This window comes from Saccharospirillum alexandrii (assembly GCF_043641555.1).
Taxonomy (GTDB): Bacteria; Pseudomonadota; Gammaproteobacteria; order Pseudomonadales; family Natronospirillaceae; genus Saccharospirillum; species Saccharospirillum alexandrii_A.
Map to the genome: position 1 here is coordinate 1206751 of NZ_JBHZRJ010000001.1, position 56749 is coordinate 1263499.

Genomic DNA, 56749 nt, shown 5'->3' on the forward strand with positions numbered 1-56749 from the left:
CGGGCGGTACCGGTACCTCCGCTACGCTCGACTGGTTCAGTGTGGCAGGCAAGACAGGTACCGTGCACAAGGTGGGCGGTGAAGGCTATTTTGACGATCGCTATATGTCGACCTTTGTGGGAGTAGCGCCGGCTCAAAATCCCGAAGTGGTCACCGTGGTGGTGATCAACGAACCGCCTTCCGATGCTTATTACGGTGGTCGGGTGGCTGCTCCTGTATTTAACGGCATTATGCGTCAGGCACTGCCTTTACTGGGCGTCGAGCCGGATCTGATTCCACCCCAGGCACGCATGGAGGGTGATCAATGATGCCTCTGCATAAAGGCTTGCCTGGTATTCCTGAGCTGTCTGGACTGGCCGTGCGCGATCTGACGCTCGACAGCCGTGAAGTGGGCCGCAAGGATGTGTTCATTGCACTGAAAGGGGCGGTCGTTGATGGCCATGACTATATAGCCGCGGCGGTCAAGGCCGGTGCGGTTGCGGTCATCGCTGAACACCCGGTCGCGGGCACTGACGTGCCGGTTGTGGTCGTTTCCGATCTTAAAGCCCGGTTGGGTGAGCTGGCGCACGATTTTTATCAGGCACCGAGCGAACACCTGCAAATGATCGGCATTACCGGCACCAACGGTAAGACGTCGACCTGCCAGTACATTGCCCAGTCGCTGGATTACCTGGGCAAGCGCTGCGGCATCATCGGCACCAATGGTCAGGGCTTGTGGGGTGCCTTGCAGGAAACCATCAACACTACGCCCGATGTGGTGCGCTTGCACCGTGAACTGGCGCGCCAGCGGGATCAGGGTGGACGTTTCTGTGCGATGGAAGTGTCGTCCCACGGTCTGGTTCAGGGCCGGGTTGCCGGTGTGCGTTACAAGACGGCAGTCTTCACCAATCTGAGCCGTGACCATCTGGACTATCACGGCACCATGGAAGCCTACGGCAACGCCAAGTGGACTCTGTTCCAGCGGCCGGGCCTGGTGAATGCCATTGTGAACCTCGACGATGCCTGGGTGCAGCAGCATCTGGACAGCATTGTGGCCGAGCGGGTCATTACCTTTGGTCATGCGCCCGAGGCGGATGTTCGTGTGGTTTCTTACCAGTGCCATCCCGGTGGCATCGATGCTGTGATCGCAACGCCCTGGGGCGAAACTGAATTGAATCTTCCTCTTCTCGGGCAATTTAACCTGAGCAATGCACTGGCCGCTTTTTCGGTGCTGCTGTCTGAATCTGTACCCTTGTCGACCGCCGCGCGGGTGTTGTCGACCTTGCGCCCGGTCAAAGGTCGTATGGAAAAACTGACGCTCGACTCCGGCCTCACCGTGGTCGTCGACTATGCCCACACGCCCGATGCCGTCAGCAAGGCGCTGTCGGCCTGCCGGGACCATGTATCCGGGCGACTGGGTGTGATTTTTGGCTGCGGCGGAGACCGCGATCCCGGCAAGCGCCCCGAAATGGGCGCCGCGGCCGAGCAGGGAGCCGATTTTGTGGTGGTCACCGACGATAACCCTCGTGGTGAGGCTTCGGCAGCCATTCTGGCTGATATCCGGCCGGGCTTTACCCACCCGGATCGTGTGACTGAAATCCCCGACCGGCGGTCCGCCATCGAGCAAACGCTGGCGCGCTGCGGCGCAGGTGATGTGCTGCTGATTGCAGGAAAAGGCCATGAGGCCTATCAGGAAATCATGGGTACACGGCATCCGTTTTCAGATCAGGAAACGGTGTTGGCCTGGCAGGAGGTTAACCATGTGGAGTAGTCCGACACTGAGTCAATGGGCTTCTGCCTGTCAGGGGCAGCTTATTGGTGAAGACCGGGTTATCGGGGAGGTATCAACCGATAGTCGCACCGTTGCACCAGGCGATGTCTACGTTGCACTGGTGGGCGACCTGTTCGACGGGCACAGCTATGTGACGACCGCCATTTTCAAGCAGGCGGCGGCAATTGTTGTGCATAACCCCGTTGCTGACTGCCCGGTGTCGCAAATAGTGGTAGACGACACACGCCAGGCGCTGGGGTATTTGGCCGGGCTGCTGCGCAACGCATTTGAAGGCCAGGTAGTAGCAATTACCGGCAGCGCCGGTAAGACCTCTACCCGGTCAATGTTACAGCATATTTTTAACCAGCAGCCCGGGTTGCTGGCGACACAGGGCAATTTCAATAACGACATTGGTGTACCGAAGACCTGGTTTAGGTTGAGTGATCAGCATCAGCGCGTGTTGCTTGAAATGGGCGCCAGTGCTGTCGGAGAGATTGAATGGATGACCCGCTTCTCCCGTCCGCACATCAGTCTGCTGCTGAATGCGTCTGAAGCCCATTCAGGTGGCTTTGGTGGCCTGGAACAGGTTCGCCAGGCCAAAGGCGAGATTCTTGAAGGCACCGAACGCGATGGCGGTTGTGTGCTCAATCATGACGACCCGGGGTATCAGGGCTGGCTGAAGCGGGTGGTTGATCGTCGAGTGATCAGTTTCGGGCAGCACAGCCGGGCAGATGTATGCCTGTTGTCTTTCCAGGCTTCGGGTACCGGCAGTGAATTCACCCTGTCGTTGCCCGATGGTGATATCTCGGTCTCCTGGTCGATGCTGGGCAAGCACATGGCGCTGAACGCGGCCGCTGCTGCGGCAACGGCCTGGCTGGCCGGTGTTTCACCTTTGGATATCGCCGAGGGGTTGTCGCAAATGCAGCCCGAGCCCGGCCGACTGGAACCGCTGGTGTCCGGGCATGGCGGGATTCTGATCAATGATGCCTACAACGCCAGTCCGGCCTCGGTTAAAGCCGCCATCGATGTATTGGCGGAGCAAAGCAGCGATACCTTGCTGATATTGGGCGATATGGCGGAGCTTGGAGACGATAGCCACGCTCTGCACCAGGAGCTGGGTGTATACGCGCGCGGCCGCATTCAGTCGCTCTGGACGCTGGGAACAGAATCATCCGTGACCGCCGACGCCTTTGGCGGTCAGTCATTTGAAACGTTGAAGCAATTGCTGGATGCATTGCCATCCAGATTGACAGAAACCACCGCAGTACTGGTCAAGGGATCGCGCAGTGCAGGTATGGAACGGGTCGTAGAAACCCTGAAAAGGAAACCTTGATGTTTGTTTGGTTGACACAGTACCTCATTCAGCTCCACTCCGGCTTCGGCGTGTTGCAGTACCTGACACTGAGAGCCATTTTTGGCGTGCTGACAGCGCTTGGTGTGTCGTTGATTCTGGGCCCCTGGCTGATCCGGACACTGCGTCAGTACCAGATTGGGCAGTCGGTTCGGACCGACGGACCCCAGAGTCATTTGAGCAAGGCTGGCACCCCGACTATGGGCGGTGCATTGATTCTGGTGTCGATCGTTGTGTCGACGCTGCTGTGGGCTGATCTGGGTAATCGTTACATCTGGATCACCATTCTGGTGACCGCCGGTTTTGGCGCCATTGGCTGGGTTGATGATTATCGCAAGGTGGTCAAGCGTGACAGTCGCGGTTTGTCAGCCCGCTCGAAGTATCTGTGGCAGTCGGTGTTTGGTCTGGGCGGTGCGCTGGCGCTGTTCTGGACATCGGGTGATTACATTGTGGCGAACACCCTTTATGTGCCGTTTTTCAAGAACATCGCTATTGTCCTGGGCGGCTTTTTTGTGGTGCTGGCCTATTTCGTCATTGTCGGCACTTCCAACGCGGTCAACCTGACCGATGGCCTGGACGGCCTGGCGATTCTACCCACGGTACTGGTCGGTGGCGCTCTGGGCGTGCTGGCTTACGTTGGCGGCAATACGGTGTACTCGGAATACCTGCAGATTCCCTACGTGCCGGGCGCGGGTGAGCTGATCATCATTTGTGGCTCACTGGTCGGCGCCGGCCTCGGTTTTTTGTGGTTCAACACCTATCCGGCCCAGGTATTTATGGGGGATGTGGGATCGCTGGCACTCGGCGCCTGCCTGGGTGTGATGGCAGTGATCGTTCGGCAGGAGCTGGTGCTGTTCATTATGGGCGGTGTTTTCGTGGCTGAGACGGTATCGGTGATTCTGCAGGTCGCGTCATACAAGCTGACCGGCCGGCGGATTTTTCGGATGGCACCCCTGCACCACCACTATGAATTAAAAGGCTGGCCCGAACCCCGGGTCATTGTTCGGTTCTGGATCATCACCGTCATTCTGGTGCTGATCGGTTTGGCAACGTTGAAGATTCGCTGATATGGCACTGATAGCAGCAGACACACAGTATTTAGTCGTGGGCCTTGGGGCTACGGGGCTGTCGTGTGTCCGTTATCTGGTGGCGCAGGGCAAGTTGGTTTCGGTGATCGACAGCCGGCAGACGCCCCCGGGGCTGGATACGTTGCGGGCTGAATTTCCGGACGTTGAGGTTACGCTGGGTGGCTTTGATGCCGACGTCATGACGCGGGCGGATGTCCTGGTTATGAGCCCGGGCGTGCCGTTGTCGACCCCGGCGGTTCAGACAGCGCTTGCTAACGGAGTCCGTCTGAGCAGCGACATCGAATTGTTTTGCCAGGCGCACCAGGGCCGCACCGTGTTGATCACCGGGTCCAATGCCAAATCGACGGTCACCAGTTGGCTGGCGGATATCGCCAGTCGTGCAGGGCTGTCTTATGTGGTTGGAGGCAATCTCGGGCAGCCGGCGCTTACCTTGCTGGAAGAGCCGGTCGAGTTGGCGATTCTGGAGCTGTCGAGCTTTCAGTTGGAGCTGGTCGGGCCCTTACGTGCCGATGTGGCCACGGTACTGAATGTGTCCGAGGACCATCAGGACCGTTACCCGAGCTTTGCCGCCTACCAGCAAACCAAGCAGCGTATTTACTTTGGCTGCCGTCACGCCGTGTATAACCGCGACGACGTTCTTACCTCGCCGCTGCTGCCAACCGGTGTTGCCCAGACAACCTTTGGCCTGGGCCAGCCCGATCTGAATCAGTTCGGAGTATTGGAGCATGAAGGCGAAGCCTGGCTGGCCTGTGGTCGTGACCTGTGGTTCCCGGCAAGCGACGTTGCCTTGCCTGGTCGTCACAATCGCAGCAATGCCCTGGCGGTAATGGCGCTGGCTAAGGCCATTGGTCTGGGCCGCGACGCCATTCTGGCATCCTTGAAGTCCTTTAAAGGCTTGCCGCACCGGTGCGAGCCCGTTGGGTCCATCAATGGTGTGCAGTTTGTGAATGATTCAAAAGGCACCAACGTAGGTGCCACCCTGGCCGCTGTCGATGGACTGGGCCGTGATCATCCAGGGCGCCTGATCCTGTTGCTGGGTGGTCAGGGCAAGGGGGCCGATTTCAGTTCGTTGAACGAGCCGGTGGCGCAGTTGTGCAAGTCATCCTGGGTGTTTGGTCAGGATCAGGAGCAGATTGTCGCCGCGCTGTCCGCTGGCGGACGGTCCAGCACCGTTCACCGGGTCGACACCATGGAGCAGGCACTGGCTGGAGCCGAAGCAGAAGCGCTCACCGGCGACATTGTGTTGTTGTCACCTGCCTGTGCCAGTTTTGATCAGTTCAATGACTTTCAGCATCGGGGCAATGTGTTTCGGTACTGGGTGGAGGCGCGCCTATGACTGCTCAGGCGAATGCCCTGCCGTTGCTGTCTGATCGTTTGGCGGTTGCCTATCAACCCATGTGGCAGCCCGACCGGGTTCTGCTGGGAACCAGCATGGCGCTGTTGCTGATTGGTCTGGTGATGATCGGCTCGGCATCCATCGATGTGAGTGAACAGACGTTCGGTGTGCCGCACCACTTTGTTTTGCGGCATGCGGTTTACATGGTGCTCGGCTTTGTCCTGGCCTATCTGGTGAGTGCGGTGCCCTTGCGATTGTGGCAATCCTTTAGCTGGCTGCTGCTGGTATTGGCGATGGTCCTGTTGGTGTTAGTGCTGATACCGGGCATTGGCCGGGAAGTTAAAGGCAGCTGGCGCTGGATTGACCTCGGCCCGGTGGGTTTTCAGCCTTCCGAATTGGGCAAGGTCGCGATGATTCTGTACGTCGCCTCTTATCTGGTAAGGCGCCGGGATGAAGTCATCAGTCGCCTGTCCGGGTTCGTTAAACCCTTGCTGGTGATGTCGGTGATGGTGGTGTTGCTGTTGCTGGAGCCCGATTTCGGCACCGTGGTGGTGGTGATCGGTACCATTCTCGGCATGTTGTTTCTGGGGGGCGTCAAGGCCGGCCAGTTTTTCCTGGCCGTGCTCGCGGCGGCAGGTGCAGTAACGCTGATGGCGTTTGCACAGAGCTACCGGGTACAGCGGCTGTTGTCGTTCATGGATCCCTGGTCGGAAGAGAACGTCTATGGCAGCGGCTACCAGCTTACCCAGTCCCTGATCGCCTTTGGACGGGGTGAATGGTTTGGCGTTGGCCTGGGCAATTCCATGCAGAAGCTGTTCTACCTGCCGGAGGCCCACAACGACTTTATTCTGGCCATTATTGGTGAAGAGCTGGGCCTGGTCGGGGTGATGGTTGTACTAGGGCTCTTTACGGCGCTGATTTACCGGATGTTCGCCATTGGCCGTCTGGCAGAGCAAAAAGGGTATTTGTTCGGTGCTTTTGTCAGCTACGGCATCGCCATGCTGTTTTCGATTCAGATTTTTATCAACGTCGGTGTGAATACCGGCTTGTTGCCTACCAAGGGCCTCACCTTGCCATTCGTCAGCGCGGGCGGGACCAGCCTGCTGGTGTGCATGGCGCTGGTAGCACTGGTTAATCGTGTTTATGGCGAAACCTTGCGCATGAGCGCGAAGGGGGCCAAATGAAGCGGGTGCTGATCATGGCTGGCGGAACCGGCGGTCACATTTTCCCGGCGATGGCAGTGGCTGAAGCGCTGCAGGAAGCCGGTTATGCCGTGAGCTGGCTGGGTGCGCGTCGTGGCATGGAAATGACGCTGGTGCCAAAAGCCGGATATGACCTTCACGCCCTGTCGGTTTCTGCCTGGCAGGGCGGTGGGCTGCTGCGCAAATTGATGGCGCCGCTGAATCTGATTCGCGCACTGGCTCAAGCCTGGTCGGTGTTGACCCAGTTGCGCCCCAGCGTAGTGGTTGGTTTTGGCGGCTATGCGTCGGCACCGGGTGGTATTGCGGCGTTGTTGCGCCGGGTACCGCTGGTGTTGCATGAACAAAATGGCATTCCCGGCCTGACCAACGCTCGCCTGGCCGGGCGCGCGACCCGGGTATTGCAGGCTTTCCCCGGCACCTTTGCCGGCGAGGTGGAAGTGGTCGGGAACCCGGTGCGCAAGGCACTGCTTGGTCTGGGAGAGCCGGTACAGCGCGGCCTCGGTGGTCACCGGCGGTTGCGGGTGCTGGTGATGGGCGGCAGTCAGGGTGCTCAGGCATTGAACGAGGTCGTGCCCCGTGCCGTTGGCGCACTTAACCGGTCAACTCGCCCCGAACTCTGGCATCAGGCGGGCCGTGACAAAGTTGAAACAACCCTGGCGGCCTATCAGGCCGCTGGCGTAGAAGGCAGCGTCGTTGAGTTTATTGACGATATGGCCAAAGCCTACGCCTGGGCCGATGTGGTGGTATGCCGCAGTGGTGCATCGACGGTATCGGAACTCGCCGCCGTAGGTGCCTACAGCATTTTGGTGCCGTACCCCTGGCATCGCGATCAGCAACAGGTTCGCAATGCCGAATGGCTGGTGAATGAACAGGCCGCTGAGCTGATCGACCAGGCCGACTTTACTGGCACCTGGCTGGCTGAACGCCTGACCTACTGGCACAGCCACCGAACCGAATTGAAAACCCGGGCCACGAACAGTTGGCGCTGTGGAATACGGGACTCCGCGCAGCGAGTAGTCTCGGTGATTAACGAATTGGCAGTGGAGGACGCGGCATGACGCGCCTGGATATAAACAACGGACAAGAGTTTCCGATTCCTGAAATGCGCCGCATTCGCCGCATCCATTTTATCGGTATCGGCGGTGTTGGCATGTGTGGCATCGCTGAGGTGTTGCATAACCAGGGTTACAACATCAGTGGTTCCGACCTGAAAGACAGTGTGACCACCGAGCGCCTGGCCGCCATGGGTGTCACGGTGTTTATCGGTCACGATGAGAATAACGTTATTGGCGCTGATGTTGTGGTGGTGTCAAGTGCCATTAACCCGTTGAACCCGGAAGTGAAATGGGCGCTGGATCGTCGCATTCCCGTGGTTCGCCGTGCAGAAATGCTGGCTGAACTGATGCGTTACCGGCACGGCATAGCCATTGCGGGTGCACATGGCAAAACCACCACCACATCGCTGATGGCCTCGGTGATGGCGCAGGGCGGTTTTGACCCGACTTTTGTCATTGGTGGCAAGCTGAACAGTGCCGGCAGCAATGCCCGTTTGGGAACCAGCCGCTATCTGGTGGCTGAAGCGGATGAGAGCGATGCCTCCTTTCTGCATCTGCAACCGATGACGGCGATCGTCACCAATATCGATGCCGATCACATGGATACATACGAAGGTGATTTCGAAAAGCTCAAAGACACCTATATCCAGTTTCTCCACAACCTGCCGTTTTACGGGCTGGCGGTGCTGTGTGCCGATGATGAGCACATTCAATCCATATTGCCGCGCCTGTCACGCCAGTTTGTGACCTATGGGCTGGCCTCGGATGCCGACTACCGCGCTGTGGATGTGCGTCAGATCAGTGGCCGGACCGAGTTCCGTGTGCACCGGCCAAGCGGACACGAGCCGCTCGACATCGTGCTGCATATGCCTGGCATGCATAACGTGCTGAATGCCTTGGCCGTCATTGCCGTTGCGACCGATGAAGGCATGACAAACGACGCCATCTGCCAGGGGCTTAACGGTTTTGAAGGCGTGGGTCGCCGGTTCCAGTTGCAGGGCGAATACCCGGTTCCCGGTGGTGAGGTGATGCTGGTCGACGACTATGGACACCACCCGCGCGAACTGGAAGTGACCTTCGATGCCATTCGTCAGGGCTGGCCAGATCGTCGCCTGGTAGTGATGTTTCAGCCGCACCGGTTCAGCCGCACCCGGGATCTGTATGAAGACTTCGTCGACGTGCTGTCCAAAGTCGATGTGTTGTTGTTACTGGATGTGTATCCGGCCGGGGAAGAGACCATTGCCGGGGCCGATGGCCGCAGTCTGAGTCGCAGCATCCGGCTGCGCGGCCGGGTAGATCCGATTTTTATCGAACATAAAGAGAAGGTGTTGAATGTCCTGCCTGATGTGTTGCGGGCCGGAGACATCCTGTTAACGCAGGGCGCGGGTGATGTTGGGGCGCTGTCGGCCGACATTGCAGCCGCAAAACTGGGGTTTGAATCATGACCGGTGCTGCATTCGTCAATACTGAAACGCTGGCGCGATTCCCACGTGTGGGTGTGGTGTATGGCGGGCAATCTGCTGAACGCGAGGTTGCTCTGGGCAGTGGACGTACCGTTATCCGTGCCTTGCGAGAGGCGGGATATCAGGTGGCCGAGCATGACGTTACCGGTCGGCCGGCGCTGATCAACTGGCTGCAAACCACCAAGCTTGATCTGGTGTTCCCGGTGTTGCATGGCCGGGGCGGTGAAGACGGCACGCTGCAGGGCCTGCTCGAATGGCTGGGCATTCCCTATGTGGGCAGTGGTGTTCTGGCGTCGGCTCTGGCGATGGACAAATTGCGCAGCAAATGGGTGTTCGGCGCCAGCCAGATTGCGACCCCGCCTTTTGCGGTAGTGCGCTCGGCAGAAGAATGCACGGCCCTGGCCAGCCAGCTGGAATACCCGGTCATGGTCAAGCCGGTGCATGAAGGCTCAAGTATTGGTATGAGCCGGGTCGAAGACGCTTCCGGTCTGAGTGAAGCCTGTGCGCTGGCGTTCCAGTTCGACACCGAGGTCATGATCGAGCAGTTCGTAATGGGCAAGGAATACACCGTCGCTGTTATCGGAGATCAGGCATTACCGGTGATTGGCTTGCAGCCGGCGTCCGGGTTTTACGATTACAACGCCAAATACATTGCAGACGACACCCACTATGCCTTGCCCTCGGGTCTATCGGACGCGATGGAAGCCGAGGTGAAAGCACTGTCGGTAAAAGCCTTTCAGGCGCTGGGCTGCCAGGGCTGGGGACGGGTTGACCTGATGATGGACAGTGCCGGACAACCCTTTGTGCTGGAAGTGAACACCATACCGGGCATGACCGATCACAGCCTGGTGCCCAAAGCCTCGATGGCGCATGGCTGGTCATTGCCGGAACTGATGCACCGGATTCTGTCAACAGTGCCGGAGCAGCGGGCGTGACCGAGCATAAGCGACGCGGCCAGGGCGCTGTACCGCGCAAGCCCAGCAAACCGCCGCGCAATTGGCGGCGCGCACTGCGCCTGTCAGCGCAGGCATTGGCGGGTGGTTTGGCTGTCGCGGTATTGGTTGTTGGCGGTCGGTGGGTGACCGAGCAGGATGTATCGCTCGACTGGCGCCCCATGGCGGTCACTACCTGGCAGGTGGATGAACTGCTGGTTTATGAAGATCGCACCAGGTTGGATACGGCCATGGAAGCGTTCCGCGGGCGCAGCTTGCTGACCATCGCGCCGGGTGAGGTGCAGCAGAGGCTGGAACAGTTGCCCTGGGTAGCCGAGGTGAGTGTCACCAAAGCCTGGCCCGATCGGTTGCAACTGGCCGTAACCGAGCATGAGCCGGTCGCCCGCTGGAACGGCGATCAGGTGTTAAACAGCGACGGTGAGCCGCTGAGCCGTCCGGTTGCTGAACTGGTTCTGGCTGAATTGAGTGGGCCGGACGCACAGGCCAAGCGCGTGATGGAGCAATACCTGCAGTTTAGCCGGGTCTTTTCCGGTGCAGGGCAGCGGCTCAACGGGGTCCAGATGCACCGTCGTGGTGCGTGGACGCTCACGCTGGACAGTGGCATTGAAGTCGCGCTGGGGTCCAAAGACATGCTGGCAAGAACACGTCGGGTGGTTGTGCTGCTGAATGCAGAAGGCGTGGCACCCGGCACGATTGAATACATCGATGCGCGGTATCCGAACGGCCTGGCCGTCGGACACCGCGCATCTTCTGAACCATCGGTATGAGGTGAGAGATGACATCGCCGTTTCAGGGAAAATTGATCGTCGGGCTGGATATTGGTACATCCAAGGTCGTCGCTATCGTGGGTACGGTGACAGCCGAAGGCGGCATTGAGATTGTTGGCCTGGGGTCGCACCCGTCGCGCGGTTTGAAAAAAGGCGTGGTGGTGAACATTGAATCCACCGTGCAGAGCATTCAGCGCGCGGTTGAGGAAGCTGAACTGATGTCTGGCTGCGACATTCATTCTGTGTATGTCGGTATTGCAGGCAGTCACATCAGCAGTCTGAACAGCCACGGTATTGTCGCGATCAAGGAAAAAGAAGTGATCGAGGCTGACCTTGAGCGCGTGATCGATGCTGCTCAGGCCGTCGCTATTCCGGCCGACCAGCGGATTCTGCACATCCTGCCGCAGGAATACATCATCGACTCACAGGAAGGCATCAAAGAGCCTTTGGGCATGTGTGGCGTGCGACTGGAGGCCAAGGTGCATTTGGTGACTGGTGCCCAGAATGCCGTGCAGAACATCGACAAATGTGTGCGTCGCTGTGGGCTGGAAGTCGATCAGATCATTCTCGAGCAACTGGCTTCCGCCCAGGCTGTACTGACCGACGACGAACGGGAGCTGGGCGTCTGCCTGGTCGATATTGGTGGCGGCACCACCGATATGGCGATCTTTACTGAAGGCGCGATTCGCCACACGGCGGTGATCCCGATTGCCGGTGATCAGGTGACCAACGACATCGCCATGGCCTTTGCCACACCGACCCAGCATGCCGAAGAGATCAAGATCAAATACGCCTGCGCGCTGTCTCAACTGGCCGGCGCGCATGAAACCATCAAGGTGCCGAGTGTGGGTGACCGCAGCGCGCGCGAACTGACCCGTCAGGCCCTGGCCGAAGTAGTCGAGCCGCGCTATGAGGAGTTGTTCAACCTGATCAAGTCAGAACTGCGCCGCAGCGGCTTCGAAGACATGATTCCGGCCGGTGTCGTACTGACCGGTGGCACCGCCAAGATGGAAGGCGCCGTGGAACTGGCCGAAGAGGTGTTTCATGTGCCGGTCCGGCTGGCCTATCCACAAAACGTGTCGGGCTTGTCGGATGTGGTCTCCAACCCGATTCACGCGACCGGCGTTGGCCTGTTGCAGTACGGGTTAAAGCAGCTTCAGGGCGGCAAGCAGCCCGCCACTCGGGTGCGCAAACAGGCACAGGTTCCCAAAGAGAGCGCCTGGACCCGGTTTCGCAGCTGGATGGCGAACAATTTTTAACCATTTTGCAAAACCGAGCCGGTACGCCGGATCGGAAAAAGGACGGTTGCCGCATTCAGGCAGTAAGTGGCAGCCAAGACAGGACGACCCTCACACATTCAGGGCACAGACCTTCGGGTCTGAAACAACAACATCCATTCTTAAAACAATGGAAGGAGCAGGAAAATGAAACATTATGATCCGGAAGTAAACGGCGGCGATATGTTCACACTCGTCGACGAACAGCCGCAAGCTGCGGTGATCAAGGTGTTTGGCTGTGGTGGTGGTGGCGGTAACGCCGTGCGTCACATGTTGCAGTCGCACATCAATGGCGTTGAGTTCATTTGCGCCAACACCGATGCCCAGGCATTGCGTGGTGTAGAGGCCACTACCCAACTGCAGCTGGGCAATGGCATTACCCGCGGTCTGGGTGCCGGTGCGAACCCGGAAGTAGGCCGTCAGGCGGCGCTGGAAGACCGTGAGCGCATTGCCGAAGTGCTCAAGGGCGCTGACATGGTGTTCATCACCGCGGGCATGGGTGGCGGTACCGGTACCGGCGCTGCGCCTGTCGTCGCAGAAGTGGCCAAAGAACTCGGCATTCTGACCGTCGCTGTGGTGACCAAGCCTTTCCCGTTCGAAGGCCGCCGCCGGATGAAGGTTGCCAATGAAGGTCTGGACCTGCTGCGCGAGCATGTGGATTCACTGATCACGATCCCCAACGAGAAATTACTGACCGTTTTGGGTAAGAATGTGACGCTTTTGGAGGCTTTTTCTGAAGCCAACAACGTGCTTCTGAACGCGGTTCAAGGTGTCGCTGACCTGATTATTCGTCCCGGTACCATCAACCTCGACTTCGCCGACGTCCGGACGGTTATGTCCGAGATGGGCATGGCGATGATGGGTAGCGGCATTGCCTCCGGAGAAGACCGTGCGGTCAGAGCTGCCGAGATGGCGATTCGCAGCCCGCTGCTTGAAGACGTCGATCTGCATGGTGCCAAAGGCATCCTGGTCAACATCTCAGCCGGTGTCGATCTGGGGCTGGATGAGTTCACTCAAGTCGGTGATACCATCGAAGAATTCGCTTCTGAAGACGCAACGGTTGTAGTTGGCACGGTTATTGATCCTGAATTGGGTGATGAGATTCGTGTAACTGTGGTAGCGACTGGCATTGGCCAGGCCGAAGCCATGGCTGCCAAGCCCAAGGTGGCGGTAGATAACACCCGCAAAGCAGATGGCAGTGTCGACTACAAGAAGCTCGATCGCCCCACTGCAGTGCGTAATGCCAAGCCTTCAGAAGCCGCAGCGGAAGACAGCAAACCAATGCGCAGTGCAAAAGACCTGGATTACCTCGATATTCCAGCGTTTTTGCGCCGTCAGGCTGACTGAATCTGTACAGAAATAGCGTAGGTTCGCTGTCAAGCTTCTGGTAGAATGCTTGCCCTTAATATTTTGACGGCGTTGAGCCAGTAGCGACTGGCTGAACCAAACAGTAGGATCGGAACGCATGGTAAAACAGAGAACACTCAAGAACGCAATTCGTGCTACCGGCGTGGGTTTGCACTCAGGCAAAAAGGTGTATCTGACGTTGAAACCTGCGCCCGTCGACACGGGTATCGTTTTCTGCCGCACGGATCTTGATCCGGTTGTGGAAATTCCTGCCCATGCCCTGAATGTGGGCGATACTACCTTGTCGACGACCCTGGTAAAGGGTGATGTCTGCATCGACACCGTCGAGCACCTGCTGTCGGCCTGCGCTGGCCTGGGCATTGATAATGCCTATATCGAAGTCAGCGCGGCCGAAGTGCCGATTATGGACGGCAGCGCCGGTCCCTTTGTCTTTCTGCTGCAGTCCGCCGGAATCGAAGAACAGGGCAAAGCCAAACGCTTTATTCGCATCAAGAAGCCGGTCATCGTGGAAGATGGCGACAAGATAGCCCGGTTTGAGCCCTATGAAGGCTTTGCTGTGCGCTTCACCATCGATTTCGATCACCCGGTGTTCCGTGATCGTTCGCAAACGGCCGAGCTGGATTTTTCCACCACGGCCTTTGTGAAAGAGATCAGCCGGGCCCGTACGTTCGGTTTTATGCGCGATTTCGAGTACCTGAGAGCCAATAATCTGGCACTGGGCGCCAGCGTGAATAACGCAATCGCCGTTGACGATTACAAGATTCTGAACGAAGATGGGCTCCGATACGAAGACGAGTTTGTCAAGCACAAAGTACTGGATGCCGTGGGCGACCTGTACTTGCTGGGCCACAGCCTGATTGGCCGCTTTGTCGGTTACAAGTCGGGCCACGGGCTGAACAACTTGCTGTTACGGGCTTTGCTCAAGCAGGAAGACGCCTGGGAGTTCGTAACTTTCGAAAATGAAGAAGCGGCTTCAGTGCCCATCGCCTATGCGCCGGTGCTTGCAACAAGCTAACAACTCATGTGTACCGCTCGGGTCTCACAATCACTGCGCCTGCTATTGGCAGGGCAGCACTGAGCGGTGATCGGGCGGTTCGCACGAAACACTCGTCCCGGTCTTTCGTGCCGCTTGTTCAGGATAGGTAATCGCGCAGTATGAACGTGATCTTTGTCAGTCGGCGTCATAGCCGTTCCAGAACGTTATCGTTGCCACTGCTGGTGGCATTCCTGGTGTTGATCGCGATCAGCCTGATGGGCAGTGGCGCCTACATGGTGCACCTCTGGTATCAGGACGATACGCCCCTGGTAATGGATTCCCGGGCGGTTCAGGCCTGGCAGGAGCGTATGGCGTTCCAAAAAGAAGAGCTTGAACGTACCCGCAGTTATACCGAAGATCAGATTCGTGCCCTAACCGTAAAACTCGCCCAACAGCAATCCCGTCTGACCCGCCTCGACGCACTCGGTGAACGCCTGGTTAACGTTGCCAAGCTTGAAGACGGCGAGTTTGATTTCAGCATCGACCCGGCCGTAGGTGGTCCGGAAAGTGATGTCGGCGATGCCTATTCACCGCCCGATTTCGTGAATGCCCTCAATGAGCTCTCCAGCCTGATCGACAGTCGCGAGCAGCAATTGTCTGTTCTGGACTCACTGCTGGGCGACCGCAAAATACAATCCTCTACCTTTGTTGCCGGCCGCCCTATCGAGCGCGGCTGGATGAGCTCCCGTTATGGCTACCGGAATGACCCTTTCAATGGCAACGTAGCCTGGCACGACGGGGTCGACTTTGCTGGTAAAGAAGGCTCGAACGTCATTGCCGTCGCTGCCGGCGTGGTTACCTGGGCGAGCGATCGATATGGCTACGGTAATCTGGTCGAAGTAAACCATGGCAATGGTTATGTCACCCGCTATGCCCATGCCCGGGAAATATTGGTTAACGTAGGCGATGTGATCAGCAAGGGCGATGTTGTCGCTCTGATGGGCAGCACCGGCCGCTCGACTGGCCCGCATGTGCATTTTGAAGTGCTGCACCGTGACAAGTCGGTTGATCCGGCAAAATACATCGATCGCGTTGCCCGGTTTTAGCGCCCTGTCCGGGGCGTTTTGACCAAATAGACACCCCTCACCTTTTCGGGTGATGGCTCGAAAGCCCCCGCCAGACTATTTTTACAATTTCAAAGACAAGAGCACTTGCAGTCAGTATAGTTGACCACCACTAAGTCTTTGAATCGAATCTAAAAAACGACACTCTCCTATGTTCACGACACTGATGAAGAAGGTGGTCGGCTCCAAGAACGACCGCGAAATTAAGCGATTGGCCCGCCTGGTACAGCGAATTAACGTCCTGGAACCCGACATGGAACGCCTGTCTGACGACGAGATCAAAGGTCAGACGGCTGTATTTCGTGAACGGCTGGAAAAGGGTGACTCGCTCGATAGCCTAATCCCCGAAGCCTTTGCATTGGTGCGGGAAGCAAGCCGCCGCGTGCTGGGTTTGCGCCATTTCGATGTGCAGATGATCGGCGGCATGGTACTCAACTCCGGCAAGATCGCCGAGATGAAGACCGGCGAGGGTAAAACCCTCGTAGCCACCCTGGCTGCCTACCTGAATGCCCTGCCTGCCAAGGGAGTTCACATCATCACCGTGAACGACTATCTGGCACGGCGTGATGCGGAATGGATGCGACCTCTGTATGAAGCGCTAGGGCTGACGGTCGGCATTGTGGTCTCACAACAGGACCCGAACGAAAAGCGGGCCGCCTACCAGGCTGATATCACCTACGGTACCAACAACGAATTCGGCTTCGACTACCTGCGCGACAACATGGCATTCAGCCTGAAAGACAAATTCCAGCGCGGCCAGGCTTTTGGCATTGTGGATGAAGTGGATTCCATTCTGATCGACGAAGCCAGGACTCCGCTGATCATCTCCGGCGCTGCCGAAGATTCCAGCGAACGCTACATTCAGGTTAATAAGCTGATTCCGTCGTTGAAACCGGCCAAAGAAGCGACCGAGGGTGAAGAAGCCGTAGATGGCGATTTCCTGGTCGATGAGAAGAATCGCTCCATTGAACTGACCGAGCAGGGTCATGACCGGGTTGAATCCCTGCTGCAGGATGCGGGTTTGCTACCAGAAGGCGAATCCCTGTATGCACCGCACAATCTTCTGCTGTTTCATCACGTTACGGCGGGCCTGAAAGCCCACTACATGTTTCAGCGCAACGTCGACTACATTCTGCAAAACGACCAGGTGGTCATTGTTGATGAGCACACCGGCCGCACCATGCCCGGACGCCGCTGGAGCGATGGTCTGCACCAGGCGGTAGAGGCCAAAGAAGGCCTGCAGGTTCAGAAAGAGAACCAGACGCTGGCATCAACCACCTTCCAGAACTATTTCCGGCTGTACGATAAGCTGTCTGGCATGACGGGCACGGCCGATACCGAAGCGTTTGAGCTTAACCAGATCTATGGCCTCGACGTGGTGGTGATACCGACCAACAAGCCCATTGCCCGTACTGACTTTAACGACCTGATTTTCCTGACCGAACCTGAAAAATTCAATGCGGTGATTGAAGACATCATTGCCGAGCGCGACAAAAAGCGCCCGGTTCTGGTGGGTACAGCCTCGGTAGAGGCGTCGGAGAGAATCTCCGAGGCCCTGACCAAAGCCAAGGTGCCGCACAACATTCTGAACGCCAAGCAGCATGACCGGGAAGCTCAGGTGATTGCCCAGGCAGGGCAGCCCGGCGCTGTGACCATTGCGACCAACATGGCAGGGCGGGGTACCGACATCAAGCTCGGTGGTAACTGGGAAACCGAAGTGCTGGATCTCGACAGCGCCGACCCCGATGCACTGGCACGCGCCGAGGCTGACTGGAAAGAACGCCACCAGACAGTAATTGAAGCCGGTGGTCTGCACATTATCGGCACCGAACGTCACGAAAGCCGCCGCATCGATAACCAGCTGCGTGGCCGTGCCGGTCGTCAGGGGGATCCGGGTTCGTCTCGCTTCTTCCTGTCGATGGAAGACAGCCTGATGCGGATTTTCATGCCCGAGCGCATGAAGGGCATCATGCAATCGCTGGGCATGAAAGATGGTGAAGCCATTGAAGCGAAGATGGTCAGTAACGCCATCGAAAAAGCACAGCGCAAGGTTGAAAACCGCAACTTCGACATCCGCAAACAGTTGCTGGAATACGACGATGTGGCCAATTCCCAGCGTCAGGTAGTGTATCAGCAGCGCGACGACCTGATGGCTGCCGACAGCATCGAAGATGTGATCGACAACGTTCGCAGCGACATCGTCAACGCTGAAATCAGCGAATACATTCCGCCGCAGAGCCTGCCCGAGCAATGGGATATTCCTGGCCTGGAAGGCGCGGTGCAAAAAGAATTCGGCGTGAAACTGCCGGTTCAGGAATGGCTGGATGCCGACGACCACCTGCACGAAGAGAAGCTGCGCGAACGTATCCTTGAAGCCGCCGTTGCTCACTACAAAGAGAAAGAATCGGTCGCGGGCCCACAGGCCCTGCGCCAGTTCGAAAAGCAGGTCATGTTGCAGGTGCTGGACCAACACTGGAAAGAGCACCTCTACAACATGGACCACCTGCGTCAGGGCATTCATTTGCGCGGTTATGCGCAGAAAAACCCCAAGCAGGAATACAAGCGCGAGTCGTTCGAGCTGTTTCAGGCCATGCTAGAGCAGGTTAAAGCCGATACCATTCGCATCCTGTCACACGTTCAAGTGCGTACGCCGGAAGAATCAGCCGAAGAAGAGCGCAAACGCCGCGAAGCTGCTATGGCTCGAATGAATTTCGAACACAGCAAGGCAACGCCGCTGGAAGACGCCGCCAAGGCGGAAGCCGACGCGGGTTCGGCGCCCGATACAGCGGCAGCCCAGGCTGCTCCGGCACGTCAGGCCCCCAAGGTGGGCCGCAACGAGCCCTGCCCCTGTGGTTCCGGCAAGAAGTACAAACACTGTCACGGAAAATTGAACTGAGGGTGCAAGGATGGCCGTTGGACAACCCAATACAGCCCCGCTGATTCCGATCGACGGCGTCTCCATCGGTGTCGGTTGCGCGGGCATTAAGAAGCCCAACCGGCAAGACCTGGTGGTGTTCCAGTTGGCTCCGGGCAGTTCGGTGGCCGGGGTATTCACCACCAACGCTTTCTGTGCAGCACCGGTTATTGTCGCCCGTGAGCATCTGAAGCAGGGTGATATCCGTTGTCTGGTCATTAACACCGGAAATGCCAACGCCGGCACAGGCCAGCAGGGGCTAGAAGACGCCCATGAAACCTGTGCCCGCCTGGCCGCTTTGAAGCGTATTGAACCCGAGCAGGTGCTGCCGTTTTCAACCGGGGTTATTGGCGAATACTTGCCAATGCCCGCCATTGCCCAGGCATTGCCCAATGTGGTTGCCGCGATGAGCCCTAACCACTGGGCCGATGCAGCCAAAGGCATTCTGACTACCGATACCCGTGCCAAAGGCTGCTCGCGCCAGTTCGAATACCAGGACGAAACCATCACCGTCACCGGCATCGCCAAGGGGTCGGGCATGATCAAGCCCAATATGGCCACCATGCTGGGTTTTGTTGCCACCAATGCGAACGTCGCACCAGAGATCCTGCAGCAATTGCTGACGGCTGCGAATGAGCGCAGCTTTAACCGCATTACCGTCGACGGCGACACCTCAACCAACGACGCCTGCATTCTTATTGCCACCGGCCAGACCGAAGCCCCGACTGTCACTTCGACAGACAGTGACGTTTACCGTCATTTGCTCAAGACGGTCTCGGAAGTCATGTTGGAGTTGGCGCAGGCCATCGTGCGGGATGGCGAAGGGGCAACCAAGTTTGTTGAGATTGCCGTCGAAGGCGCTAAAACCACTGAAGAAGCGCTCAGTGTAGCCTACACCATTGGCCACAGCCCACTGGTCAAGACTGCGCTTACCGCTTCAGATGCCAACTGGGGCCGCATTCTCGCCGCCGTGGGCCGCAGTGGCGTAGCAGAGCTCGACGTCGACCTGGTTGATATCTGGCTGGATGATGTTCAAATCGTCAACAAAGGCGAGCGTGCCCCGGGTTACACTGAAGCGGCAGGCAGTGCCGTCGTGGCTCAGGAAGAGATTACCATTCGGGTTCACCTGAACCGGGGCGAGGTCTCAGATCGGATCTGGACCACAGACTTGTCTCACGATTATGTCAGCATCAATGCAGACTACCGTAGTTAAAGGGTTGCGAGACATTGGCCAACACTCCTAAAAAAACCGTGCATGTTGCCGTTGGTATGGTGGTGCGTGATGGCCAGGTGCTCATCGCCAAGCGTCAGGATCACCAGCATCAGGGTGGGCTCTGGGAATTTCCCGGTGGCAAGGTAGAGGCCGGTGAAACCACGGCCCAGGCACTGATTCGCGAATTTCAGGAAGAAGTTGGCCTGATCCTAGATCCCGAGCAAATGACGCCTTTGATGGAGCTTCCCTTCGACTACGGCGACAAAACTGTTCTACTGGACACCTGGGTGTGCCACAGCACTGAGGGTGTTGCTCGGGGCTGCGAAGGGCAGCTAGTTCAATGGGTGGCTATCGATGAGCTCGACGGTTACACCTTCCCCGAAGCCAATGCAGAATTGATCTCGAGATTCCGGCAATCACGTTAGCATTGCGAGGGACGTGATCTAGGGGGCCGCTGAACAATTCCCCAGGGCTCAACGCGAGCCAAACCGCCACTGTCAAGAACGGGTATCAGGTGTCTGGAGGATAGTCATGATCAAGTCCACCAGCCAATTTACTACCTCAGTTGGAAACCCAACGACAACTGCGCTTTCCCTTCGAAATCAGGCTATCGCATTGGCGCCGACCATAGAAAACGCGAGTCTTTCGAATTATGACTGACCGTGTCGAACCCTGTTCACCGCAACAACGGCCCTGGGTGCTGGCGGCTACTATCCTGGCCTCGGCGATGGCATTTATTGATGGCTCCGTGGTCACCATCGCCCTGCCGGTCATCCGCACCGATCTTGATGCCTCCCTCACAGAGATGCTCTGGGTGCTGAATGCCTATACCCTGCTGCTGGGGGCCCTGTTAATGGTCGGCGGTGGCGCAGGTGACCGCCTTGGCCGGCGCCGTGTGTTTCTGGCCGGTACTCTTCTTTTTGCGCTGGCATCGCTGCTCTGCGCTCTGGCACCCAGCCCGGAAGTGCTGATCGCTGGACGGGCCCTTAAAGGCATTGGTGCTGCACTGCTGGTTCCCCAAAGCCTGGCTATAATCTCGGCCAGTTATCCGGAAGGCGAACGCGGCCATGCCATTGGGCTTTGGGCCGGTGCTTCAGCGCTGACTACAGCCCTCGGTCCTGCTGTCGGCGGGTTTTTAATGGATCTGTTCAATTGGCGGGCGGCCTTCTGGATCAACCTGCCACTGGCCGCGCTGGTGGTGGTGCTAACCTTGGCTTTCATGCCTGAAACCCGCGACCGCTCCGTCAGCGGTCGACTCGACTGGGGTGGAACGCTGATCGCTTTTCTCGCTTGCGGGTCGCTGACGCTGGGGTTGACCTGGTTGACTGAATCGGAAGGGCGTCTCGCCCTGTCCCTTGCGCTGGTCTGCCTGGGGCTCGCTGGTTTGCTGGTTTTTTTCTGGTATGAAGGCCGGGCGGAGCAACCCCTGGCACCGACCGTATTGTTTCGAAGCCGGGCTTTTACCGGCACCAACCTGATGACCCTGCTGCTCTACGGGACACTGTCCGGCACCATGTTTCTGGTGCCCATTGACCTGATAGAGTACCGGGGCCTGACGCCGACCCAGGTAGGGTTGGCGATGATGCCGTTTGGGCTGATTATTGGCTTGTTGTCGAGCCCAGCAGGCAAGCTGAGCGACCGGATAGGTGCTCGCCCGATGTTGCTTTGTGGTTCGTTGGTGGTGGCTGCAGGGGTTGCCGGGCTGGCATTTCAGTTCGACAACTTCTGGCTGGGCGTGGAACTGCCCCTGTGCATTATGGCGTTGGGCATGTCCATCGTCGTCTCTCCGCTGACGACGACGGTCATGAATTCGGTACCCGATGCCCGCGCAGGTACCGCTTCAGGCATCAATAACACGGCCAGTCGACTCGCGGGGCTGTTTGCCATCGCCGGAGCGGGTGCTTGTGCGGCTCTTCTTTTTCGAACCGTTAACCAGGAACAGCAGGGAGCATTTGGCCTGTTCCCCGATTCGGGTGCCAGTGGCTTTGAAGCCATTGTTAGCGCTTATCAACTGGCTTACGCGGGCAGCCTGGTCATGCTTGCAGCCGGCGCCCTGGGCGCGGCATTGATAGCCGCCTGGTGGATTCCCTCAAAATCGGACACTCAACCCATCTCTTAGACGTCCTTTAATGTCGTACGTCTTCTATTGTGTTGCGTCTATAACTGTTCTGCATCTGTCAATGTTTCGCGTCATTGGAGGTCCAGCGTTCCAGGTCTTCGCTCATCATTTCGTCATAAGCCGGTTTGCCGGCGATTTTATGCCCTTCACTCGCCCACTCACCCAAATCTATCAGCTTGCACCGTTCCGAACAGAAGGGCCGCCAGGTATTGTCTTTTGAATAGGTAATGAGCTTCTTGCACGTGGGGCAGGGTACCTGAGGTGGCGCTTTGGCTGACATGCCGGTATTCCTCTTGATTCAATTCAGATTATTGAGGAGCCTCTGAACCATTCCCCCAGGGCTCTGCACGAGCTAAAAAAGTTCTGGCAAAAGGCGCACTTCGCAGCACAATGGCCGTAGCCCTTGTCAAGAAGTGCAACGCCGGGGCAGGACGTTTTAGCCGCGCCCTACGGGTGGTGCGGCATTCCGACTTTCCGAGGAACGTTGCCACCGCGTTGGACTCATTTGAAAGGTCCAGACATTCCTGCATGAGTCCGCCTTGTGGCAACGTCCCTCGGATAAGCCAGAGCACAGGGGGGAATGATTCAGAGGCTCCTCAGGAGCTTTTTGCCACAAAGTGGCTATGCAATGCAAGAATGGCGGATTCCAGGTGGGCGAGTGTGCCAGTATTGTCTAAGCAATGCGTCGCTCGGGCCTGTTTGTCGGAGCGGCTCATCTGACTGTCGATTATCCGCTGTACCTGGTTCTCATCCACTCGGTCACGCTGAGTCACCCGCTGGCGCTGAACCGACTCCGGTACATCGATCAGAACTGTTTCATCGCACAAGGCATCCAGATTGTTCTCGAATAGCAAAGGAGCGACCAGAACCGAGTAGGGAGGTAGCTGCTGTTTCAACTGAGCGAGCATTTGCTCGCGGATCAGTGGGTGCAGCAAGGATTCGAGCCACACTCTATCGGCTGGTGAGGTGAATATTCGCTCACGCAGCAAGCCCCTGTTTAACTGGCCTTCAGGGGTCAGAATGTCCGAACCGAACTTTTCGGCGATGGCACTCAGTGCCGGTGAGCCTTTGGCGACCACGTCACGGGCGACGACATCGGCATCCACACAGCCAATGCCCAGTGATTCAAATACCCTGCTGGCCGCTGATTTTCCGGAACCAATGCCCCCGGTTAACCCTACAATCATGCAAAACTGCCCAGATACCAGGCGGTGATGGTATTGCCCCAGAATACATAGACCAGAGCCGCCCCGCACAGATAGGGGCCAAACGGGATGGGAATTTGCCGTTCACGCCCCATAAAGGCAATGAGAGCAATGCCAACAACAGCACCCACCAGCGAAGACAGCAGAATAATGAGCGGCAAGGCCCCCCAGCCAAACCAGGCGCCAAAGGCGGCAAACAGCTTGAAATCACCGTAGCCCATGCCTTCCTTGCCGGTCAGCAACTTAAAGGCCCAATAGATGCTCCAAAGCGACAGATAGCCAGCAACGGCGCCGATGACGGCTTGCTCCAACGGAACGAAGGTGTTCCCAAGGTTAAGCAGCAGCCCCAGCCACAATAACGGCAGGGTGATCGAATCTGGCAGCAACTGGTGATCGACATCAATCATCGTCATTGCGATCAGTGCCCAAAAAAGGACCAGTAAGGCGGCCGTTTGAACAGTGGCCCCAAACTGCCAAGCCAGTGCCAGCGAGAGCAGGCCAGTCGTAAGCTCAATAATAGGGTAGCGGGGCGAAATCCGGGTTTTACACTGTGAGCATTTACCGCCCAGCACCAGGTAGCTGATAACGGGGATATTCTCCCAAGCACGTATCTGGTGACCGCATGACGGGCAGGTGGAGTCTGGCTTGATCAGGTCAAATCTAGTCTGTTCCGGCTCATCCACACCAGCCATCTCGGCGGCTTCGCGCGCCCAGGCGTTTTGCATCATCACTGGTAGGCGGTAGATCACCACGTTCAAGAAGCTGCCCACCAGCAACCCCAATACTAAAACGGTCGCCAGCAGGGCGACCGTGTTGGATTGCAGAAGTTCGAAAAATGCCATCAGATAACGTTACCCATCTGGAACATGGGCAGATACATGGCAATGACCAGACCGCCTACCACGACGCCCAGGAATGACATGATCAAAGGTTCCATCATCGAGGTTAAGCCATCAACAAGGTTATCGACTTCCTCTTCATATATCACCGCGGCCTTGGCCAGCATGTCGTCCAATGAGCCAGATTGTTCACCTATCGACACCATCTGAATCAGCATCGGCGGAAACGTCTCCTGAGTTTTCATCGACACAGCCAGCTCAGTACCGGTTTCTACATCCCGGCGAACGTTCAAAATGGCCGTCTCATAAATGATGTTGCCGGATGCGCCTGCCGCTGATTCGAGTGCGCTGACCAGCGGTACACCGGCGGCAAAAGTTGTAGACAAGGTGCGAGCGTAACGGGCCATAGCAGACTGGTACAGAATAGGCCCGAAAATGGGCAGTTTCACGACCATTCGCTGTACAGCGTGCTTGAAAGGTTTTGACCGTTGCATGCCCTGTTGAAATAGAAATACCGCAACAATCAAGACGCCTAGCGCCACAATGCCGTTGCTTTGAATCCAGGTCGACATGTTCATAACGACCTGAGTAGGTACGGGCAAGTCAGCGCCAAAACCCGAAAACATTTCCGCAAAAACCGGTACAACCTTTAATAGAAGAATGATGGTAACAATGGCTGCGATGGCAAGTACGGTTGCGGGGTATTTCATTGCGCTTTTAACTTTCTTGCGCAAACTTTCTGCTTTTTCCTGGTAGAGCGCTACCCGGTCTAGCATGGTTTCCAGGGCACCGGCTTGCTCGCCCGCCTCTACCAAAGAGCAGAAAAGGTCGTCGAAGTACTTTGGGTGTTCTCGTAGAGCTGCACCAAATGAGCCGCCCCCGGCTACGTTATTTTTTAATTGCATGACCAGCTCGGCCATTTTTTTATTTTCCAGGCCTTCCGCAACGATTTCAAAGGCCCGCATCAGTGGGACCCCGGCCTTCATCATGGTTGCCATTTGGCGGGTGAAGAGGGCAATGTCGGAAGACTTGATGCCGGGCTGAAACAACTGAATGTCGCCGCGTTTCTTGGCCAGCTTTTTGATCTTAACAATGCCTTTTCGGCGAAGATCGGCCTTGATCAGCGCCGGATTGGTGCCGGATATCTCACCTTTTTGCACCCGTCCATTACGGTCGGTGCCTTCGTAGGTGAACATCGAAATCTTCTGTGCCTTGGTGGCCATTCAGTGCCGTCCTCAGTCTGTGGTTACGCGGTTCACTTCTTCCAGGCTGGTGATGCCCTTGGCAACCTTAATCAGCCCTGATTTGCGTAAACTATTAAAGCCTTCTTCAGCGAAGGCTTTGCTCAAATCGATCGAATTGCCTTCTTCCATGATAATACGGGAAATGGCCGGTGTGATGCGAACCACTTCATAGATCCCTACTCGCCCTTTATACCCTTTATTACAATTGCCGCAACCAACGGGTTTGTAGACGGTTGACGTTTTGACCATTTCATCCGTAAACCCTTCTTTCATGAGTACATCAACGGGCAGATCAGCCGGTTGCTTGCAGTTGCTGCACAGCCGGCGGGCAAGGCGCTGAGCAATAATCAGGTTGACCGTGGTGGCCAGGTTGAACGAGGGGACGCCCATGTTCAGCATTCGAGTCAGCGTTTCTGCCGCACTGTTGGTGTGCAGTGTAGATAACACCATGTGGCCGGTCTGAGCGGCTTTGATCGCAATCGATGCCGTTTCCAGGTCGCGAATCTCACCAACCATGATGATGTCCGGATCCTGGCGGAGGAAGGAGCGCAGGGCCGCCGCGAAGTCGAGACCGACTTTGTTGTTTACGTTGACCTGGTTGATGCCATCGAGGTTGATCTCTACCGGGTCTTCTGCAGTAGAGATGTTGGTGCCTTCCTGGTTCAGGATGTTGAGGCCGGTATAGAGCGACACGGTTTTACCTGACCCGGTCGGCCCGGTTACCAGAATCATACCCTGCGGCTTCGATAAGGCTGTCATGTACAAATCTTTCTGATCGTCCTCATAGCCAAGGGCGTCAATGCCCATCTTGGCTGCGGCGGAATCCAGAATACGAAGTACGATCTTCTCGCCAAACAGGGTCGGCAGGGTGTTTACCCGGAAGTCGATGGACTTGGTCTTGGAGATTTTCAGCTTGATCCGGCCATCCTGGGGTACCCGACGCTCGGAAATATCGAGGTTAGACATGATCTTCAAGCGGGCCGATAGCTTGGGGCCCAGGCCGATAGGTGGTTTGGCGATGTTCTGTAAAACGCCGTCAACCCGAAACCGGACGCGGTACGACTTCTCGTAAGGCTCGAAGTGAAGGTCTGAAGCGCCTTTTTTGATGGCTGATAGCAGCATTTGGTTGATAAAGCGGACTACAGGCGCGTCATCGGCACCGTCTGCTACATTCGCGTCGTCTTCCTTCTTGGTATCGACAACGTCGAGATCATCTAGCCCTTCATCGTCGCCCAGGTCACCAAAGGCATCAGAGGAGTCGTCCAGTAGGGCTTCCAGAGCCAGGTTGAGCTTGTCTTCTTCCACCAGAACCGCTTCAACGCTGAGTCCGGTGTGAAACTTGATCTCATCTATGGCAATCAGGTTAGTCGGGTCTGAGACACCAATAAACAGGCGGTTCCCACGCTTAATCAACGGGATCACATGGTGAGCTTGCAGTAAGTTGTTGGCGATCAAATCCCGTGGTAGGGCTTCGAGGTCGAAGGCCGTCAGGTCGAAAATGGGGGTGCCAAACTCTTCAGAGGCGACATTGGCCAGTTGCTGGGCGCTGACCAGATCTGTTTCAACCAGGTAGGCGACAAGGCTTTTCTTCTCCTTTTCGGAGTTCTGAGTTGCTGTCAGCGCCTCGTCTTCGTTGATCAGATCGTCCCGGACCAGCCGTTTGGCCAGGCCACCGAGGGATGTTGCCATAATGTCAATTCCTGTACTTGCCCGTCGGACAGACGAAATAGATAATTTTTACCCGCATGGGTTGTGGGGCATCGGTTTCGCCCTCTAGGTTCCACTATAACTCACTCAGACTAGGATCGTCTCGCCCTCTAAAAGATGGGCTTAGGCTAATGTATGCTCAAAGCGACACTTGCAGTCAAAATGCGCCTCTACGATTAAATCCCGGAAATCGCTATTGCTTGCAAACCCCAGGCTGTGACGCCTCGGTTACATGCATTTATAGAGCCATTTCAGTAACTTAGTCAATTCTCCTCGGTGTGGCAAGCGGCTAAAGTACAGTGCCAGCCCAGCCTGTGAGCTATAAATCAATCCAAAGACTGACGAGCGATTCAATTAACATTGGGCTTCTGCCCATGAGAGGCACGAAACTGACCAAATACGTCACCCACAAGCTGTGAAGTAGCTACATTGGTGTTTGGGTTTTTAGGCTCAAGTGAGACACAAGTCACGATTATCGCCGGTTTATGGATCTTTGGTTGTGCTGGCATACTTTCTGCTTACACTACCGCAAGGCACGTTGGTCTTGGCAGGTGCCAGTCCAGTTAAGTGTTCTGATAACCCTGTGGAGAGTGCAAGATGAAGAAAACTCAAAAAGGTTTTACTCTGATCGAACTGATGATCGTTGTTGCTATCATCGGCATCCTGGCGGCTGTGGCTATTCCTCAGTTTAACCAGTATCGCGCTAAGGCTAACGATTCAACTGCTCAAGCAGATGCTCGTAACGCCATTAGTGTAATGACTGCTAACCAGCTTTGATCAGGTAGGAGAGAGAAAATGAATAAATTTCTGTTAGTAGCCGCATTTGTAGGGTCCGTATTCGCAACCAGCGCTTCTGCTGAAGCACTGTTTTCAGCCTCCAACGGCACAGTTTCTGGTGGCGCTACTGGTGCTTGCCCACTTCTGGTTAGTGATGTTCGGGTTAACTTGTCATCGAATGTGACTGGTGCCTGGCGGTGTGACACGATAACGAATTCAATTCGTATTGGTACCTGCCACGCTGCGGGAAGCCGTCAGTCGCTTACTGTTCAATGCGCCATAACCAGTGAAGATGGTGTCACTCCTGTAACATATAACGGTGGTGACGATTGTAGTGGTACCGGACCGACAGATACGTATGAGATCGCTGATTTCAGGGGATATACGGCTACCAGTATAGGCGGTAGTGTCTCTCCTCAGCAATTGGGCGGTGCATGTAGCGACACTACTGTCGTAGCGTTGCCTGTTTTTGAATAAGCTTTAATGATGTGTTTGGGTGATGGGAGTTCTGTCACCCAAACATTTATAACAGTGATTTCTTTTTTGTCTGATTTCGTGGTACCCATTATGATTGATCGATCAAGCGGTTTTACGCTCTTGGAGCTTATGCTAGTAGTCGGCATCATAGGGGCTCTGGCAGCTATCGCTGTTCCACTGTTTTACGAATACAGAGCTTCGGCAAGCGATAGTACAGCGTTTTCCGATGCCAAAAACGTGATTTCCATTATGGTCGCAGCTCAAAAATAGCGCGTCTAGCTTTCTGAAAGTGCCTCATGTCAAGTGACCTGCAAGTCGGATTGAGCTAAAGTGGTCCACCTGTTAATTCTCTAGCTAGGCATAACTATTGTGTCATCTCATCTCTCGCTAAGCTTATTAGTGTTGTATAAGGCCAAATTTGGTAGGGTGTTACTGGCTTTGCTAGCCAGCATTGCATTCATTGCCGTACTTTCGGCTCAGTTTAGTGGGCGTCAGCCTGCAACGGTTTCATTGGATGTTGGGTTGTCTGCCATCAAGATCATGATTCCAATACTTTTTGCGCTCTTCTGTCAGGAACTCATAGTAAAAGAGTCAGAAAGAAAGAGTTTTTTGCAATCCCTTGCTTATCCTCACGACCGTATCAATTTTTTTATTAATCGATGGCTGGCCGGGCTACTGACTGTGCTGGTATTCTATTTTTCTGCTGCACTCTTACTCTTAATAATTGTCTATTTTATTTCTCTGGGCTATTCACAGGCCACTCCCGTTTCATTGGATGGGAAATACTGGGTGGTCGTTGCTTTTGGTGCGATTGATATCCTCGCTGTTTCTACCATCGCCACGCTGCTAGCCGTTGTTGCACAATCTCCCGGTTTCGTGTTGATTGGTACGATTGGGTTAACCATAGTTGGCCGCTCCTATAGCGCTGTTCTCCAATTGCTGAGTGGCGACAATTTAGTCGTTGACGACCCTGAGCAATACAGCAGCGGTTTGGGCTGGGTGACTTATATTATTCCTGACCTGGGTGCATTGGATATCAGGCAAATAGCTCTGTACAACGACTGGAGTTTTCTATCTTCTGGGCTTTTGCATATATCCGTTACATCGGTTGTGTTCTCCGTTGTGGCGATGAGTTTAGCTACCTTACTGTTTAACAACAGGTCCATCGCTTAGTATGAAGGTGGTGGCGTTAAAGCTGGTTTTGGGTATCGCTATGAGCATGTACGTTATGCTAGTGGCGACGAGTTCTCAGCCAAGTCGCGAGTTGGTTGCAGCTCAGGATCGTATTGTGGTTTCAGCACCTTTGCAGGTTGTGCTGGCATTTGGCGATCGATACCTGGCTGCGAACTTTGAAGTAATTAGGTTGGCCGCAACCGGGATGGAAGTTAACCCTCTTACTGATACGATTGATGGGAAGTATCTGCTCAGAGCACACCAGGCCGCGACGCGATTGAACCCATGTCATGAAGATAACTATTATCTGGCAAATGCCATTTTGGCTTGGGCCGGTGCAGATCAGGAAGCTAATGATATTTTATGGTCGGCAGCCCAGTGTCGACACTGGGATTTTCTCCCTGCTTTCCTCTATGGGTTCAACCAGTATTTTTTTAATCGCAATGTAGTAGAAGCTCAGCGTGGTCTTGACTTGGCTGCAGAGCGCTATGAAGAAAATGCTCAAGCAATTCGTCGGTTTTCCATTATGATTGCTGCCGAGGAGCTTGATGATGAAGCAATGGCATTGGCCTACCTCAAGGATCAGCAAAAGCAGGCATCTGATCCAGCTCTCGCTGAATCCCTACAGGACAGAGTGGTGCGGCTGGAGGGACTGATTCGACTCCGTGATGCGCAAAAAAGGTACGAGGTCGAGTTGGAGGAGTCATTGAATTCGCCTCAAGCTCTTATAGACAAAGGATACTTGGAGACTTTTCCGAACGACCCTTTGGGAATTGGCTATGAGTTTATTGACGGACAGTTCAAGCTGCGCCGGTTACGTATTCAAGGAGTGGAGCGACCGCAATGACGTCTATCCTCGAGTTTACCTCAGTTTCCAAAACCTACTCAAAGCGCGGTCAAGCACTTCAGGCGCTCGACTCCGTCTCGTTCTCAATAGAGGAAGGTGAAGTATTTGGTTTTGTAGGCCCAAACGGTGCAGGCAAGTCGACAACCATCAAAATACTACTCGATATCATCAGTGACTATGATGGCGATGTTAAATTGTTTGGTCAGTCGGCACGCCAAGCCAGTAGCCGCCAGTTTGTCGCTTATTTGCCCGAAGCCGCCGCTCTATATGAGCAGTTCACGCCTTTGGATATCCTCAAAACCGCTTTGCGTATGTATGGCATCAAACGAGCCGATGAACTCGACTGGTGTATGTATTGGCTGGAACGGTTCTCAGTAGCCGGCAACGCCAAACGCAAGATCCGCCAGCTCTCAAAAGGTAATGTCCAACGTGTGGCGCTGGCGCATGCCATGGTAGTTGAGCCCAAATTGTTGGTATTGGATGAGCCTTTGTCCGGGCTTGACCCGGTGGGGCGGAAAGATGTGGTGGACATTCTGCAGGAATACAAGCAGCAGGGTGGCGCTATCTTTTTCACGTCTCACGTATTGCACGATGTCGAGCGCATTGCTGACCGGTTTGGCTTTATTAACCAGGGGCGGCTACTTACCACTCAGTCACCACGTGACTTGATGGCTGAGCACGCCAAGGAGTTTCTGGTACGTTACCAGAGTGACTCCATCACCGAAGGGCAGGCCGTGCGCCCAGGTGAGTATGAGGTACAAGTCTCGCAGCAGGATTTGCCCCAGTGGCTAGGCAGGCTGAATGGTGAGCAAGGTCAATTGCTGGAAGTGAAGCCTCTGGTCTCGCTGGAGGCTGTTTTCTTCAAGATGCTTGAGCAGCATGGCTGACGCCTGAGGTCTTTCGAGCCGGAAATTGTTCTGCAGCACATTCGAGTGTTAACCTGAGGCCACTTTACGGACGGAGACGCAACAATGACCTTTCTGGCGGCCATTCTGGCCTGGTTGGTGTCGCTGAGTTTAACGGATAGCCGAGTGCCGGGGCGGGACTGGCTGGCGGGGCCCCTGGAGCAGGTGTTTACGCGTTTGGGCGGAGGCGTCTGGGTCTACGCGCTGGTCGTCGCTGTGCCGGTTGTTCTTTTAGCTGCTGTACTGGGTTGGTTTGACCTTTGGCTGGTGACTTTCCTGGTCAGCCTGGGCGGCTTGGTATTGGTGTTTGGTTCGGGTGACCAGGCCGATCAACTTAAGCAATATCGCGAATACCAGGCGGATGACGAGACAGACAGCGCTTATGAGCATGCGGTAAACACCTTAGGTTTGCCTGAAGGCCTCTATGAAGGGGGCCCACAGCAAATGGATGAAGCGTTGAATCTCAGTATCGCTTACCAGCTGTTAGAGCGGTTTTTTGTGGCACTTTTCTGGTTTGTGGCCTTTGGTGCGCCCGGGGTCTTGCTGGTGGTGCTGGTGCGACATGCCCGTTCTGTCTTGCTGCAAATGCCCTCAGAGGCCAGCTCCGCAGTGTCGCTCGCCGTTCAGGTGCATCACGCCATTAACTGGATTCCGGCTCGCTTGCTGACATTGTCTTTGGCGTTGGTAGGGGATTTCTCCCAGAGTTTCGCCATCTGGCTGCGGCGAGTCCGAGATTTTGAGCTGGTTGATCGGTCGTTGCTGGAATCGTCCCTGAAAGTGTCGCTTCCCGAGAACCCAGACGCCCAGCGACCTGAAGATGTGCTGGCGCTGGTTAAGCGCGCTCAAGTTCTGTGGATGGTAGTGATCGCTCTGGCGACGATCTTCGGGTAACCCGCTCTAGGGAGCCTCTGCCGCCATGCACCTGCCAGTAATCCCCTTCATTGCTATTTATTATGGCGGTCATAGCGCCGCCGGGGTTGATTTGGCGGGTGAAACCACCATCCTTAGCGCAGTTTGAATTTATCATGTTATTAACCCTTCGTTATTAGTGGATATTCAGTCTATGAGCACTCAACACCACGAATTGATCATCCTGGGCTCTGGCCCGGCGGGATACACGGCGGCCGTTTATGCAGCACGGGCCAATCTTAAACCGGTGCTGATCACCGGTATGCAGATGGGCGGTCAGCTGACCACCACCACCGAAGTCGAAAACTGGCCTGGTGGCCATGCGGAGTTGCAAGGCCCGCAGTTGATGGAAGAGATGAAGGCCCACGCTGAACGATTCAACACCGAGATCATTTTCGATCACATTCATACCACCGATCTGGCCAAGCCGCCGTTTACACTGGTGGGTGACCAGGGTACTTATACCTGTGATGCGCTGATCATAAGCACCGGCGCCAGCGCCCGCTACCTGGGGCTGGATAGCGAAGAAGCCTTTAAAGGCAAAGGTGTGTCGGCCTGTGCGACCTGTGATGGCTTTTTCTACCGCAACAAAGAAGTCAGTGTGATCGGTGGGGGTAATACCGCCGTTGAAGAAGCGTTGTATCTGTCGAACATTGCCAGCAAGGTGCACGTAATTCACCGTCGTGATAGCTTCCGCTCCGAGAAGATTTTGGGTGACCGTCTGATGGACAAGGTGCAGGAAGGCAAGGTGGTACTGCACTGGAACCGCACGCTGGATGAAGTGCTGGGCGACGAGATGGGCGTGACCGGTATTCGTATCAAGAGCACTCAGAACGAAGAAACTGAAGAACTGAAGCTGGATGGCGTGTTTGTGGCGATTGGCCATACGCCGAATACCCAGATCTTTGAAGGTCAGTTGGATATGGCCGGTGGGTACATCAAGGTGAAATCAGGCCTGGAAGGCAATGCGACGGCGACCAGTGTGCCGGGTGTATTTGCTTCTGGCGATGTGATGGACCATGTGTATCGTCAGGCGATTACTTCGGCGGGTACCGGCTGTATGGCTGCGTTGGATGCTGAAAAGTATCTGGATAATCTGAAGCACGCGGGTTGAAGCCACACAGGTTAAATTTGGTATTTTGCCATTGGTCCGTGTCAGGCACCGGGTGCACCTATCCGGGGTCGGCGTGAACCCATCCGTGGGGCCTAGACTGAAGCATCCATGCTTCAGACTTCCCCGGATAGGTACACCCGGCACCTGACACTCGCTTTTGCGTCCTCAGATGCCAGAACTAACTGCACGTTTTACTTAGGCAGGTTAACGTTCACTTCCAGTATTGAATAATTCCCTTCTTCATTGATATCGACCTGGAGCTGTTCCGGGCCGATGTCGACATATTTCCGGATCACATCCATGATGTCGCGTTGCAGCGCGGGCAGGTAGTCGGGCGCGTTTCGCTGGTGGCGCTCGTGGGCGACGATGACCTTTAACCTCTCTTTGGCTACATGCGCAGACTTGGGCGTTTTGCTGTTGTCCCTGAACAAGTCAAAAATTGACATCTCAGCCTCCAAAGACGCGTTTCAGGAAGCCTTTGCGCTGAGCTTCCAGGAACCGGTGCGGTTTTTCTTCGCCGAGGAACCGGGCAACGGTGTCCAGATAAGCCTGGCCGGCATCGCTTTTTTCGTCCAGAACCACTGGCATGCCTTTGTTCGAGGCATTCAGTACGGCCTGGCTTTCGGGAATGATGCCGAGCAGTGGGATGGCCAGAATCTCTTCGATATCGGGTACATCGAGCATGTCGCCCCGGGCGACCCGTTCGGGATCGAAGCGGGTGATCAGCAGGTGTTCGCGAACCGGTGGCTGATTGTTCTCGGCCCGGAAGCTCTTGCTTTGCAGAATGCCCAGAATGCGGTCTGAATCCCGAACGGAGGAGACTTCGGGGTTGGTGACGACGATGGCTTCATCGGCGTAGTACAGCGCCATTTGCGCGCCTTGCTCGATGCCGGCCGGGGAGTCGCAGACAATGTAGTCAAATTGCTCGGCCAGGTCGTCCAGTACTTTTTTGACGCCTTCTTTGGTCAGGGCGTCTTTGTCGCGGGTCTGGGAGGCAGGCAAGATATAGAGGTTGTCGCAGCGCTTGTCTTTGATCAGGGCCTGGTTGAGGCTGGCTTCCTGCTGAATGACATTGACGAAATCGAACACGACGCGGCGTTCGCAGTTCATGATGATATCCAGGTTGCGCAGGCCGATGTCAAAGTCAATAACAACGGTTTTGTGGCCACGCAGTGCCAGGCCCATACTGATGGCGGCGCTGGAGGTGGTTTTTCCGACGCCGCCCTTGCCGGAGGTGATGACAACGATCTTTGCCAAGATGACGCTTCCTTTTGACGTTAACGTTTTACAATTAAGAGTTGGCTAAAACAGCATTGGGCGGATTATCCGCTTTTTTGCCGGCACCGGCCAATCTATCTCAGTGTCGACATTTCATGATGTTGCCTGCCAGTGTCTCAGAGGCTTCCAGCCTACTGCAAGAGATCGCCACTTATGCCTGGATGCCGGAGGTCCGTTTCGGGTACGGGGTTTGCCTGTCTGGGGTCGGCGTGAATCCATCCATGGAGCCTAGATCGCAGCATCCATGCTGCGAACTACCCCAGACAGGCAAACCCCGTACCCTTCACTCAATTCGGAGGCACCTAGCTGCTTTCAAAACTGTTCAATCACCAACTGCTCGTTTTCCAATCTGACCCGGGTCGGTCGGTTTGGCTCCGCATTCAAATCATCCCGAACCTGATAATTACCCGCTATGGCCAGCAAGTCAGCATCGAGGTTCTGGCAAACGATTTCGGCCAGCGTATCGCCTTGTACCCCGGCCATTGCCCGACCGCGCAGTGCACCGTAAACGTGGATGCTGCCATCGGCGATGACTTCAGCGCCGGAACTGACCTGGTTCATGATCAGCAAGTGAGCACCGCGGGCGTATATTTGCTGGCCTGAGCGAACAGGCTGGCGAATAACCTGGGTTTCCAGTCCTGTAGCGGCGGCTTCGGCTTTGCTTGCCCGGGTTGCCCGGTCTTTATCGTCAACCCAGGCCAGGTTGAATCGTTCGCACCAGGGGGTCAGGGTGTCTTTTGGGCCGGCCAGGGCGAACACGACCAGGCGCTGTTCGCGGGCGAAGTCGAGCATCTGTTGCAGGGTGCTATCGGTGAGCTCGGCTAGCACGGCGCCCACATCGAGGGCTACCGGTGCCCGGTTGAAGAGGGCGGGTGCCTGTTCCAGTTTGTCAGTCAGTCTTTGCGCAAAGCCTGATGGCTCAAGGTCGTCGATGATCAGGCGTTGAATGGGCAGCATGCGTGCGCGCACAGTCATGGGCTTGGTGTCTGTCATTTAGTGCGAATCCTGCAGCGTTGATTGAGCTTGGTGGTGATCCAGATAGGTCTGCAAGGCTTGCTCCCGGTCGAGTTGCTGTTGTTGGCTGATGTGCAGGGTCGGCTCGGCGACGCGGCTGGCGCAATCGGTCAGCGGGCAGCGCTCGCAGGTTTCGTGAACGTCCATCTGTGGGACGGCCGGGTCTTCACTGAAGGCTACGGTGTCATTGAATCGTTCATCCATCAAGAACCCTAGCGCCATACCGGTGTTGCTGTTTTGCCCCAGTGACAACGGGCGCACAACGGCGATGTTGAAAAAGGTCTGGTTTTGGGCAATGAAATGGCTGCGTTGTGCGGCAATGGCCAATTTAGGTGCTTCTCCCGCTGCCTGGCGTTCGCCGACTTCGTTGAGCAGGCCGATGGCGACCCAGCGCCGGCAATGGTGTTCACTCGGGCCGATACCGCGAGGTGTAAAGACGGTGGTGGTGTTCAGTTCCTTGGCGATGTGGAATTTGTCGACGCCAGCTTTGTTGTGCAAGCGCATGTAGTGCATTTTGTGCAGGCCGAGGTGATGGGGCATCAACTGAGACATGCGGTATACGAACATTTCGGGGGTTGCATCGTATTGGTCCATCATCCGGCTGAGTGCGTCGCCATCAAATTCTCTATTGGCCAGCCAGGCTCTCAGGTCGGTCAATAGCGCTGTCTCGGGGATCAGCAGGGCGCCGGCAAAGTAGGACGCCCTGAAGTTGTTATGCACCTGTTCAAAGGACTCTACTTTGATCCAGGATGATGTCAGCGCGCGCTCCTGCAGCTCGAGAAAGCGGTAGCCAATCTCTTTGGCCAGTACGAACTTTTGCTGTTGCGGCATTAACCGGGAATTGACCACCAGTTTGCCGGGTGAAACGCAAAGCGAGCGCAGGGTCTGGAGTTCGGGCGTGGCTGAGAAATCGTCGTAAATAACCCGGCACTGGTACTGCTCCAACAGCAGGGACTCCAGCCAGGCAAGGCTGATCAGCGGCTCGGCTGCCGGGAATTGCTTTCGAAAAGCCTCGGCCTGGCCTTCGATTTCTTCAAAGTAGTTCAGGTGCATCTTCTGGTATGAACGCAGCGATGCCAGCAGGAAGTGTTCAACCTGCATGTCGTAGCCCCGGCCAATTTCGAGCAGCGTACGAACGAAGGCGCCTGCCTTACTGGGTGAGTCGGTCACCAGATCGAACACATCCGAGAGGCCAATGCCAAACTGTTTCAGCGGGAAGTCGTTGAATAAGGGTGAATTCAGCAGGGCGGTAACCGGGTTCAGCTCGTCATCCAGCTGCAGCGATACCAGTTCGTCAAAGGAAACGCCCAGCCCCTGGGCCAGTTGAATGATCTTTTCCGGTTTGGGGTACTTTTTGCCCTTTTCGATTTCACTCAGATAGGAAATGGACAGTGACGTTCGCTCGCCCAGTTGCTTGAGCGATAAACCGGCCGCCTGGCGATGTTGTTTGACTTTAATGCCGAGAATGAATCTCAGGCTCTCACTGTTGATTTGCATAACCCTTCCAAGTTCGCGATGAGCGAAATAGCCTGCGCATTCTAAAGAGGTGACCGGTGCAAAACAATGCGGGCTCACAGGAGTTGCCCGGTGGTGCCTTGTGAGCCGCGCCTTGAGCGGGGCGTACAGATCGTCAATTACCTGCCAGCTTTCAAATGGCTTTGTCCCGGGGTAGTGGGAGGGGGGTAGGAAATTGTTGGCTGAGTGTTGGAAAAATTGACAGATCGGCTGTTTTTATAGGGGTAGTTTGATAGACTTCACATTCTGCAGTTCCGGTGCTCAAGACGAGTGCTGGCTTGCCACTGGTCACCGAAGGATAAACGGCGTCCAGTTCAGGCGTTTTCGCAGAATTCCATCATTCATTCACTAAGGAAAGGCGAATGGACAAACTGAATCGATCCCGTCGTTTACACTCGTTATTGCAACTCTTGCCGGAACGCCCGGAACCCGAAACTGGCCTGTACTTTGGTGAACACGTCATTCGTGTTGAAGGGCAGCTGTGCCTGGTGGTGACACTGAAGGGGCAGGTGGGTATCCGCGCGACTGATCCCGAACTCGAAACCCAGCTGCAGCAAGTCTGCGGCGATCAACACTGGATTGCCCACGGACGGGTGTATGAGCAGTGGTATTTGCTGCCAGAGCCGGTGTATCAGGATACTGATCAGATCGTACCCTGGGTTCTCCAGGCCGCCGCTGGCGCAGCCCGGTTGGCTGAAGGCGAGCCGCGGCCAGCCAAGGCTGGCCGGCTGTGCTGACTGGTGGTCCATGCGTGAAGTTCTGTTACTAAGGAACGACGCCAGTAAGTTCAGAGCGAGGCGGAAAGCCGCAGTAATAGCACCGCTATTTCAGGGTTTGACAACGAAACTCTGGGCTTACTGGCAAAGTGAACAGTGACAGTAATTTGCGCATGTACCACTAGCGTGTAAACGCCCAGTAAAACGCGGTACCGACAGGGCTCAGTGCGATCAGGAATAAAACCAGGATCAGCGGTGCCCAGCGAATCACTGAGGTGTCGCTGGCCGCGGGTTTGTGGTGAGTGTTGAGCTCGTTCATACAGCCTCCATACGCTGGGGTGACGCCTGTCAGTATGCGCCGCAGTGCGTCAAGTACCCTGATGCAGGTCAATTTACCGTTCATATTGGTCTACATTGATCAGTGAGCGGCGATGCAGGGTCCCTGGTGTTGGGCCAGCGCATTGCGATGAAACGACTTGAGTCGGCTGGGAGGGGGTTATGGCGTATTGGTGCACGCTTTGGGTGTTGCGTTGGTGGGGGTTCTGGCGTTTACCGCAAACCGCGGCCTCGGATCGTGTTGCAACGGCAAAGCACGGTCGCAAGGTGGTGTGGGTGCGATGGATGTGGTCAGCAGGGCTGTTAGTCGTGCTGGCTGTTCCGGTACCAGCGTTCGTCGTCGTCTGGGTGCTGATTCTGACGTTTTTGTCTTTTGTGTTGCTTGACGAAACGGCCTGATCAACGCCCGCCTTGCGAGATGGCTAATCTGGTACTGACACCCGCCTCGTATCGGTGAGTGGGTATGTGAACATACGGGTTCCTCCAACGGCAGGCAAATCACTCTCTGACAGGTTGATCATGACTCAATTCGAACCGGACAGCACTGCAGCACGCTACCCCTTGTTTCCCATGGGGGCCTTGTTGCTCCCGGACGCATCATTGCCATTGCAGATTTTTGAACCCCGGTACCTGATGATGGTGTCGAGCAGCACCCGGGATAACCGGCCCTTCGTGATAATGGTGTCGGAGCCCGGCAAAGACCGCAGTGGTCAGGGGTGTCTGGCACGCATCGTTGATTTCAATCAGCAGGCAAATGGTTTACTGGGCATCACCATAGTCGGTGAACAGAGGGTTAGGGTGAGTGCCGCCGCCAAGGATGTAACGGGGCTGTGGTGGGGCGACTGTGAGGCCAGTGATGAACCATTGGCCGACCCGGAGCTTGAGATGCGAGCGGCCTTGCGCTACCAGCCATTGCTGGACGCGTTGCTGGAACACCCCTATCTGGCGGATCAGGTAGGCCTCCAGCTGGACTCAGCCCGGGGCAGCGTACACCAGTTAATGGTGTGGTTGCCTCTTGAGTCGGAGTTGAAGCGCAGGCTGCTGGATGAAGACAGCTTTCTGCAACGATGCGCCTTACTGGAATCCGCCCTGGCGGAGTTATCCGGGTCGCCCGATTCGCCCGGTGACGGTGATGCCTGATTGAGGTCGGTCAATTAAGGCGGTAGGTCATGGACGCAGGTGCCCAGGCTATAAACAGATAAGCTGCCACGGCCAGTAGGACAAGCAACCAGAGCGCCAGGCTGTTGCGTAGATCAGCCCGGGTTTGCCCCGTCAGCCTGTGAGCCGCCTGTGCCAGTGAAGCCGCTAACAAACCCAGGCACACGCCGGCCACTACATCCGACAACCAGTGTACACCCAGCCAGACCCGGCTCAGCGCTATGACCAGCATCCCAACACCCGCTGACAAATAAAGTGGCCAGCGACTCATCGCAGGTCGCCGCTGATTGGCGAAGCCCGTTAATAGCCCGAGGAAGAGCGCAGCACCTGCGGCATGGCCGGAGGGGAAGGCTTCCGAAGCCAGAGGCGTCGCTATCCAGTCAGGTCGATCGACACCGAACGCTGTTTTTAACAGCGAAATACTCCAAAGCATGGCAACAGCGCTGATCAGCACTACTGCGCTGAGTCGGAATTGCCTGCTCAGACATAACCAGAGCGTGATCATCATTCCGGTCAACACCAGAACGGCCGGGTCTCCCAATAGCGTCAGGCCAATCGCAACACCATCAAATGCGGTTGCACGCCAGGCGCCAACCTGACCTGCCAGCAAGAAATCCAGAGCCCAGGGACGAGTGAGCGCGGTTACGATGAATCCGGCGGCGGTGACGATTACTAGCAACAGTGCAGCAAACGGAAATCGATTGGGTAACCGTTTGAAGGCCGGCACCCACCGGGCCATTCTGGGGTGCTCGGGGTGGAGGTGATGATAGATGGCCAGTAGCGCAATCAGAATCGCCAGGCCTGAAACCAGCAACAACATAAGCGTTCGAACCGCCAGGCTCTGCGTCGTCAGAAAAAAACTGGCCTCGCCCGCCAGGTACCCCGGCAGCATGTAAGCAGGTGCCCAGAACAAAACGGTGATCACGTTGACGCTAACAAACACCCGGGCGGGCATCGATAAGCTGCCGGCAACCAACGGCACGACCGGGCGGATAGGGCCAACAAAGCGACCGATGACCACGCTAAGCCACCCCCAGCGTTTGAAAAACCAGATGCCGTGCGACAACCAGTCGGCGTGGCGTTTGAACCAGGGGTGCTCGTAGAGCCGATGCCTGAACCGGTAACCCAGATAGAAACTGCCCAAATCTCCCGCCGTCGCTCCCAGCGCGGCAGCTACGAGAACCCAGATTGCCGGAATATTGAGGTTGCTCGCTACTGCGGCAAGGCTGAACAGGGCGACCACGCCGGGTACAAAGACGCCGATGAGCGCAAAGGATTCAACAAAAGCGGTCAGGGCGATGGCGATCAAGACGCCTTCAGGGTGAGACTGTATCCAGGCAATCATCTTGGCGGTTGGGCTACTCTGCTATCGAACTTGGGTCCAGGCCGGATGGTAAATCTTTGTCAGGCGGATAAACAGCCGGTATCCCTCATAGTCGCAGCGGCTTCAAGTCGCTATAATCGCGGAATTGCATCAATAACGAGCTGTGTGGCAAGGCATGACAACCGTTCAAGACTACATGACAACACTGGGCCGACAAGCCCGGCAAGCGTCGAAGGCACTGGCGAAAGCCAATACGGGCATGAAAAACCAGGCATTACTGGCTATGGCTGAGGTTATCGACGACCAGCGCGAGACCCTCAAGCAAGCCAATCAGCGCGATCTGGAGGCCGGTCGTGCCAAGGGGCTTGAACCGGCTATGCTGGACCGGCTGGAACTGACCGACGCTCGCATCGACGCCATGATCGAAGGCTTGCATCAGGTCGCCGGCCTGGCCGATCCGGTCGGTGGCATCACCGACCTCGAGTTTCGCCCGAGTGGCATTCAGGTCGGCAAAATGCGCGTCCCCCTCGGTGTGATTGGCATTATTTACGAATCCCGCCCCAATGTGACGGTTGAAGCTGCGAGCCTGTGCATCAAATCCGGCAATGCCGTTATTTTACGCGGTGGTAGCGAAGCCATCGAATCGAACCAGGCGCTTGCGGCTTGCATTCACGCTGGTCTCGACCAGGCGCAACTGCCGGGCACCGTGGTACAGGTGGTCGAAACCACCGATCGTGAAGCCGTGGGTGCACTCATTACCATGCCCGACTATGTAGACGTTATCGTGCCGCGCGGTGGCAAGGCGCTGATCGAACGCATCAGCCAGGATGCCCGGGTCCCGGTCATCAAACATCTCGATGGCATTTGCCATGTGTACATCGATGACGACGCCGACGTCGCCAAGGCCATTCCCATTGCCATCAATGCCAAGACACATCGGTATGGTGTCTGCAACGCGATGGAAACCCTGCTGGTCGCGGAATCCCGCGCTGCAGAAATGCTACCGGAACTGGCCCGGGCCTATGCCGACAAAGGCGTCGAATTGCGGGGTTGCGAACGCACCGCCGAGCTGATCGATTGTGTGCCCGCTACTGAAGCTGACTGGACCACCGAATACCTCGCGCCTGTGCTGGCCATTCGCGTGGTCGCGGGTCTGGATGAAGCCATCGATCACATCAATACCTACAGCAGTCAGCACACTGACAGCATCGTGACCGAGAACTACACTCGGGGGCGCCGCTTTCTAACGGAAGTTGACTCGGCTTCAGTGATGATCAATGCCTCTACGCGCTTTGCGGACGGCTTTGAATATGGCCTGGGTGCCGAGATTGGTATCTCGACCGATAAAATTCACGCTCGCGGCCCGGTCGGTTTGATCGGGCTGACGTCACAGAAGTATGTCGTGCTCGGAGACGGCCAGATTCGTGAGTGATTCGCAACGGCCACTGATAGCCCTGTTTGGCGGAACCTTCGATCCGTTTCACGATGGCCATGCGCAGTTGTGCGATCTGGTGCTGTCTCATCAGGAGGTGGCCCAGCTTCGGGTCATACCCTGTCAGATACCGGCGTTGAAGTCGGCCGCTCAGGCGAGCCCCGAGCACCGTCTGGCCATGCTGGAGCGGTGGGTTGCATCGCGCACTGACGGCGAACGCTTGCAGGTCGATGATCGTGAGTTGCGACGCCCGGGTCCGAGTTACACGCTCGATACCATTCGGGATCTGCACCGGGAATACCCGGAATACCAGACGGTATTCGTGCTGGGAGCCGATGCGTTTGCGGGTATGGACCAGTGGCAGGGCATTGACGATTTAATTCGGGAGACGCACTTTTGGGTGTTTGGCCGGGGTTCTCAGCCTATCGACCCGCCCGATTTGCCATTGACCCGGGTTCAATCTCTGGCAGATCTCGGCCAACAACCTTCAGGGCTCTGGATTGCCGGTCCCTCGTCAGAGCGTGACTGGGCCTCCCGGGATTTGCGCGACAACACACAACATTGGCAATACGCGATTCCCAAGCCCATTCAGGACTATATTCAACAGCAGGGACTGTATCTGGATGTCGATGAATAAAGCGATACCCGGATTCAACGTTTTCAATTTTTAGAATATGGCGATTATTGCTGTATTCGGCCACTCGCGTTATGCGGCCTGGTCTGGCGCCGGTGGCGGGAATACGCGCCGGCTGCCGACACTCAGCACAGCTGCTGTTAAAAAACGTGAGTTAACTTAAACAGGTGGACAAGGTACGAATGACCGATACAACTGATCGAAACGCACAACCTGAAGGTCTGACCGAGGCGGTCATCCGCGCTCTGGAAGACATTAAGGCGCAAGACATTCAAGTGATTGATGTGCACGAGAAAACCGCATTGATGGATACACTGGTGGTCGCTTCCGGCACCTCGAAACGGCATGTGAGTGCCGTTGTCAGCAGCGTTGCAGAAGATCTCAAAAAACAGGGCTTTGTGGTACGCGCACAGGAAGGCAGCAGTGATTCCGACTGGGTCCTGATCGACCTGACTGACCTGGTGTTGCATGTCATGATCCCCGAAACCCGGGCCTATTATGACATCGAACGCCTGTGGTCTGGTGCGGGTCCGATGGGGGCTGAGTCAGAAGCAGAGCCTGACTGACAGGCATGAAGATTCGAATTCTGGCTATTGGCCCTAAAATGCCAGCCTGGGTTGATGCTGCCGTTGCCGAGTACCAGAAACGAATGCCCCGGGAACTGCCGGTAGACTTCGTTCCGCTGGCGCTCGGGCAGCGCGGTCGCAATGCCTCGACAGACAAGGCCATTGCACAGGAAGGGGATGCCATGCTGGCGGCCATTAAGCCGGAAGACCAGGTCGTTGCCCTGGACCTTTCCGGCAAAGCCTGGTCAACCGAACAACTGGCCGACCAGCTGACACAATGGCGGCTTGAGGCGCGTGATCTTACGTTGTTAATTGGCGGGCCGGACGGTTTGGACCCCAGGTGTCTGGCGCGTTCCGCTCAGCGCTGGTGTTTGTCGAACCTGACGTTGCCGCACCCGCTGGTACGCGTATTGCTGGCCGAACAACTGTATCGAGCCTGGACCGTTACCCAAAATCACCCCTACCATAAATGACGACCCGGGCTGCTTTGAGCCGCCCGGGCCAGCAACGCATTCGCAGACGACCTGGCAGCCAGTGCCGGGGTAGAGTACTGAAGGCATGTTGAACAGCTCACTCGACAATCGCGAAAAAGAACGGCGCCTATTCCTGAGTCGGATGACCGCTTCGTTTATCTTTATTGCCATATTGATACTGGCGCTGGTGGGACGACTGTTCTATCTGCAAGTGGTGCAAAATGAACGCCATGAAGCCCGATCGCAAACCAACCGGTTGGAAGTACTGCCAATTCCACCCATTCGCGGACTAATCTACGATCGCTTCGGTGAATTGCTCGCGCGCAATGAGCCCAGCCATACACTGAGCGTTGTGGTGGAGCGAAGTGGAGACCTGGACGCCCTGGTCCAGGAGCTGGGCGCCCTGGTTGACCTGTCAGAAGACCAGGTGTCGCGTTTCTTTGACCGTGTTCGTGGTTATCGTCGGCCTTTTGAACCCATTCCTCTCAAAGTGCGGTTGACGGAAGAAGAAGTTGCCCGAGTGTCGGCCAATCGTATCTTTTTGGAAGGCGTTCAGGTCGACGCCGAGCTGATTCGTCAATACCCTTTTGGCGAGGAATTTGCCCATGCGCTCGGATTTGTTGGGCGCATAAATCAGGAAGAGCTGCGCGATCTCGATGTCGGTGCCTACGCAGGGACTCGCTTTATCGGCAAGGAAGGGGTTGAGCGGCAGTATGAAGATGCGCTGCTCGGTGAACCCGGGTTTCAGCGTGTAGAAACCAATGCGCGGGGGCGGATTATTCGGGTTATCGAGAAACAGGCGCCCAAGCCCGGTTCTAACCTGCATTTGTATCTCGACCAGGAGCTGCAAAAAATGGCGTACGACCTGCTGGGCGACCAGCGGGGCTCGATTGTCGCCATTGAGCCCGAAACAGGTGGTATTCTGGCCATGGTCAGCAACCCGGGCTTCGACCCCAATTTATACGTCAGTGGTTTCCCAACGGAGATTTACAACGCCCTGCGGGACTCCCCGGATAACCCCTTTTTAAATCGGGCCATTCGCGGCCAGTACCCGGCAGCATCCACCATCAAGCCCTTTTTGGGGCTGGCGGGGGTTGATCAGGGCTTCGTTACCTGGGACTACACCATCAACGACCGGGGCTATTACCAGTTACCGACCGATGACCGGATCTACAACGACTGGAAACGCGGCGGGCATGGCCGCGTGAATCTGCGTAAAGCCGTCGCCGAATCCTGCGATACCTATTTCTATCAGTTGGCCTACGACATGAAACTCGAAGCCATTCATGACATTTACGATCAGTTTGGCTTTGGCAAGAACACGACCGCGGATATCTACAACCCCTTTACCGGGATCAACCCCAGCCGGGAATGGAAGCAAAACCGCCACGGGTTTTCCTGGTATGCCGGGGACACCATCAACTTGAGTATTGGGCAGGGCTACATGCTGGCGACGCCAATGCAGTTGGCCATTGCCACGTCGGTGCTGGCCAACCGGGGTCGCTGGGTCACACCCAGGTTGCTGATGCACAGCAACGACGAAAGCTTGCTGGACAGTATTCCCGAGCCACCACCCGATGTGCACCTGAACAATGGTGCCAACTGGGACCGGATGCATGCCGCCATGCAGGACGTAGTGCAGGGCGCACGAGGTACAGCGCGTGCCTCGGGTCTGGGGGCAACCTACGAATACGCAGGAAAATCCGGCACGGCGCAGGTCATTCGAATAGAGCGCGACGAAAACGGTGACCCGATCGGCGATGTGCCTGAACAGTTTCGCGACCACGCCTGGTTTATGGGGTTTGCGCCACTCGAAAACCCTCAAATAGCCGTCGCCGTACTGGTGGAAAACGGTGGCAGTGGCAGTGGCGTTGCAGGCCCCATGACGCGTTCGCTGTTTGATTTCTATCTGACACGCGAGCTCGAACAATGAATTTCACGGAATACGTTCGCCAGTTGCCTCAGGGCAGCATGGACCGCCGGCAAAGTATCTGGACCCGGTTGCATCTGGACCCTTATCTGTTCGCAGCCTTGCTGGCGGTTGCCGTGGGCGGCATGGTCGTACTGTACAGCGCGACCAGTGGTGACATGGGCGCAGTGTATCGGCAGGCCATTCGGTTTGGCATTGGCTTTATGGCGATGATCATCGTCGCCCAGTTCGACCCGCGCTGGTTTCAGCAGTGGGGGGGAACTGTCTACCTGGTTGGTGTTCTGTTATTGGTGGCGGTTCTTGTCAGTGGCGCCCAGGCCATGGGTGCGCAGCGCTGGTTGCAGATTCCAGGCCTGTTTCGGTTTCAACCCTCTGAACTGATGAAACTGGCGGTGCCGGTCATGTTGTCCTGGTACATTTCACGCTACGGACTGCCGCCCCGTTATCGCGATTTACTGGTATCCGCGGTCCTGTTGTTTGTGCCGGTTGCCTTAATTATTCAGCAACCGGATCTGGGAACGTCACTGCTGATCGCGTCGTCCGGTCTGTTCGTTATTTTTTTAGCGGGCCTGAGCTGGAAGTTGATTGTCAGCTTCGCCACCATTGCCATTGCCATGATTCCGGTGCTGTGGATCTGGGTCATGCGTGATTATCAGCGTCAGCGAGTACTGACGTTATTCGACCCTAACGTCGACCCGCTCGGGGCGGGCTGGAACATTATTCAATCGATGACCGCCATCGGCTCGGGTGGGTTAACTGGCAAGGGGTACATGCTGGGTACCCAATCACAGCTCGATTTTCTACCGGAAAGCCATACCGATTTCATCATTGCGGTATTGGGGGAAGAGTTTGGGTTTATTGGTGCCGTGATTTTGATCGCACTGTATGCCGTTATTATTCTGCGCGGAATGCTGATTGCTATTCGTGGTCGCGATAATTTTTGCAGGCTTCTGGCCGGCAGTTTGACCCTGACGTTTTTCATTTACGTTTTTGTAAATGTTGGCATGGTCAGCGGAATCCTGCCAGTGGTCGGTGTACCCTTGCCTCTGGTCAGCTATGGCGGAACGTCCATCGTGACACTGCTCACTGGCTTCGGAATGTTAATGTCCATCAGTACCCATCAGCGAAACTAGGGAACCAGGTGTGATGTGGTCAGGCCTCCCCGGTCGACATCGCGGTGACAGGGAGATCAAGGTAAGCGTATTCCGCCTTCCTGCTTCCTGTTTCAATTCGCAGACCATCAGTTTCGATTCAGAGTTCGGACAGGAGTATCAATAGTCATGCAACGATTTTGGGGCACACTTTTCGCCAGTGGCCTGGTGGCTGTCACCGCTGCTCAGGCTGAGCAGCTGACCGAGTTTCCCCGCACGTCCGCCATCATCGACGTCCTGGTGAACGAGCACGAATTTGAAGCCGCCCAGGTTGAGGCCTGGTTTGCCGAAGGTGAGTACATTGCACGCAATGTCGAATCTCTGGCCAAGCCCGCCGAGACAACCAGAACCTACGCCGAATACCGCCCCCTCTTTGTGTCGGACGAAACTGTCGAAAACGGCAAACGCTTTATGGAAGATCAGGCCGAATGGTTGTTGCTGGCCGAAGAACGAACCGGTGTTTCCGCTGAAGTGATTGCCGCAATCATGGGTGTTGAAACCCGGTATGGTAATTTTCTCGGCGTGCATCGTACCTTCGATGCTCTGGCCACACTGGCTGTCACAGAAGGTCGTCGCGCTGATTACTTTCAGCGAGAGTTGATTAACTTTCTACTGATCAGTCGGGATCAGTCGTTTGATCCCCTGTCGGTAAAGGGTTCTTATGCGGGTGCCATGGGGTACCCTCAGTTTATGCCGAGCAGCTACCTCGCCTATGCCGACGATCTGGATGGCGATGGTAATATCGATATTTGGAACGATCCGGTTGATGCAATCGGCTCCATTGCCCGTTATCTCAGTGAGCATGGCTGGCAACGGGACGAACCCATTGCGACCCGGGCGCACGTCAGCGGTGAATACCGGCAAGTCGAATTGAACAGCTTTGACCGCGACCGAACACTGGCGGACGTCGTCGCTCTGGGGTGGGATCCACTGATTGCTGCACAGGACGACGCCCAGGTGCATCCCATCCGGTTGGATGGTGACGAAGGTGCGGAATTTTGGTTGGGTTATCGGAATTTTTGGGTAATATCCCGGTACAACCGGTCGGTTGCTTACAGTATGGCAATCTTTCAATTGTCAGAAGCCTTGCGGTTGTCACAATAGCCTCTAAAACTGAGGTTATCAGGGCCGAAGGCCAGATCTGAACACAATAATGACCGGTAAGAGGATGGTCGATGGTGAGTATGAATTACCGGTCAGCCCGCGCGAGCGGAATAACCGTGTTGACGGCTCTGATCATGGCAGGGTGTGCCGGGCAGTACGTGTCTCATGAAACCGGCGGTAGCCAGGTCAGTAATGCCGGGCGGTACTCGATGGATCAGGATCGGGGGCCCAGCCAGACACTGACGGCCGATGAGATCAGTGAGGTCACTCCCCGGGTTGAACCGCGCAGCCGCCAGGGCAATGCCAGCCCCTACACCGTCAATGGGCGCCAGTATCAGGTGTTGGCCAGTGCCGACCGGTATTCCGAGGAGGGGTTGGCGTCCTGGTACGGGGCCAAGTTCCACGGCCATACCACGTCCAATGGCGAAGTGTTCGATATGTACCAGATCAGTGCAGCGCACAAGAGCCTGCCGTTGCCGACCTGGGTGAGGGTTACCAATCTCGATAATGGCCTGAGTATCGTGGCACGCGTTAATGATCGTGGGCCTTTTCACCCCGGGCGCGTTATCGATATGTCCTATGCGGCGGCGGTTAAACTCGACTTTGTCCACAAAGGCACAGCCCGGGTGCGGGTAGAGGCGTTGGCCGGTCAGGAACTCGACCAGCCCGTCTATTACGTTCAGCTTGGGGCCTTCAGTCAGCGCCAGTCAGCGCAAAACCTCAGAGACCAGATTGCGCGGCAGATCGATGACGATGTGAATATCAGTGAAGGCGAGTTCTATCGGGTACGCATCGGGCCCGTTCAGTACGATCGCGCAGAAGCGCTGCAGCGCGCCCTGACCACCCCCGAGCTGGGCAAGCCGCTGCTGGTCGTGCCGAACTAGGCCCGGCACTTTGCCGGGGGCAGGGCGCCTGGCTATACGTTTCATATACGCAGCACGCTTCGCCCCGTAGATGAAATTTTGCCATGGGTTGATACAATGCCCGGGCTCGGCCGCATCAAATCTGACTGTCTGGCCGTCTACCGTTGAACAACGTTGGCGTGATACCGGGTAATCGGGTATCGCGCCGCTCATAAAAAAGGTTATCTCAGTGTTGAAGCATCGTTTTAAGCGTTGGACGTCTTTGTGTGTTGCCGGACTGGCCCTGTTTTCGGGCGCTGCCATGTCCGAAACGATCATTCCCTCTCCCCCCCAGTTGGCCGCCAGTTCCTATATTCTGATGGATGCGACTACCGGTCACATTCTGGTCTCGCACAATGCCGACGAGCGCCTGCCACCGGCCAGTCTGACCAAGTTGATGACCAGTTACATTGCCGAGCGGGAAATTATTGAAGGGCGGATCGCTCTGGATGACGAATCTCTGATCAGTGTCAATGCCTGGCAGACCGGCGGTTCACGCATGTTCATTCAGGAAGGCCGGTTTGTCAGTATTGAAGATTTGTTGCGCGGTATCATCATTCAATCGGGCAACGATGCCTCTGTTGCCATGGCTGAGCATGTGGCTGGCAGTGAAACCATGTTTGCCCAGATGATGAATTCATACGCCGATAGACTGGGCATGGAGAACTCCAGGTTCCAGAATGCAACCGGTCTGCCGGCGGACGAGCATTATTCCTCAGCAGCAGACATGGCCATCCTGAGTCGGCATATCATTGAAGATAACGCTGAGTTCTACCCCATCTATGCTGAACGCAGCTTCACCTATAATGGGATCTCACAAGCTAATCGCAATTCACTGCTCGGGCGCAACCCCTCTGTTGACGGGTTGAAGACCGGTCACACTGAAGAAGCGGGCTACTGTCTGGTTGCGTCTGCCATTGAAGACGGCATGCGTCTGATCAGTGTGGTCATGGGTACAGCCTCGGAAGAGGCCCGGGTACAGGAGACACAGAAGCTGCTGACCTACGGGTTTCGCTACTTTCAGACAGCGCAACTTCATGACGGTGGTGAAGAGCTCTACTCGGGTCGTGTCTGGGGCGGACGGGCCGACAATGTCCGTCTGGGCCTGGAAGCAGACCTCATGCTGACGATCGCCCGTGGCGATGAATCCAGCATGAACACCGTGCTGAACATTGATCCTGTGCTGAAAGCCCCCATAGAAGCGGGGCAACGGTTGGGTGAACTGGTTGTGACGCACGGCGATGAAGAAGTGGCCCGTCGTCCCTTACTGGCGCTCGAAGCGGTTGAACCGGCAGGGTTCTTTGCCCGTATCTGGGATTACATTCTGCTGTTTTTCTTTAATTTGTTTAACGGGAGCTGATGGGTGACCCGGCAAGACCCCCCTAAAATCACCTTTCCCTGCGATGACTATGTGATCAAGGTCGTAGGGGATGTACACGAAGAGTTCAAGCCTTTCGTGCACAGCGTGCTGGTGCGCTACGATGACCGCCTGACAGTGTCGGCCTTTTCGGTTAGCACCAGTCGGAACGGCCGTTTTGAGAGTTTGACTGTGCGCATGCGCATCGAACACGAAGATCATCTGACGGAGCTGTTTGAGGCACTGAAAGCCGACGAACGGGTGCGCATGGTGCTGTGATGACGGCCGCTGATACCGCAGGGTTTGCTGTGGAACCTCGCGCAGTGATTGTCCGTGATCTGGGGCGTGTTCCGTATCAGCAGACCTGGGAGGCCATGCAGGCCTTTACGCTGAATCGGGATGATGACGCGCTGGACGAAATATGGCTTCTGGAACACGATCCCGTATTTACTCAGGGCCAGGCTGGAAAGGCGGAGCATCTGCTCAGTCCGGGTGATATTCCGGTGGTCTCTGCTGACCGGGGAGGTCAGGTCACCTACCATGGTCCGGGCCAGCTGGTTGCCTACGTGTTGCTGGACATTCGCCGCCTAAAGTCGGATGTGCGCAAGCTGGTATCGGCACTCGAAGTCAGTGTGGTCGGCGTGCTAGGCAGCTATGGCGTTGAAGCGGCGCCGCGGGCAGATGCTCCGGGCGTCTATATCGGCGCTGACAAAGTGTGCTCGCTGGGGTTGCGCATCAAGCGCGGGTGCAGTTATCACGGCCTGGCCTTGAACATTGATATGAATCTGGAGCCTTTTGCCCGTATCAACCCCTGCGGGTATCAGGGCCTGAAAATGACGCAGGTGGCCGACTGGGTAGAAGCGGCGGATATCGACACCATCAAACAGCAATGGCTGACCGAGTTTTGTACAGGGTATAATTTGCGGCCAGTGAATCCGAATGAAGGTGCAGCGCTTCAGGCCGAGAGTGCCTGAAAACGCCTGTACAGCCCGTATGCCGGGTGATCAACCTTCCCTACAGTTAAGAGGCAGTGCGAACCGATGAGCGACACCAATCGAATTCCCGTAGTTCAGGTGAGCAGCGGCACCAAGTTTGTTAACGAAAAGGGTGTCAGAGCCATTAAAAACGGGGTCAAACAGCACTCCAATGCTCGTCGTTCCACCGACAAGAAGCCGGAATGGTTGCGCATCAAGCTTTCCAGCGGTCCCAAATACGACAGTGTCAAAACCATTGTCCATGAGCACAGGCTGAGTACTGTTTGCGAAGAAGCCATGTGCCCGAACATTGGTGAATGCTGGAGTGCCGGAACGGCAACCATCATGCTGATGGGGGATGTTTGCACCCGTGCGTGCAAGTTCTGTGCGGTTGATACGGGTAACCCCAGGGGCTGGCTGGATGCTGAAGAGCCTGACAACACGGCCCGTTCAGTGGCACTGATGGGTCTCAAGTACGTGGTGCTAACCTCCGTGAACCGCGATGACATCGCTGACGGTGGTGCTGGTCACTACGCCGCGACGGTCCGTCGGGTCAAGGAAGTGAACCCCGATACTGCGGTCGAAGCACTGACGCCCGATTTTCAGGGCAAGCATGCCGATGTTGAGGCCGTGGTCGATTCCGGTGTTGAAGTCTTTGCCCAGAACGTTGAGACCGTTAAGCGGCTGACACACCCGGTGCGTGACTCGCGAGCCACCTACGAGCAAACGCTGGATGTCCTGGCCCACGCCAAGCGCTACAAGCCGGACGTACTGACCAAAACCAGCCTGATGCTGGGGTTGGGTGAAACAGATGAGGAAATTCTGGAAACGATGGACGATCTGAGGGCGGCCGGCGTAGACATTTTAACGCTGGGCCAGTATCTGCAGCCGTCTATAAACCATTTGCCAGTAGAGCGTTATGTGACCCCGGACGAATTCAATCGTTTTCGGGATATCGGGCTTGAAAAGGGTTTTCTGGAAGTGGTATCCGGCGCTTTTGTCCGCTCCAGTTACCGGGCCGAACAGGTTCTGCAGAAGAACAACGTGGGTCTGGGGCGTTAATTTTTTTGCGGTTTATCGCCCGGGCATTCCCGGTTCCCGTATAAAAGTGACCATATTCCGTCGAAATTTGGTCACATTTATGACTGTTTCAATGAATTAGTGTGGGGCAGAATACAAGGGCGCTGAAGGGATTTCTGGCGCTGTTACAGGGAAGTGGCAAAGGTGTTGTCAGCATGAACGCTGTGCTGGCGGGCCGGTCAAGGAGAATGTTCCCGTCCCCTGACTCGCCTCTCACGAGGCGAGTACTTTATCGCAGGTCGAGTTTTAGGCAGAGCGATAGATTTGGTCCATCAGTTGGCCGTTCAGGGTGTGTAGCTGGTCGCCCAGAGTGGTGCTCAGAGACTGATAGGCATCGGTCTGACAGACCGACGGGTAGTAGTCCGGATGAGTGATGAAGAGTTTGAAGTCATCCGGTCGTTGCCTCCAGAACTGCCGGTAGGCTTCGCCCTTGTCGAACCCCTGGTCCAATTGGCGCAACAGGTCCGGTGCAATGGCTTCCCAGAGCCCTGCGACAATTTCCTGCTTGTTGCGAAAATAGTAATAGATGGAAGGGGCAGCGCAGCCCGTCTCCGCCGCTATTTTGCGCAACGACAACTTACTGATGCCTTGTTCGGACAGCACCTTTCTAGCTGATTCCAGTATGTTCTCTTTTTTAATCATGGCGTCAGTCATCCAAGTAAACAGCGTTTTAAAATCTAGCAGTGGTTCAGGTTCTACGCTATGCCACGCTTCGTGTCATTTTGTAACCTGCCGCCTGAGAGGTGCCGGAAATGGTCAGGGTTTGTCGCATTCACCCTGGCGAAATACCGCCGATATCCCCTAATGCCGGAACTCTGTGCGAATTCTTCTGACGCCTTCTGGCGGTCATTTGCGATTGCGCGCTATAATCAGCGTCTTGTAAACATCGCACGCCACCAGCCCGGTGTTATCGGTGGTCTGTGCCTGAGCTCTAAGAGGATTGACTGTATGGCTACCATCCTGGTCATCGATGACTCACCGAGTCAAGTGACGTTGTTCAAGAAAATACTGGAAAAGCACGGCCACACACCGGTGATTGCCGAGGATGGCGCAACTGGCGTGGCGGAAGCCAAGAGTATCCTGCCGGACTTGATTCTGATGGACGTGGTGATGCCAGAGCTGAATGGCTTTCAGGCCACCCGCAAGCTGACCAATGATCCGCAGACCGCGCATATACCGGTCATTATCGTGACCACTAAAGATCAGCCGACCGATAAGGTTTGGGGCGAGCGCCAGGGCGCCAAAGGTTTCCTGGTCAAGCCAGTCGATGAAGGCGAACTGATCGCACTGATCAATCAGCTCCTGCCCTGAGGCTGGTTACTGGGCCGCATGTACGTTACTGACAATGCGGTTCAGCTTCTGCCAGCTCTGTGATTCCTGGTAGTGGTCTGTCCGGACGCTGTGAGTCTGGATGCGGGCCAGCAGGGAATCTTCGCCAGTCGGTTCTGCAGGCTCGGCCAGCTGCATCAGTCGACCGGCATCCTGAAGCGTAATGAGATTGTATTGCAGTAGGTGTCCGGTCAACCGGCCAAGGTTAGCCGGTTCAGTAGCCTGAGCTGAAGCAATATCCGGCGCCTGAGCGGCAACCCATTCAAGTACAGCGACGGCATCGCTAACGTATACGGCATCGTCTCCACCGTCCGGTAGGGATGAATCGCCGGTTTTTTTCGTTTGATCGACCGCGCCGGTACCGGTGTCGGCGCGATGAAACTGTTGATGTGCCTGGTAATGTTCGAGGCCACTGATGTTCAGGCTCATGGTAAGGCATTGCCGCAGTTGATGAGGTTACTGACTATCAGCAAGCTTCGTGCCTGAATCAGTTGACTGATGCAGATGTTGAGCAGGAAGTTCAAAACTAAAAAAAGCGCCCGAAGGCGCTTTTTTTGGGTCTGTTAGTGAGAAAAGACTGTCAGGATCAGGCGTCGCGGAAGTTGCGTTCCTGACGTTCCTGGCGTTGTTTCTCTTCAGCACAGAGCGTTGCTGTGGGCCGTAACAGCAGCCGACGCACACCGATGGGTTCGCCGGTCACCGCGCAATAGCCGAAATCTCCGGTGTTGATGCGTTTGATGGCATCGTCGATCTTAGGCAGCAGCTTGGTCTGGCGATCCAGGAAACGCAGGTTCATGCGGCGTTCTTCCTCGATGCTTGCTTTGTCCAGCTCGTCGGGTTCGTTCTCGAAGGTAGCCAGCGTCTCGCGGGCTTCTTTCAGTGAGGCGCGTACTTCGTCGGCCTGCTCTTGCAGAAGGTTGCGAAAAAACTCCAGTTGAGCGTCGTTCATGTACTCGTCATCTGGGGCTGCCAACAGCTGTTCTTGAGTCAGCATAAAGCGATTCCTGTGCTGTGATGCCGCTGGGATAAAACCCATGCGAACTGTGTTGCGATCTTGCAACCTGGCCGGTTATTGATCGAGGCGCTGATCGGGTAGGTGCTCCAGAGTTGAGAGCTTTGACACTGCGTGAATCACAGTAAGCCAGGCCCTGATCAAACCTGATTTTGACCACCCTGCAGGTGCGCCTGGATGGTTAAATAATAGCCAGTGTCGTCAAAAGAGGGCACATCATATATCATCGCCCATTCGGTTAAAATAGCTTTTTTTCTGCAAATTCAAGCCCTTGGAGTAGAACTGAATGGAACGCGTTTTTCGCCTGGTGATGTCCTGTCCGGACCGTGTTGGCATTGTTGCCCGGGTTAGTCGGTTTCTGGCCGACCACAATGGCAGCATTCTGGAGGCCAATCACCACGCTGACCTGGAGCAAGGGTGGTTTTTCATGCGCAATGAAATCAAAGCCAGTTCATTGCCGTTCGATGCGCAAGAGCTGGCACGTCAGTTTGCACCCATCGCCGAAGAGCTGGGTATGACCTGGCGCGTAACAGACAGTGACCAGCGGCCGCGACTGGCCCTGATGGTGAGTCGCGACAGTCATTGCCTGGCCGATATTCTGAACCGCTGGCACAGTGGTGATTTGCATTGTGACATTGCCTGTATTATTTCCAATCACGATTCACTGCGCAGTCTGGCCGAGTGGCACGCCATTCCGTTCTTTCACGTACCGGTCGACCCTGCTGACAAGGCGCCGCACTTTGCTGAAGTCGAACGGCTAATTGAACAGCATGCGGCTGACACGGTAGTGCTGGCGCGTTATATGCAGATACTGCCCGCAGACCTGTGCGCTCGAATGCCGTATCGGGTCATCAATATTCACCACAGCTTTTTGCCCTCGTTTATCGGTGCCAGGCCCTACCATCAGGCCTATGAGCGTGGCGTCAAGCTTATTGGGGCGACCTGCCATTATGTGACTGCCGACCTCGATGCTGGCCCCATTATTGATCAGGATGTGATTCGGGTGTCTCATCGGGATGAGATTGAGGATATGGTGCGGCTTGGAAAAGACTGCGAGCGCACCGTGCTGGCCCGAGGGTTGCGCTGGCATCTGGAAGACCGGGTTCTGGTTCACGGCAATAAAACGGTGGTATTCAACTGATGCAAAAACACGTCAATGTAGCGCTGGTACTATTGGCCGGGTCTGGCCTGGCTTGGGGCGCGGAATCCCGGGTAACCGGGCAGTTGCAGGTGCAGGGTGCCTACCTTGAGCCGGCACTGGATGGTGACGGGCGCTGGTACCTTCAAGCACCCAATAGCTGGCTCGGGTTGGAAGTGCTGGAATCGGTAAGCGGCAGCCAGTATCGCGCGGTACTGGAGGCGGATATTGATCCACTGTCTCTGGACGAGCCGGTTTCCAGCAGGCAGGTGTTTATTGAATGGCTGCAACCGCTATACAGCATACGGGGTGGTCAGTTGCGCAGCCTGGAGCAACGCTTGCTGGCTGACCCGATTGACCAGATGCATGGCTTCGATGGCACACAACCGACCAGTGCCGACCGGTTCACCGATGCGATGGCCATTGATACCTACAGTGCCCGCAACGGACTTGGCCTCGAACAGCCCAGTCTTGAGTTCACCGCCAGTAACGGTGAGCTGATGTACATCAGTGGTCAGTGGACCTTTGAGGATGAAACGTCTTCCTCTACGTTGCAGCAGTGGGCAGTTGCGGCGGGTCTCGACACGCCGGAAGGCAGTGTGGCGGTGACCTATCGACGTAACGATGCCTTCGATGCTGGCCTTTTCGGCAGTTCCATTCTGTGGGAAAGCGACGGTCTGCAACTGGGTGGCAGTGCCCTGTATCGGGAAGAAGTGGTTGCCTGGGATCTGGTGGGTGCCTATCTGGCCGGTACGGTCGTCAGCAAGTTGAGTTATGGCCGTGATAACCTGCAAAACGCGTCGGATGAGGCCAGCTATTGGGCCTTTGGCATCGACCAGGTATTCAGTGATGCCATACTCAACTATTCAGAAATTCGCTGGCAGCCGGAGCCGGAACAGTGGCGCTGGATGACCGGTTTCAAATTGACGTTCTGATTTCAAAATCAGGGCCCGGGGGTGACGGTCAGACCCGGCATCGGCAGGGTTTCGAGCCTGTCTGTGATAAAGACACCAGTCTCTGGTTGTTGTTCGGGAAAGGCGCGTAACAGTACGTTGTAGTAGCGCCTTATGTTCGCGACGTACACTACCGGTTCCCGCCCCCGGGCATACCCAAAGCGGGTATAGGGGTGCCATTCTTTCAGTGCCAGTTTGGGCAGGTGCCGGCGAACGTCGA

58 protein-coding genes and 1 pseudogene (2 of these 59 running past the window's edge) are annotated in these 56749 nt (G+C 56.0%); 44 read left to right on the forward strand and 15 right to left on the reverse strand.

What is annotated here, in order from left to right; genetic code table 11:
* The 18 genes from ACHUE7_RS05235 to ACHUE7_RS05320 all read left to right on the forward strand — a co-directional run.
* Nucleotides 1-308, forward strand: partial view of a peptidoglycan D,D-transpeptidase FtsI family protein gene (locus ACHUE7_RS05235; RefSeq protein ID WP_394169040.1) — the end only. 1360 nt of this gene lie to the left of the window's left edge; the window shows 308 of its 1668 coding nt (coding positions 1361-1668); the start codon falls outside the window, past its left edge; its stop codon occupies nt 306-308.
* Nucleotides 305-1750, forward strand: coding sequence for a UDP-N-acetylmuramoyl-L-alanyl-D-glutamate--2,6-diaminopimelate ligase (locus ACHUE7_RS05240; RefSeq protein WP_394169041.1), 1446 nt, complete (start codon nt 305-307; stop codon nt 1748-1750). The genes ACHUE7_RS05235 and ACHUE7_RS05240 overlap by 4 nt, the downstream gene beginning before the upstream one ends.
* Complete coding sequence (locus ACHUE7_RS05245; protein WP_394169042.1) at nt 1740-3083, forward strand: UDP-N-acetylmuramoyl-tripeptide--D-alanyl-D-alanine ligase; 1344 nt, start codon at nt 1740-1742, stop codon at nt 3081-3083. Before ACHUE7_RS05240 ends, ACHUE7_RS05245 begins: the two co-directional genes overlap by 11 nt.
* Nucleotides 3083-4168 carry a phospho-N-acetylmuramoyl-pentapeptide-transferase gene (mraY, locus tag ACHUE7_RS05250; protein WP_394169043.1) on the forward strand — a complete coding sequence of 362 codons (1086 nt, stop codon included), beginning with the start codon at nt 3083-3085 and terminating at the stop codon, nt 4166-4168. Before ACHUE7_RS05245 ends, mraY begins: the two co-directional genes overlap by 1 nt.
* Nucleotide 4169: 1 nt before the next feature.
* On the forward strand, nt 4170-5525 hold the full coding sequence (gene murD, locus ACHUE7_RS05255) for a UDP-N-acetylmuramoyl-L-alanine--D-glutamate ligase (RefSeq protein ID WP_394169044.1): 1356 nt from the start codon (nt 4170-4172) through the stop codon (nt 5523-5525).
* Nucleotides 5522-6709: a putative lipid II flippase FtsW gene (ftsW, locus tag ACHUE7_RS05260; RefSeq protein ID WP_394169045.1), complete on the forward strand. Its 1188-nt coding sequence runs from the start codon at nt 5522-5524 to the stop codon at nt 6707-6709. Before murD ends, ftsW begins: the two co-directional genes overlap by 4 nt.
* Entirely contained in the window at nt 6706-7785 is a 1080-nt protein-coding gene (gene murG, locus ACHUE7_RS05265; RefSeq protein WP_394169046.1) for an undecaprenyldiphospho-muramoylpentapeptide beta-N-acetylglucosaminyltransferase, read from the forward strand. The genes ftsW and murG overlap by 4 nt, the downstream gene beginning before the upstream one ends.
* Nucleotides 7782-9227 (forward strand): UDP-N-acetylmuramate--L-alanine ligase, encoded by a 1446-nt coding sequence (murC, locus tag ACHUE7_RS05270; RefSeq protein ID WP_394169047.1) that lies wholly within the window; start codon nt 7782-7784, stop codon nt 9225-9227. The genes murG and murC overlap by 4 nt, the downstream gene beginning before the upstream one ends.
* Nucleotides 9224-10180 carry a D-alanine--D-alanine ligase gene (locus tag ACHUE7_RS05275; protein ID WP_394169048.1) on the forward strand — a complete coding sequence of 319 codons (957 nt, stop codon included), beginning with the start codon at nt 9224-9226 and terminating at the stop codon, nt 10178-10180. Before murC ends, ACHUE7_RS05275 begins: the two co-directional genes overlap by 4 nt.
* The gene (locus tag ACHUE7_RS05280; RefSeq protein WP_394169049.1) at nt 10177-10965 is read left to right on the forward strand and encodes a cell division protein FtsQ/DivIB; all 789 of its coding nucleotides are present in this window, start codon (nt 10177-10179) and stop codon (nt 10963-10965) included. The genes ACHUE7_RS05275 and ACHUE7_RS05280 overlap by 4 nt, the downstream gene beginning before the upstream one ends.
* Nucleotides 10966-10973: 8 nt before the next feature.
* The gene (gene ftsA, locus ACHUE7_RS05285; protein ID WP_213679310.1) at nt 10974-12224 is read left to right on the forward strand and encodes a cell division protein FtsA; all 1251 of its coding nucleotides are present in this window, start codon (nt 10974-10976) and stop codon (nt 12222-12224) included.
* 201 nt (nt 12225-12425) lie between these two features.
* A complete protein-coding gene (ftsZ, locus tag ACHUE7_RS05290) occupies nt 12426-13589 on the forward strand; it encodes a cell division protein FtsZ (RefSeq protein ID WP_213679498.1) in 1164 nt (387 codons plus the stop codon).
* A gap of 118 nt (nt 13590-13707) precedes the next feature.
* Complete coding sequence (gene lpxC / locus ACHUE7_RS05295) at nt 13708-14625, forward strand: UDP-3-O-acyl-N-acetylglucosamine deacetylase (protein WP_213679309.1); 918 nt, start codon at nt 13708-13710, stop codon at nt 14623-14625.
* A 140-nt stretch (nt 14626-14765) separates the two neighbouring features.
* Nucleotides 14766-15692 carry a M23 family metallopeptidase gene (locus ACHUE7_RS05300; RefSeq protein ID WP_394169050.1) on the forward strand — a complete coding sequence of 309 codons (927 nt, stop codon included), beginning with the start codon at nt 14766-14768 and terminating at the stop codon, nt 15690-15692.
* A 169-nt stretch (nt 15693-15861) separates the two neighbouring features.
* Entirely contained in the window at nt 15862-18606 is a 2745-nt protein-coding gene (secA, locus tag ACHUE7_RS05305; RefSeq protein WP_394169051.1) for a preprotein translocase subunit SecA, read from the forward strand.
* A 10-nt stretch (nt 18607-18616) separates the two neighbouring features.
* Nucleotides 18617-19837 (forward strand): bifunctional glutamate N-acetyltransferase/amino-acid acetyltransferase ArgJ, encoded by a 1221-nt coding sequence (gene argJ, locus ACHUE7_RS05310; protein WP_394169052.1) that lies wholly within the window; start codon nt 18617-18619, stop codon nt 19835-19837.
* 14 nt (nt 19838-19851) lie between these two features.
* Nucleotides 19852-20262: an 8-oxo-dGTP diphosphatase MutT gene (gene mutT, locus ACHUE7_RS05315; RefSeq protein ID WP_394169053.1), complete on the forward strand. Its 411-nt coding sequence runs from the start codon at nt 19852-19854 to the stop codon at nt 20260-20262.
* A gap of 227 nt (nt 20263-20489) precedes the next feature.
* On the forward strand, nt 20490-21956 hold the full coding sequence (locus tag ACHUE7_RS05320; protein ID WP_394169054.1) for an MFS transporter: 1467 nt from the start codon (nt 20490-20492) through the stop codon (nt 21954-21956).
* Between the two features lie 58 nt (nt 21957-22014).
* Here the strand turns inward: ACHUE7_RS05320 and yacG are convergent, their stop codons facing one another.
* The 5 genes from yacG to pilB all read right to left on the reverse strand — a co-directional run bounded on the left by yacG (nt 22015) and on the right by pilB (nt 26933).
* The gene (yacG, locus tag ACHUE7_RS05325) at nt 22015-22236 is read right to left on the reverse strand and encodes a DNA gyrase inhibitor YacG (protein WP_213679304.1); all 222 of its coding nucleotides are present in this window, start codon (nt 22234-22236) and stop codon (nt 22015-22017) included.
* A 316-nt stretch (nt 22237-22552) separates the two neighbouring features.
* Entirely contained in the window at nt 22553-23143 is a 591-nt protein-coding gene (gene coaE, locus ACHUE7_RS05330) for a dephospho-CoA kinase (RefSeq protein ID WP_394169055.1), read from the reverse strand.
* Nucleotides 23140-24003 (reverse strand): prepilin peptidase, encoded by an 864-nt coding sequence (locus ACHUE7_RS05335; RefSeq protein WP_348477189.1) that lies wholly within the window; start codon nt 24001-24003, stop codon nt 23140-23142. The genes coaE and ACHUE7_RS05335 overlap by 4 nt, the downstream gene beginning before the upstream one ends.
* Entirely contained in the window at nt 24003-25223 is a 1221-nt protein-coding gene (locus ACHUE7_RS05340) for a type II secretion system F family protein (RefSeq protein WP_394169056.1), read from the reverse strand. The genes ACHUE7_RS05335 and ACHUE7_RS05340 overlap by 1 nt, the downstream gene beginning before the upstream one ends.
* A gap of 12 nt (nt 25224-25235) precedes the next feature.
* Nucleotides 25236-26933 (reverse strand): type IV-A pilus assembly ATPase PilB, encoded by a 1698-nt coding sequence (pilB, locus tag ACHUE7_RS05345; protein WP_348477191.1) that lies wholly within the window; start codon nt 26931-26933, stop codon nt 25236-25238.
* A gap of 615 nt (nt 26934-27548) precedes the next feature.
* Here pilB and ACHUE7_RS05350 point away from each other — a divergent pair.
* The 8 genes and pseudogenes from ACHUE7_RS05350 to trxB form a co-directional block, all read left to right on the forward strand.
* Nucleotides 27549-27662: pseudogene (locus tag ACHUE7_RS05350) on the forward strand (pilin); the annotation flags it as partial.
* Between the two features lie 84 nt (nt 27663-27746).
* The gene (locus ACHUE7_RS05355) at nt 27747-28205 is read left to right on the forward strand and encodes a hypothetical protein (RefSeq protein WP_394169057.1); all 459 of its coding nucleotides are present in this window, start codon (nt 27747-27749) and stop codon (nt 28203-28205) included.
* 90 nt (nt 28206-28295) lie between these two features.
* On the forward strand, nt 28296-28475 hold the full coding sequence (locus tag ACHUE7_RS05360) for a type IV pilin protein (RefSeq protein ID WP_348477193.1): 180 nt from the start codon (nt 28296-28298) through the stop codon (nt 28473-28475).
* Nucleotides 28476-28574: 99 nt separating this feature from the next.
* On the forward strand, nt 28575-29378 hold the full coding sequence (locus ACHUE7_RS05365) for a hypothetical protein (protein ID WP_394169058.1): 804 nt from the start codon (nt 28575-28577) through the stop codon (nt 29376-29378).
* Between the two features lie 40 nt (nt 29379-29418).
* On the forward strand, nt 29419-30225 hold the full coding sequence (locus tag ACHUE7_RS05370; RefSeq protein WP_394169059.1) for a hypothetical protein: 807 nt from the start codon (nt 29419-29421) through the stop codon (nt 30223-30225).
* A complete protein-coding gene (locus ACHUE7_RS05375; protein WP_394169060.1) occupies nt 30222-31112 on the forward strand; it encodes an ABC transporter ATP-binding protein in 891 nt (296 codons plus the stop codon). The genes ACHUE7_RS05370 and ACHUE7_RS05375 overlap by 4 nt, the downstream gene beginning before the upstream one ends.
* An 84-nt stretch (nt 31113-31196) precedes the next feature.
* A complete protein-coding gene (gene ampE, locus ACHUE7_RS05380; protein WP_394169061.1) occupies nt 31197-32021 on the forward strand; it encodes a regulatory signaling modulator protein AmpE in 825 nt (274 codons plus the stop codon).
* Between the two features lie 172 nt (nt 32022-32193).
* Nucleotides 32194-33153, forward strand: a complete 960-nt coding sequence (gene trxB / locus ACHUE7_RS05385) for a thioredoxin-disulfide reductase (RefSeq protein WP_394169062.1) — start codon at nt 32194-32196, stop codon at nt 33151-33153.
* A 191-nt stretch (nt 33154-33344) separates the two neighbouring features.
* On the opposite strand, the gene minE is transcribed toward trxB, so the two are convergent.
* The 4 genes from minE to ACHUE7_RS05405 all read right to left on the reverse strand — a co-directional run bounded on the left by minE (nt 33345) and on the right by ACHUE7_RS05405 (nt 36942).
* Complete coding sequence (gene minE, locus ACHUE7_RS05390) at nt 33345-33599, reverse strand: cell division topological specificity factor MinE (RefSeq protein WP_127556375.1); 255 nt, start codon at nt 33597-33599, stop codon at nt 33345-33347.
* Nucleotide 33600: 1 nt separating this feature from the next.
* Nucleotides 33601-34410, reverse strand: a complete 810-nt coding sequence (gene minD, locus ACHUE7_RS05395) for a septum site-determining protein MinD (RefSeq protein ID WP_127556374.1) — start codon at nt 34408-34410, stop codon at nt 33601-33603.
* A gap of 333 nt (nt 34411-34743) precedes the next feature.
* On the reverse strand, nt 34744-35424 hold the full coding sequence (gene minC, locus ACHUE7_RS05400) for a septum site-determining protein MinC (protein WP_394169063.1): 681 nt from the start codon (nt 35422-35424) through the stop codon (nt 34744-34746).
* Nucleotides 35425-36942 carry a helix-turn-helix domain-containing protein gene (locus ACHUE7_RS05405; RefSeq protein ID WP_394169064.1) on the reverse strand — a complete coding sequence of 506 codons (1518 nt, stop codon included), beginning with the start codon at nt 36940-36942 and terminating at the stop codon, nt 35425-35427.
* Nucleotides 36943-37322: 380 nt separating this feature from the next.
* On the opposite strand from ACHUE7_RS05405, the gene ACHUE7_RS05410 reads away from it, so the two are divergent.
* Nucleotides 37323-37697, forward strand: a complete 375-nt coding sequence (locus ACHUE7_RS05410) for a hypothetical protein (RefSeq protein ID WP_394169065.1) — start codon at nt 37323-37325, stop codon at nt 37695-37697.
* A gap of 160 nt (nt 37698-37857) precedes the next feature.
* On the opposite strand, the gene ACHUE7_RS05415 is transcribed toward ACHUE7_RS05410, so the two are convergent.
* Nucleotides 37858-37995, reverse strand: coding sequence for a hypothetical protein (locus ACHUE7_RS05415; protein ID WP_394169066.1), 138 nt, complete (start codon nt 37993-37995; stop codon nt 37858-37860).
* A gap of 179 nt (nt 37996-38174) precedes the next feature.
* Here ACHUE7_RS05415 and ACHUE7_RS05420 point away from each other — a divergent pair, with 179 nt between their 5' ends.
* Together ACHUE7_RS05420 and ACHUE7_RS05425 are read left to right on the forward strand one after the other, a co-directional pair.
* The gene (locus ACHUE7_RS05420) at nt 38175-38411 is read left to right on the forward strand and encodes a hypothetical protein (protein ID WP_394169067.1); all 237 of its coding nucleotides are present in this window, start codon (nt 38175-38177) and stop codon (nt 38409-38411) included.
* Between the two features lie 120 nt (nt 38412-38531).
* Nucleotides 38532-39152 carry an LON peptidase substrate-binding domain-containing protein gene (locus tag ACHUE7_RS05425; RefSeq protein ID WP_394169068.1) on the forward strand — a complete coding sequence of 207 codons (621 nt, stop codon included), beginning with the start codon at nt 38532-38534 and terminating at the stop codon, nt 39150-39152.
* Between the two features lie 10 nt (nt 39153-39162).
* Here ACHUE7_RS05425 and ACHUE7_RS05430 read toward each other — a convergent pair whose 3' ends face one another.
* On the reverse strand, nt 39163-40515 hold the full coding sequence (locus tag ACHUE7_RS05430; RefSeq protein ID WP_394169069.1) for a bifunctional DedA family/phosphatase PAP2 family protein: 1353 nt from the start codon (nt 40513-40515) through the stop codon (nt 39163-39165).
* Nucleotides 40516-40669: 154 nt separating this feature from the next.
* On the opposite strand from ACHUE7_RS05430, the gene ACHUE7_RS05435 reads away from it, so the two are divergent.
* From ACHUE7_RS05435 to lipA, 12 genes are all read left to right on the forward strand, one after another.
* Nucleotides 40670-41926 (forward strand): glutamate-5-semialdehyde dehydrogenase, encoded by a 1257-nt coding sequence (locus ACHUE7_RS05435; protein ID WP_394169070.1) that lies wholly within the window; start codon nt 40670-40672, stop codon nt 41924-41926.
* A complete protein-coding gene (gene nadD, locus ACHUE7_RS05440) occupies nt 41919-42563 on the forward strand; it encodes a nicotinate (nicotinamide) nucleotide adenylyltransferase (protein WP_394169071.1) in 645 nt (214 codons plus the stop codon). The genes ACHUE7_RS05435 and nadD overlap by 8 nt, the downstream gene beginning before the upstream one ends.
* 179 nt (nt 42564-42742) lie before the next feature.
* Nucleotides 42743-43126, forward strand: coding sequence for a ribosome silencing factor (gene rsfS, locus ACHUE7_RS05445; RefSeq protein ID WP_127556366.1), 384 nt, complete (start codon nt 42743-42745; stop codon nt 43124-43126).
* Nucleotides 43127-43131: 5 nt separating this feature from the next.
* A complete protein-coding gene (rlmH, locus tag ACHUE7_RS05450) occupies nt 43132-43599 on the forward strand; it encodes a 23S rRNA (pseudouridine(1915)-N(3))-methyltransferase RlmH (RefSeq protein ID WP_348477211.1) in 468 nt (155 codons plus the stop codon).
* An 85-nt stretch (nt 43600-43684) separates the two neighbouring features.
* Nucleotides 43685-45532: a penicillin-binding protein 2 gene (gene mrdA / locus ACHUE7_RS05455; RefSeq protein WP_394169072.1), complete on the forward strand. Its 1848-nt coding sequence runs from the start codon at nt 43685-43687 to the stop codon at nt 45530-45532.
* Nucleotides 45529-46662 carry a rod shape-determining protein RodA gene (rodA, locus tag ACHUE7_RS05460; RefSeq protein WP_394169073.1) on the forward strand — a complete coding sequence of 378 codons (1134 nt, stop codon included), beginning with the start codon at nt 45529-45531 and terminating at the stop codon, nt 46660-46662. The genes mrdA and rodA overlap by 4 nt, the downstream gene beginning before the upstream one ends.
* A 147-nt stretch (nt 46663-46809) precedes the next feature.
* Nucleotides 46810-47784, forward strand: a complete 975-nt coding sequence (mltB, locus tag ACHUE7_RS05465; protein WP_394169074.1) for a lytic murein transglycosylase B — start codon at nt 46810-46812, stop codon at nt 47782-47784.
* 116 nt (nt 47785-47900) lie between these two features.
* Complete coding sequence (locus tag ACHUE7_RS05470; protein WP_394169075.1) at nt 47901-48668, forward strand: septal ring lytic transglycosylase RlpA family protein; 768 nt, start codon at nt 47901-47903, stop codon at nt 48666-48668.
* Between the two features lie 208 nt (nt 48669-48876).
* A complete protein-coding gene (locus tag ACHUE7_RS05475; RefSeq protein ID WP_394169076.1) occupies nt 48877-50046 on the forward strand; it encodes a D-alanyl-D-alanine carboxypeptidase family protein in 1170 nt (389 codons plus the stop codon).
* 3 nt (nt 50047-50049) lie between these two features.
* Nucleotides 50050-50322, forward strand: a complete 273-nt coding sequence (locus ACHUE7_RS05480) for an HP0495 family protein (protein ID WP_394169077.1) — start codon at nt 50050-50052, stop codon at nt 50320-50322.
* Complete coding sequence (gene lipB / locus ACHUE7_RS05485) at nt 50322-51017, forward strand: lipoyl(octanoyl) transferase LipB (RefSeq protein ID WP_394169078.1); 696 nt, start codon at nt 50322-50324, stop codon at nt 51015-51017. Before ACHUE7_RS05480 ends, lipB begins: the two co-directional genes overlap by 1 nt.
* Before the next feature lie 66 nt (nt 51018-51083).
* Nucleotides 51084-52079 carry a lipoyl synthase gene (lipA, locus tag ACHUE7_RS05490; protein ID WP_348477219.1) on the forward strand — a complete coding sequence of 332 codons (996 nt, stop codon included), beginning with the start codon at nt 51084-51086 and terminating at the stop codon, nt 52077-52079.
* 264 nt (nt 52080-52343) lie between these two features.
* Here the strand turns inward: lipA and ACHUE7_RS05495 are convergent, their stop codons facing one another.
* Nucleotides 52344-52739, reverse strand: coding sequence for a TetR/AcrR family transcriptional regulator (locus ACHUE7_RS05495; protein ID WP_394169079.1), 396 nt, complete (start codon nt 52737-52739; stop codon nt 52344-52346).
* Between the two features lie 306 nt (nt 52740-53045).
* On the opposite strand from ACHUE7_RS05495, the gene ACHUE7_RS05500 reads away from it, so the two are divergent.
* Nucleotides 53046-53408: a response regulator gene (locus ACHUE7_RS05500; protein ID WP_127556356.1), complete on the forward strand. Its 363-nt coding sequence runs from the start codon at nt 53046-53048 to the stop codon at nt 53406-53408.
* Nucleotides 53409-53414: 6 nt separating this feature from the next.
* On the opposite strand, the gene ACHUE7_RS05505 is transcribed toward ACHUE7_RS05500, so the two are convergent.
* Both ACHUE7_RS05505 and ACHUE7_RS05510 read right to left on the reverse strand, forming a co-directional pair.
* On the reverse strand, nt 53415-53855 hold the full coding sequence (locus ACHUE7_RS05505; protein ID WP_394169080.1) for a hypothetical protein: 441 nt from the start codon (nt 53853-53855) through the stop codon (nt 53415-53417).
* A 157-nt stretch (nt 53856-54012) separates the two neighbouring features.
* Nucleotides 54013-54420: a TraR/DksA family transcriptional regulator gene (locus tag ACHUE7_RS05510; protein WP_348477223.1), complete on the reverse strand. Its 408-nt coding sequence runs from the start codon at nt 54418-54420 to the stop codon at nt 54013-54015.
* Nucleotides 54421-54724: 304 nt separating this feature from the next.
* Here ACHUE7_RS05510 and purU point away from each other — a divergent pair, with 304 nt between their 5' ends.
* Nucleotides 54725-55579 (forward strand): formyltetrahydrofolate deformylase, encoded by an 855-nt coding sequence (gene purU / locus ACHUE7_RS05515; RefSeq protein WP_127556353.1) that lies wholly within the window; start codon nt 54725-54727, stop codon nt 55577-55579.
* Nucleotides 55579-56511, forward strand: coding sequence for a hypothetical protein (locus tag ACHUE7_RS05520; protein ID WP_394169081.1), 933 nt, complete (start codon nt 55579-55581; stop codon nt 56509-56511). Before purU ends, ACHUE7_RS05520 begins: the two co-directional genes overlap by 1 nt.
* An 8-nt stretch (nt 56512-56519) precedes the next feature.
* Here the strand turns inward: ACHUE7_RS05520 and mltF are convergent, their stop codons facing one another.
* Nucleotides 56520-56749 carry the 3' end of a membrane-bound lytic murein transglycosylase MltF gene (gene mltF / locus ACHUE7_RS05525; protein WP_394169082.1) on the reverse strand. 1282 nt of this gene lie beyond the right edge of the window, so the window shows 230 of its 1512 coding nt (coding positions 1283-1512); its start codon lies beyond the right edge, outside the window — the gene reads right to left on this strand; it ends in the stop codon at nt 56520-56522.

Coding starts and splice junctions, on each gene's coding strand:
- ACHUE7_RS05240 (WP_394169041.1), top strand. CDS start 305: ATGATGCCTCTGCATAAAGGCTTGCCTGGTATTCCTGAGCTGTCTGGA.
- ACHUE7_RS05245 (WP_394169042.1), top strand. CDS start 1,740: ATGTGGAGTAGTCCGACACTGAGTCAATGGGCTTCTGCCTGTCAGGGG.
- mraY (WP_394169043.1), top strand. CDS start 3,083: ATGTTTGTTTGGTTGACACAGTACCTCATTCAGCTCCACTCCGGCTTC.
- murD (WP_394169044.1), top strand. CDS start 4,170: ATGGCACTGATAGCAGCAGACACACAGTATTTAGTCGTGGGCCTTGGG.
- ftsW (WP_394169045.1), top strand. CDS start 5,522: ATGACTGCTCAGGCGAATGCCCTGCCGTTGCTGTCTGATCGTTTGGCG.
- murG (WP_394169046.1), top strand. CDS start 6,706: ATGAAGCGGGTGCTGATCATGGCTGGCGGAACCGGCGGTCACATTTTC.
- murC (WP_394169047.1), top strand. CDS start 7,782: ATGACGCGCCTGGATATAAACAACGGACAAGAGTTTCCGATTCCTGAA.
- ACHUE7_RS05275 (WP_394169048.1), top strand. CDS start 9,224: ATGACCGGTGCTGCATTCGTCAATACTGAAACGCTGGCGCGATTCCCA.
- ftsA (WP_213679310.1), top strand. CDS start 10,974: ATGACATCGCCGTTTCAGGGAAAATTGATCGTCGGGCTGGATATTGGT.
- ftsZ (WP_213679498.1), top strand. CDS start 12,426: ATGTTCACACTCGTCGACGAACAGCCGCAAGCTGCGGTGATCAAGGTG.
- lpxC (WP_213679309.1), top strand. CDS start 13,708: ATGGTAAAACAGAGAACACTCAAGAACGCAATTCGTGCTACCGGCGTG.
- ACHUE7_RS05300 (WP_394169050.1), top strand. CDS start 14,766: ATGAACGTGATCTTTGTCAGTCGGCGTCATAGCCGTTCCAGAACGTTA.
- secA (WP_394169051.1), top strand. CDS start 15,862: ATGTTCACGACACTGATGAAGAAGGTGGTCGGCTCCAAGAACGACCGC.
- argJ (WP_394169052.1), top strand. CDS start 18,617: ATGGCCGTTGGACAACCCAATACAGCCCCGCTGATTCCGATCGACGGC.
- ACHUE7_RS05320 (WP_394169054.1), top strand. CDS start 20,490: ATGACTGACCGTGTCGAACCCTGTTCACCGCAACAACGGCCCTGGGTG.
- yacG (WP_213679304.1), bottom strand. CDS start 22,236: ATGTCAGCCAAAGCGCCACCTCAGGTACCCTGCCCCACGTGCAAGAAG.
- coaE (WP_394169055.1), bottom strand. CDS start 23,143: ATGATTGTAGGGTTAACCGGGGGCATTGGTTCCGGAAAATCAGCGGCC.
- ACHUE7_RS05335 (WP_348477189.1), bottom strand. CDS start 24,003: ATGGCATTTTTCGAACTTCTGCAATCCAACACGGTCGCCCTGCTGGCG.
- ACHUE7_RS05340 (WP_394169056.1), bottom strand. CDS start 25,223: ATGGCCACCAAGGCACAGAAGATTTCGATGTTCACCTACGAAGGCACC.
- pilB (WP_348477191.1), bottom strand. CDS start 26,933: ATGGCAACATCCCTCGGTGGCCTGGCCAAACGGCTGGTCCGGGACGAT.
- ACHUE7_RS05355 (WP_394169057.1), top strand. CDS start 27,747: ATGAATAAATTTCTGTTAGTAGCCGCATTTGTAGGGTCCGTATTCGCA.
- ACHUE7_RS05360 (WP_348477193.1), top strand. CDS start 28,296: ATGATTGATCGATCAAGCGGTTTTACGCTCTTGGAGCTTATGCTAGTA.
- ACHUE7_RS05370 (WP_394169059.1), top strand. CDS start 29,419: ATGAGCATGTACGTTATGCTAGTGGCGACGAGTTCTCAGCCAAGTCGC.
- ACHUE7_RS05375 (WP_394169060.1), top strand. CDS start 30,222: ATGACGTCTATCCTCGAGTTTACCTCAGTTTCCAAAACCTACTCAAAG.
- ampE (WP_394169061.1), top strand. CDS start 31,197: ATGACCTTTCTGGCGGCCATTCTGGCCTGGTTGGTGTCGCTGAGTTTA.
- trxB (WP_394169062.1), top strand. CDS start 32,194: ATGAGCACTCAACACCACGAATTGATCATCCTGGGCTCTGGCCCGGCG.
- minE (WP_127556375.1), bottom strand. CDS start 33,599: ATGTCAATTTTTGACTTGTTCAGGGACAACAGCAAAACGCCCAAGTCT.
- minC (WP_394169063.1), bottom strand. CDS start 35,424: ATGACAGACACCAAGCCCATGACTGTGCGCGCACGCATGCTGCCCATT.
- ACHUE7_RS05405 (WP_394169064.1), bottom strand. CDS start 36,942: ATGCAAATCAACAGTGAGAGCCTGAGATTCATTCTCGGCATTAAAGTC.
- ACHUE7_RS05410 (WP_394169065.1), top strand. CDS start 37,323: ATGGACAAACTGAATCGATCCCGTCGTTTACACTCGTTATTGCAACTC.
- ACHUE7_RS05415 (WP_394169066.1), bottom strand. CDS start 37,995: ATGAACGAGCTCAACACTCACCACAAACCCGCGGCCAGCGACACCTCA.
- ACHUE7_RS05420 (WP_394169067.1), top strand. CDS start 38,175: ATGGCGTATTGGTGCACGCTTTGGGTGTTGCGTTGGTGGGGGTTCTGG.
- ACHUE7_RS05425 (WP_394169068.1), top strand. CDS start 38,532: ATGACTCAATTCGAACCGGACAGCACTGCAGCACGCTACCCCTTGTTT.
- ACHUE7_RS05430 (WP_394169069.1), bottom strand. CDS start 40,515: ATGATTGCCTGGATACAGTCTCACCCTGAAGGCGTCTTGATCGCCATC.
- ACHUE7_RS05435 (WP_394169070.1), top strand. CDS start 40,670: ATGACAACCGTTCAAGACTACATGACAACACTGGGCCGACAAGCCCGG.
- rsfS (WP_127556366.1), top strand. CDS start 42,743: ATGACCGATACAACTGATCGAAACGCACAACCTGAAGGTCTGACCGAG.
- rlmH (WP_348477211.1), top strand. CDS start 43,132: ATGAAGATTCGAATTCTGGCTATTGGCCCTAAAATGCCAGCCTGGGTT.
- mrdA (WP_394169072.1), top strand. CDS start 43,685: ATGTTGAACAGCTCACTCGACAATCGCGAAAAAGAACGGCGCCTATTC.
- rodA (WP_394169073.1), top strand. CDS start 45,529: ATGAATTTCACGGAATACGTTCGCCAGTTGCCTCAGGGCAGCATGGAC.
- mltB (WP_394169074.1), top strand. CDS start 46,810: ATGCAACGATTTTGGGGCACACTTTTCGCCAGTGGCCTGGTGGCTGTC.
- lipB (WP_394169078.1), top strand. CDS start 50,322: ATGACGGCCGCTGATACCGCAGGGTTTGCTGTGGAACCTCGCGCAGTG.
- lipA (WP_348477219.1), top strand. CDS start 51,084: ATGAGCGACACCAATCGAATTCCCGTAGTTCAGGTGAGCAGCGGCACC.
- ACHUE7_RS05495 (WP_394169079.1), bottom strand. CDS start 52,739: ATGATTAAAAAAGAGAACATACTGGAATCAGCTAGAAAGGTGCTGTCC.
- ACHUE7_RS05500 (WP_127556356.1), top strand. CDS start 53,046: ATGGCTACCATCCTGGTCATCGATGACTCACCGAGTCAAGTGACGTTG.
- ACHUE7_RS05505 (WP_394169080.1), bottom strand. CDS start 53,855: ATGAGCCTGAACATCAGTGGCCTCGAACATTACCAGGCACATCAACAG.
- ACHUE7_RS05510 (WP_348477223.1), bottom strand. CDS start 54,420: ATGCTGACTCAAGAACAGCTGTTGGCAGCCCCAGATGACGAGTACATG.
- purU (WP_127556353.1), top strand. CDS start 54,725: ATGGAACGCGTTTTTCGCCTGGTGATGTCCTGTCCGGACCGTGTTGGC.
- ACHUE7_RS05520 (WP_394169081.1), top strand. CDS start 55,579: ATGCAAAAACACGTCAATGTAGCGCTGGTACTATTGGCCGGGTCTGGC.